Raw genomic sequence first — 57,671 nt, 5'->3', positions numbered from 1 at the left:
GGTGCTGTCCGACATCATGTTCTGGGCCATCCCGTTCGGCCTGATCGGCGCCCGGATCTGGCACGTGATCACCGACGCCGAGCTGTACTTCGGCGACGGCCGCAACCCGGTCGACGCGCTGAAGATCTGGAACGGCGGCCTCGGCATCTGGGGCGCCGTCGGCTTCGGCGCCCTCGGCGCCTACCTGGCCTGCCGCCGCGCCAAGGTCTCCTTCCCGGCCTTCGCCGACGCGATCGCCCCCGGCATCGCCCTCGCCCAGGTCTTCGGCCGCTTCGGCAACTACTTCAACCAGGAACTCTTCGGCAAACCCACCACCCGCCCCTGGGGCCTCGAGATCGACCCGGCCCACCGCCCCGACGGCTACGCCGAATTCGCCACCTTCCACCCCACCTTCCTCTACGAAGCCCTCTGGAACCTCGGCGTAGTAGCCCTCATCCTCCTCGTCGCCCGCCGCTACACCCTCGGCCACGGCCGCGCCTTCTTCCTCTACGTCGCCGCCTACACCGCCGGCCGCGCCTGGATCGAGAACCTCCGCATCGACGAGGTCAACCACTTCCTGGGCCTCCGCCTGAACGTCTGGACCTCCCTGATCCTCTTCGTCCTAGCCGTTACCGCCTTCGTCATCAGCGCCCGAACCCGCCCCGGCGAATCCCCCCTCACCACCACCCCCGCCACCCCCACCGACGGCCCCACAGCCGAGGCGGAGGCGCAGCCGACAACGGCCCCCACGGACACCCCCGAGACGGAGGCGCAGCCGACGACCAGCCCCACCGCGGGCGCGGCCGAGCCAGCCCCCTCATCCGTAACCACCGCCGAACCGGACAGCTCCCCGGCCAACCCAGCCGAGGCGGAGCCGGCCGGGGGACCGGCTGCCTCGGTGTCCCCGGCGGACGACCCGACCCCGGACGGCGCTCCGAGGTGACCACCAGCCCGGTGACAGCTCTCCAGACCTCAGCCGAGGCGGAGAGCCTCACCGGGCGTACGGCCTCGGTCGGCTGGTGGCGTGATCGGGTCGGGGTTGTATGACTGAGCGGCGGGTTTCGGCTGAGCATCACGGGGATCATCGGCACCGGGATGTGAACGGGGGCTGGTTGCGGCCGGCGGTGTTCGGGGCGATGGACGGGCTGGTGTCGAACTTCGCGCTGATCGCGGGGATGGACGGTGGTACGACGTCGGGGTCGCAGTTCGTGGTGCTGGCGGGCCTGGCGGGGCTGGCCGCGGGGGCGTTCTCGATGGCGGCGGGGGAGTACACCTCGGTCGCCTCGCAGCGTGAGCTCGCCCGCGCGGAGATCGAGGTCGAACGGCTGGAGATCGAGCGGCATCCGGTCGACGAGGAGATCGAGCTCGCCGAGACCTACCGCGCGAAAGGACTCGCCCCGGACCTCGCCGACAAGGTCGCCGAACAGTTCCACACCGACCCCGACCAGGCCCTCGGCGAACACGTCCGTGAAGAACTCGGTATCGACCCCGACGACCTGCCCAACCCGGTCGTCGCGGCCGTGTCCTCCTTCGTCTGCTTCGCCGTCGGCGCGTTCGTCCCGCTGCTCCCGTACCTTCTCGGCGCCGCCAGCGTTCTCCCGGCCCTGATCCTCTCCCTGACCGCCCTCTTCGCCGCCGGCGCCGTCGTCTCCCGCGTCACCAGCCGCTCCTGGTGGTACTCCGGCCTCCGTCAGCTCCTCCTCGGCGGCCTCGCCGCCGCCCTCACCTACTTCGTCGGCACCCTGGTCGGCCCAGGCCTCGGCTGACCCGTAATTCATCTGTTAAGGGGTGGCCCGGGCGAAGGCTTGCTGGGAGGATAGGGCCACGGAGTGAGCGCTTGCTTACTGAGCGTGAGATGGCGCGCCTGGCGGTGGAATCGGAGTCCAGATACCGGGCGGCATGAGGTAGTCTCGGGACACCCGGCTTGGGCCAATGTTGTCCCGCGGCCAGTTGTTGACCGTAGGACGACGGGAGCCCCTGAATGTTTGGTCGCGCCCCCTTCCCGCGTGAGGGTCTGTACGACGGCAAGCACGAGCACGATGCCTGTGGTGTTGCTTTCGTCGCGACTCTGACCGGTGAACCGAGCCACGACATCGTGGCGAAGGCCTTGACCGCCCTGCGCAACCTCGAGCACCGCGGCGCCTCGGGCGCCGAACCGGACTCGGGTGACGGCGCGGGCATCCTGATCCAGGTACCGGATGCGTACTACCGCAAGGTGTGCGATTTCGAGCTCCCGGTGCCGCGCAGCTACGCGGTCGGGATCGCGTTCCTGCCGGCCCAGGCGGACGACGCCGCGAAGGCGATCGCCCGGATCGAGGAGATCGCGGCCGAGGAGAAGCTGACGGTTCTGGGCTGGCGCGACGTGCCGACCACTCCCGAGCTGCTCGGCAACACGGCGCGTTCGGTGATGCCGACGTTCAAGCAGCTGTTCGTGACGGCGACCGCGGGCCGGGTGCTCGGCCTCGCCCTGGAGCGGATGGCCTTCCGGCTGCGCAAGCGGGCCGAGAAGGAGACCGAGACCTACTTCCCGTCGCTGTCCGGCCGGACCATCACCTACAAGGGGATGCTGACCACCGACCAGCTGGACAAGTTCTTCCCCGAGCTGACCGACCCCGACCTCGCGTCCGCGATCGGCGTCGTGCACAGCCGGTTCTCCACCAACACGTTCCCGTCCTGGCCGCTGGCCCACCCGTACCGGTACATCGCCCACAACGGCGAGATCAACACCGTGCAGGGCAACCGGAACTGGATGCGCGCCCGTGAGGCCCTGCTCTCGAGTGACTTGATCCCGGGTGACCTCGAGCAGCTCTACCCGATCTGTACGCCGGGCGCGTCGGACTCGGCCTCGTTCGACGAGGTGCTCGAGCTGCTGCACCTGGGCGGCCGCTCGCTGCCGCACGCGATGCTGATGATGATCCCGGAGGCGTGGGAGAACGCCGCCACGATGGACCCGAAGCGCCGCGCGTTCTACGAGTTCCACTCCACGATCATGGAGCCGTGGGACGGCCCGGCGTCCGTCGTCTTCTCCGACGGGACGAAGATCGGCGCGGTCCTCGACCGGAACGGGCTGCGCCCGTCGCGCTACTGGGTCACCGAGGACGGCCTGGTCGTGCTCGCGTCCGAGGCCGGCGTCCTGGACATCGACCCGGCCACCGTCACCGAGAAGGGCCGGCTCGAGCCGGGCCGGATCTTCCTGGTCGACGTCGAGGCGCACCGGATCGTCACCGACGCCGAGGTGAAGAACGCCCTCGCGAACGAGAACCCGTACGACGAGTGGCTGCACGGCGGCCTGATTCGCTTCGAGGACCTGCACGAGCGCGAGCACGTCGTCCACAGCCACGCCTCGGTCACGCGCCGCCAGCAGGTCTTCGGGTACACCGAGGAAGAGCTGCGCGTCCTGCTGACGCCGATGGCGAAGACCGGTGGCGAGCCGATCGGCTCGATGGGCACCGACACCCCGATCGCCGTCCTCAGCGACCGCTCGCGGCTGCTGTTCGACTACTTCGCCCAGCTGTTCGCGCAGGTCACCAACCCGCCGCTGGACGCGATCCGCGAGGAGCTCGTCACCTCGCTGTCGTCGAGCCTCGGCCCCGAGGCCAACCTGCTCGACCCGGGCCCGGCGTCCTGCCGCCAGGTGGTGCTCCCGTTCCCGGTGATCACCAACGACGAGCTGGCCAAGATCCGGCACATCAACCTGGACGGCGACATGCCCGGGCTGGCGACCACCGTCGTCCGCGGCGTGTACGACGTCGAGGGCGGCGGCGAGGCGCTGAAGGCCCGGCTGGACGAGATCTGCGCCGAGGCGGACGCCGCGATCGAGGCCGGCGCCCGCATCGTCGTCCTGTCCGACCGGCACTCGAACGCCGACAGCGCGCCGATCCCGTCGCTGCTGCTGACCGCCGCCGTCCACCACCACCTGGTGCGTCGCAAGACCCGCACCCAGGTCGGTCTGGTCGTCGAGGCCGGCGACGTCCGCGAGGTGCACCACGTCGCGCTGCTGATCGGGTACGGCGCCGCCGGCGTCAACCCGTACCTCGCGCTGGAGTCCGTCGAGGATCTGGCCCGCCGCGGCACCTACCTGCCGGGGCTCGAGCCCGAGCAGGCCGTCCGCAACGTCGTGAAGTCGCTCGGCAAGGGCGTCCTCAAGGTGATGTCGAAGATGGGCGTCTCGACGGTCGCGTCGTACACCGGCGCCCAGATCTTCGAGGCGACCGGTCTGGCGCCGGAGCTGATCGAGCAGTACTTCACCGGGACGTCGTCCAAACTCGGCGGGATCGGCCTGGACACGATCGCCGAAGAGGTCCGGATGCGCCACCTGCGCGCCTACCCGGCCGACGGCATCCTGCCCGCGCACCGCAAGCTGGAGGTCGGCGGCGAGTACCAGTGGCGCCGCGAGGGCGAGCCGCACCTGTTCGACCCCGACACCGTGTTCCGGCTGCAGCACAGCACCCGGTCGGGGCGCTACGACATCTTCAAGCAGTACACGCAAAAGATCGACGAGCAGTCCGAGCGGCTGATGACGCTGCGCGGCCTGTTCGGCTTCGACAGCGGCCGCGAGCCGATCGCGATCGACGAGGTCGAGCCGGTCAGCGAGATCGTCAAGCGGTTCTCCACCGGCGCGATGAGCTACGGCTCGATCAGCGCCGAGGCGCACACCACGCTCGCGATCGCGATGAACCGGCTCGGCGGCAAGTCGAACACCGGTGAGGGCGGCGAGGACCCGGACCGGCTGTACGACCCGGCCCGGCGCAGCTCGATCAAGCAGGTCGCCTCCGGCCGGTTCGGCGTCACGGCGGAGTACCTGACGAACTCCGACGACATCCAGATCAAGATGGCGCAGGGCGCCAAACCCGGTGAGGGTGGTCAGCTCCCCGGTCACAAGGTGTATCCCTGGGTCGCGGGGACGCGGCACTCGACGCCCGGCGTCGGCCTGATCTCGCCGCCGCCGCACCACGACATCTACTCGATCGAGGATCTCGCGCAGCTCATCCACGACCTGAAGAACGCGAATCCGCAGGCGCGGATCCACGTGAAGCTGGTCTCCGAGGTCGGCGTCGGCACGATCGCCGCGGGTGTCTCCAAGGCGCACGCGGACGTCGTTCTGATCTCCGGGCACGACGGTGGCACCGGCGCGTCACCGCTCACCTCGCTCAAGCACGCGGGCGGCCCGTGGGAGCTCGGCCTGGCCGAGACCCAGCAGACGCTGTTGCTGAACGGCCTGCGGGACCGGATCGTCGTCCAGACCGACGGTCAGCTGAAGACCGGCCGGGACGTGATCGTCGCGGCGCTGCTCGGCGCGGAGGAGTACGGTTTCGCGACCGCTCCGCTGGTCGTGTCGGGCTGCATCATGATGCGCGTCTGCCACCTGGACACCTGCCCGGTCGGCGTCGCCACCCAGAACCCGGTGCTCCGCGAGCGGTTCTCGGGCAAGCCGGAGTTCGTGGTGAACTTCTTCGAGTTCATCGCCGAGGAGGTCCGCGAGTACCTGGCGGAGCTCGGCTTCCGGACCCTCGACGAGGCGATCGGCCACGCCGAGGTGCTGGACATCCGGCGCGCGGTCAGCCACTGGAAGGCCGACGGGCTCGACCTGTCGCCGATCCTGCACGTGCCGGCGTTGCCCGAGGGCGCGTCCCGGCACCAGACCACGGTCCAGGACCACGGCCTGGACAAGGCGCTCGACAACGAGCTGATCCGGATCTGCCGGCCCGCGCTGGACGACGGCGAGCCGGTCCGCGCCCAAGTTGCCATCCGCAACGTCAACCGGACCGTCGGCACCATGCTCGGCCACGAGATCACCAAGCGGTACAAGGCGGCCGGTCTGCCCGACGGGACGATCGACCTGACCTTCACCGGCTCGGCCGGCAACTCGTTCGCCGCCTTCGTCCCGCGCGGTGTCACGCTGCGCCTCGAGGGCGACGCCAACGACTACGTCGGCAAGGGCCTGTCCGGCGGCCGGGTGGTCATCCGCCCGGACCGGCACGCCCGGTTCGACGCGGCCGACCAGATCATCGCCGGGAACGTGATCGCGTACGGCGCGACGTCCGGTGAGCTGTTCATCAACGGCGGCGCCGGCCAGCGGTTCTGCGTCCGCAACTCGGGCGCCACCGCGGTGGTCGAGGCGGTCGGCGATCACGCCTGCGAGTACATGACCGGTGGGCGCGTCGTCGTCCTGGGCGCCACCGGCCGGAACTTCGCGGCGGGCATGTCGGGCGGCGTGGCCCACGTGCTCGATCTGGACCGCGCCCTGGTGAACCCGGAGCTGGTGGATCTGCTCCCGCTCACCGAGGCCGAGTCCGAACTTCTGGAAGACCTGGTCCGGCGGCATCACGAGGAGACCGGTTCGGAGCGGGCGGCCAAGCTGCTCGGCGACTGGACCGCCGCGGCCGCCCGGTTCACCACGGTGATGCCCCGCGACTACGCCCGGGTGCTGGCGGCCAAGGCGGCCGCCGAGCGCGACGGGCTGGACGAGGACGCCACCACGCGAGCGATGATGGAGGCCATCTGATGGCTGACCCCAAGGGTTTTCTGACCACCGGCCGCGAGGTCGCGGCCCGGCGTCCGGTCGGCGAGCGGCTGCAGGACTGGAACGAGGTCTACCCCGGTGGCCCGGGGAAGGCGCTGCTGCCGATCATCACCAAGCAGGCCGGCCGTTGTATGGACTGCGGGATCCCGTTCTGCCACAGCGGCTGCCCGCTGGGCAACCTGATCCCGGAGTGGAACGACCTGGTCTGGCGCGACGACTGGTCGTCGGCGATCGAGCGGCTGCACGCGACCAACAACTTCCCGGAGTTCACCGGGCGGCTGTGCCCGGCGCCGTGCGAGACCTCGTGCGTGCTCGGGATCAACCAGGACCCGGTCACGATCAAGAACGTCGAGGTCGCGATCATCGACAAGGCCTGGGAGACCGGGCATGTCCGGCCGCAGCCGCCGGAATGGCTGACCGGTAAGACGATCGCGGTCGTCGGCTCGGGGCCGGCCGGGCTGTCGGTCGCGCAGCAGCTGACCCGCGCCGGGCACACCGTCGCGGTCTACGAGCGCGCCGAGGCGCCGGGCGGTCTGCTCCGGTTCGGCATCCCCGAGTTCAAGATGGAGAAGGCGCAGGTCGACCGCCGGATCCAGCAGATGAAGGAAGAGGGGACGGTCTTCCGCTCCGGCGTCAACGTCGGCGTGGATGTCACCGGCACGCAGCTCAAGCAGCGGTACGACGCCGTCGTGATCGCCACCGGCGCCACCGCTGCCCGCGATCTGCCGGTGCCGGGCCGCGAGTACGGCGGGATCCATCAGGCGATGGAGTACCTGCCGCAGGCCAACCGGGTCGCGCTCGGGACGGCCGTCGAGGACCAGATCCTTGCCACCGGCAAGGACGTCGTGATCATCGGCGGCGGTGACACCGGCGCCGACTGCCTCGGCACCGCGCACCGCCAGGGCGCCCGCTCGGTGACCCAGCTGGAGATCATGCCGCGCCCGGGTGACGACCGGCCCGCCGGCCAGCCGTGGCCGACGTACCCGATGATCTACCGGGTCGCCTCCGCGCACGAGGAGGGCGGCGACCGGGTGTACGCCGTCTCCACGGTGAACTTCGAGGCCGATGCCGATGGCAACGTCTCGGGCCTGAACCTGGTCGAGGTGAAGTTCGAGAACGGCAAGTTCAACCCCGTCGAGGGCACCGAACGCACCATCCCCGCCCAACTCGTCCTGCTCGCCATGGGCTTCCTCGGCCCCGAGCGCGCGGGCTTCCTCGAGCAGCTCGGCGTCGACCTCGACGAGCGCGGCAACGTCAAACGCGACAAGAACTACCACACCTCCGTCGAAGGCGTCTTCGCCTGCGGCGACGCCGGCCGCGGCCAGTCCCTCATCGTCTGGGCCATCGCCGAAGGCCGCTCCTGCGCCAACGGCGTCGACACCCACCTCACCGGCTCCTCCACCCTCCCCACCCCCATCCCCCCAACCGCCCGCCCCCTGACGGTCTGATCCCACACCCGGACACGTGCCCGCGAAGGTGCGTGTCCGGGGTGGGGTGGGCGGATAGGTTGGGGGTGTGGCGGCCAGGTTGGTGACGAGGAAACGGGTCCGCGCGGTGGCGCCGTGGGGCGGGCTGGTCGTGGTGTGGCTGGTGGTGACGCTGGCGGTGGGGTTGTTCGGGTTCTCGAAGGACTCCGAGCGGGTGACGATCGGGGCGCATGCGGCGACGGTGTCGCCGACGTTCGACGGGCACGCGACGCTCGATCTGGGCGCAGTGCTGCCGCGGCTGCGGATCCCGGCCGACACGCCGGGCGGGCTGGGTGTGAACATCGACGTCCAGGAGACCGACGCGGAGAACCTGACCGAGCTGCTCAACCGGGACGCGCTGATCGCGTCCCAGCCCGACGGCGAGATCGCCCGGATCCGCCAGGTGATCGAGGAGATGGCGATCGACAACGCCGTCGCCGGCGCGGGGACCGGTCTGCTGGTGGTCGTGTCGGTGGCGACGCTCTGGACGTCGCTCGGACGGCGGCGCCGTCGTGAGCTGTGGGAGCTGGTGCACACCCACGAACGCCGGTTCGAGCACCGGGCCGTCGTCGTCCTGGTCGCGATGCTGATCACGATCGCCTCGATCTTCGGCCCGGCCCGGATGCGCTCGGCCGATGTCGCCCCGACCGAGTGGCGCCCGCTCGCCGAGCTGTTGCCCGATCTGTCGCTCGACCCGCGCCTGCAGTCCGTCCAGGTCGCCTCCGGGTTCTCCACGACCGGCGGCGTCGGCATCATCAAGACCGCGATCGAGACCTACGAGCGCTCGACGGAGTTCTACGGCAAGCTCCGCGACCAGGTCCCGAAGGTGGGCGGCCGCATCCACCAGGCCACCGAGGGCGAGACCGTCGCCCTGCTGGTCTCCGACCGGCACGACAACATCGGGATGGACCCGGTCGCGGCCGAGGTCGCGAAGGTGGCCGGCGCCAAGGTGCTGATCGACGCGGGCGACGACTCGTCGTCCGGCCAGAAGTGGGAAGTTTTCAGCATTCACTCGCTCCGCGAGCACTTCAAGGATCTCAAGGTGGTCGCCGTGGCCGGCAACCACGACGCCGGCGGTCATATCGAGGAGGCGATGCGGAAGAACAACTTCACCGTCCTCGACAGCAAACCGGTCGAGGTCGAGGGCATCCGCTTCCTCGGCGACAGCGACCCGACCCGTACCGGTCTCGGCAGCGCCGACAGCCCCGGCGACGAGACGATCGCCGAGCAGTCCACCCGGCTGGCCGACGTCGCCTGCGCCCAGCCCGACGACGAGCGGATCTCGACGATGGTCGTCCACGACCCCTCGTCGTACGCCGAAACGGCAGCCCGCGGCTGCGCGACGCTGCTGCTCTCGGGGCACCTGCACCGCCAGGTCGGGCCGGACCACAAGGTGGTCGACGGGCGCGCGGTGACGACGTACACGAACGGGACGACCGGGGGAGCGGCGTACGCGTTCGCGCTCGGCTACACGCTGCGGCGGCCGGGGGAGATGACGCTGATCACCTATACCGGTGGCCGGCCGATCGGCCTGCAGACGGTCAGCGCGGGCCTGGACGGGCAGATCACCGTCGGCGCCTACAACCCCTTGCCTTCCTGACGAAACAGCCGCCGCGGGCCGTCGTCACAAAGTGTTGACTCAGCGGTAACGGGGGTGGACCAGCAGCCGAGTGGTCTTGTAGGAGTAGGGTTTTGTGACGTGCGTCGCGCAAAGATCGTTTGTACGCTTGGCCCGGCTACGGCCGCCCCCGAGCGCATCCTGGAACTCGTCCAAGCCGGTATGGACGTGGCTCGTCTCAACCTGAGCCACGGCGCCCATGCCGAGCACGAGCGGATCTATCAGCGGATCCGCACCGCCGCCGCGGAGACCGGTAAGAACGTCGGCATCCTCGTCGACCTGCAGGGTCCGAAGATCCGGCTGGCCGAGTTCGCCGAGGGGAAGGTCACGCTGACCTACGGCGAGCGGTTCACGATCACGACCCGGGAGGTGCCCGGTGACGTGACGATCTGCGGTACGACGTACGACGGCCTGCCCGGTGACGTGAACCCCGGCGACCAGCTGCTGATCGACGACGGCCGGATCGCCCTGGTCGCCGAGGAGGTGACCGAGACCGACGTGATCTGCCGGGTCACCGTCGGCGGCCCGGTCTCGAACCACAAGGGCATCAACCTGCCCGGCGTCTCGGTCAGCGTCCCCGCGCTGTCGGAGAAGGACGCCGAGGACCTGCGCTGGGCGCTGCACCTGCCGGCCGACATGATCGCGCTGTCGTTCGTGCGCGACGCGGCCGACATCCAGCTGGTGCACAAGATCATGGACGAGGAGGGCCTCCGGGTCCCGGTGATCGCCAAGATCGAGAAGCCGCAGGCGGTTGCCAACCTGGACGAGATCATCGAGGCCTTCGACGGTTTCATGGTCGCCCGCGGCGACCTCGGCGTCGAGCTCCCGCTGGAGGAGGTGCCGATCGTCCAGAAGCTGATCATCGACCAGGCCCGCCTGAACGCGAAGCCGGTGATCGTCGCCACCCAGATGCTCGAGTCGATGATCTCCGCGCCGCGGCCGACCCGGGCCGAGGCCTCCGACGTCGCGAACGCCGTCCTGGACGGCGCCGACGCGGTGATGCTGTCCGGTGAGACCAGCGTCGGCCGCTTCCCGATCGAGACCGTCAAGACGATGGCCCGGATCGTCGAGTCCACCGAGGACCACGGCCTGTCCCGGGTCAAGGAGATCGAGTGGGAGCCGCGCACCAAGGGCGGCGTCATCGCCCGCGCGGCCGCCGACGTCGCCGAGCGCCTCGACGCCAAACTCCTGGTCGCCTTCACCCAGTCCGGTGACACGGCCCTGCGGCTGGCCCGCTACCGCACCGAGATCCCGGTCCTCGCCTTCACCCCCGTCCCCTCGGTCTCCTCCTGGCTCTCGGTCGTCTGGGGGATCGAAACCCACATCGTCCCCACCGTCGACCACACCGACGAGATGGTCCGCCAGGTCGACCAGCGCCTCCTCGAACTGGGCACCCTCAACCGCGGCGACCTCGTCGTCATCGTCGCCGGCTCCCCGCCCTCCATCCCCGGCTCCACCAACGCCCTCCGCGTCCACCGCATCGGCGACGCCATCGAAGGCATCGCCCCCGCCTACCGAACCCCCAACCCGTAACACCCGACGACCAGGGCGGGCAGTAGACCAACTGCCCGCCCTCGTCATGTCTTCGGCCCGACGAACTCGTCGAGCCGTGCAACACCTTCGCGTCGCGCGACCGACAGGGCATTGCGGCGTGGCATGCGCCACGGGATGCCGAGCTGGTCGAGTGCCTGCTGGCACAGCCGCATGATGTCGGCCGACTCGTTGGAGAACTGGTACCTCGGATACTCGTACCGCTTGGTGACGCCGCCGGCCGTCCGAGACGTCCAGTTCGCAACGCGGCAACCGTCGGAGTCGAACAGACCGCGCAGGAACAACTCGGGGTACTGGGCAACGATCTCGTGTTGCCAGGGCTCGAGCGCGATGGGACGCAGATGCTTCGGCCCTTGGCCGTGCTGGGGGAACAGGCAGGTCCAGTGCTTCCAGTACGAGACGATCGACGTGTATCCGACCGCGACGACGCGGTGGACGGGCCGGTGGGCATGTACGGCGCGGACGACCGTGGCCGCGGCATCGATCAGCCGGGGATACGCGGTGTCGCAGGCGATCCGGAGTGCCTGGACGCCGTTCGCCTGGAAGGAGATGCAGCCGTCGCCGAGGTACAGGCCGAGGAGGTGAGCGTACGGCGGGTGCTCGAGGGCAGCGCCTTCACATCGTGGGCAGCCCGGGGGATCCGCCGGACTGTCCCGCCAGCTGCGCAGGGTGGACCTGCTGATGCCCAGACGTCGACTGATCGAGTTCAGGCTTTCGCCGCTGTCGATGGCCTGGCGGGCCAGGGCACGGGTCGGCGCGTCGTACATGAGATGACGCTCGCAGATGGCGTCGACAGTTCTGGTGCCCTGGGTGGGATTCGAACCCACACTGTATCGCGTTTGAGGCGACTCTCTCTGCCGTTGGAGTACCAGGGCCAACGGAGGAAAATCCTAGCTCATGGCGCAGGGCGCTCGGTGCATCGGGCGGGGGTGTGGGGTCGATACAGTGGCCCTTGTGACTGCTAAGCGTGTGGTGATCGCTGAGGACGAGGCGTTGATCCGGATGGATCTGGCCGAGATGTTGGCGGAGGAGGGGTACGACGTCGTCGGGCAGGCGGGGGACGGGGAGGAGGCCATCCGGCTGGCGGCGGAGTTCCGGCCGGATCTGGTGATCCTGGATGTGAAGATGCCGAAGCTGGACGGGTTGAGCGCGGCGGAGAAGATCGCGGGGGAGCGGATCGCGCCGGTGCTGATGCTGACGGCGTTCTCGCAGCGGGAGCTGGTGGAGCGGGCCCGGGACGCGGGGGCGATGGCTTATCTGGTGAAGCCGTTCTCGAAGGCGGATCTGCTGCCGGCGATCGAGATCGCGGCGTCGCGGTACGTCGAGCTGGCCGAGCTGGAGCGCGAGGTCGCGGATCTGGCGGAGCGGCTGGAGACGCGCAAGCTGGTGGATCGCGCGAAGTCGGTGCTGCAGACGAAGTTCGGGCTCTCCGAGCCGGATTCGTTCCGCTGGATCCAGAAGACCGCGATGGACAAGCGGGTCTCGATGCGGCAGGTCGCCGAGCTGGTCGTCGACGAGGCCGGCAGCTGACCGGCGTACCACAATCTGCCTGACGCGTCAGTCGTTGCTAGAGGCCCCGATGTCCGGGTGGGCACACATTGTCACCCGAAGGTGATCCGCCGTGGGAATCTGTTACGCACCGTGCCGAAATGTCGCAGCGACCGCCCGGTTCCCTTACCTTACCGAACCGTCTCCTGACCCTGTGTCATCAAAACCGGGCTAGGACAGGTCTCAGGATGCAAGACGATACTTACAGCGGTAACGACCTCACAACACAGCTCATGCGCTGTTCGCTTGGAACCTGTCCAGGGCCTAACCTGCCGGTGCTCGCGGCAATCGCGGGGGTCCGGGAATCGGCCGGACTATCCAGACATGGGAGGAACAGTGCACCAGCGTTCCGTAGTACGGGTCGGCGCGTCGCTGATCGTTGCGTCGTTGGCCCTGACTGCCTGCGGTTCACGCAGCGGCGACGAGGGCGGGGGCGGCGGGTCTGCGACCAAGACCGCCAAGATCGGCATCATCGCCCCGCTGTCGGGTGACCTGTCGGCGCTGGGCCTCGGCATCCAGCACTCCGTCGAGCTGGCCATCAAGCAGGCCAACGACAGCAACGCGATTCCGGGCTGGAAGCTCGAGGCCGTCCCGAAGGACGACGAGGGCAAGACCGAGCCGGGTAAGAACGCGGCCACCGCGCTCGCCGGTGACCCGGATGTGATCGGCGTCGTCGGCACGCTGAACACCAGCGTCGCCCAGCAGGTGCAGCCGGTGCTCGCGCCGAAGAACATCGCCCAGGTCTCGCCGGCCAACACCGGCCCGGGCCTGACCCAGGGTGCGGACTGGCAGGCGAACCCGAAGCGCCCGTACGCGAACTACTTCCGGACCTGCACGACGGACGCCGTCCAGGGCCCGTTCGCGGCGCGCTACCTGTTCGAGACCGCGAAGATCACCAAGGTCGCCACGATCCACGACAAGAAGGCCTACGGCCAGGGTCTGGTCGGCACCTTCACCGAGGAGTTCAAGAAGCTCGGCGGTGAGGTCGTCGCCGCGCAGACCGTGAACCCGGACGACTCGAACTACCAGGCCGTCATCTCGGCGATCAAGCCGTCGGCCCCGCAGGCCGTGTACTACGGCGGCGAGTACCCGCAGGCCGGTCCGCTGTCGCAGCAGATGAAGGCCGCCGGCCTGAACGTCCCGCTGATGGGCGGCGACGGCATCAAGGACCCGAAGTTCATCACGCTGGCCGGTAAGACGGCGACCGGCGACCTGTCGACCTCGGTCGGCGCCCCGACCGACTCGACCGAGGCCGGTAAGAAGTTCCTGGCCGACTACAAGGCGGCCGCCTACAAGGAGGACTCCGCCGCGTACGGCGGTTACTCCTACGACGCCGCGAACGCGATCATCAACGCCCTGAAGACGTCCCTGAAGGACGCCAAGGACGTCGAGTCCGCGCGTCAGGCCACGATCGATTCCCTCGGCAAGGTCTCCTTCGACGGCGTCACCGGTAAGGTCGCCTTCGACCAGTACGGCGACAGCACCTCCAAGGTGCTGACCGTCTACAAGGCCGAAGGCGCCGACTGGGCCACGGTCGAGACCAAGGCGTTCGAGACCAAGTAAGCAAGTCGACCTCATGTCTCGGGGGTGGGAGCGATCCTCCCACCCCCGTGGCATGTCGGAACCGAGGTAGTTGGGAGGTCGACGTGGACCAGTTCTTCCAGCAGCTCGTGAACGGGCTGACCCTGGGATCGCTGTACGCCCTGATCGCTGTCGGGTACACCGTCGTCTACGGCATCGTGCAGCTCATCAACTTCGCCCACGGCGAGGTGTTCATGATCGGCGCGTTCGGCGCGCTGACGACGTACCTGTTGTTCTTCGACGGCAAGACCGCGATCTGGGTCCTGCCGATCATGATTCTCGGCGCGATGATCGCGTCGGTCGGCACCGCGGTGCTGATGGAACGTGTCGCGTATCGTCCCCTGCGGAACGCGCCACGATTAGCCCCACTGATCACCGCGATCGGGATCTCGGTGTTCCTGCAGGAGTTCATCCGGCTGATGTACGACCAGCCCGCGTGGACGGTGGCGGTCTTCGCCGGTCTCGCGATCGCGGTCGGGTACGTCGTCGGTCAGCTGCCGGAGCGCCTGAACCTGGATCACCCGGTGTCGAAGTGGTACGACCGGGCGCCCCTGCTCGGCGCCGGCGCCGGAGCGGTGCTGCTGTGGATCGTCGTCCGCCTGATCGCGCGCGACGTGACCGTGCTGCTCGTGCCCGCCGTCATCATCGGCGGCGCGGTTGCCGGCACGCTGATCGGCTTCCTGTTCGCCTCGGCGGCGCGGAAGCAAGCCCGGACGACGACGTCGCCGAAGGCGATCGTGCTGGCGGCTGCCAGCGCGGCCGTGGCGGCCGAGCTCGGCTGGGTCATCTTCAAGACGCTGCTCACCAGCATCGAGTGGCCGACCGCCAAGCAGCGCATCCCGTTCCCGCAGATCGATGTGGTGACCGGCTCGGCGCTGACCGTCGGCGGCGTCACCATCCAGCGCTCCGCGGTCTTCACGATGGCGGCGCTGGCGGTGTGCGCGATCCTGCTCTGGTTCTTCATCAACCGGACCCGGATCGGCCGCGGTATGCAGGCCGTCTCGCAGGACCCGGACACCGCCCGGCTGATGGGTATCAACGTCGACCGGATCATCGTCGTCGCGTTCGCGCTCGGCGCCGTGCTCGCTGCGATCGCAGGTGTATCGCAGGGACTGCAGAACAACAACATCGAGTTCCGGATGGGCTTCCTGGCCGGTCTGAAGGCGTTCACCGCCGCCGTACTCGGTGGTATCGGCAACATCTACGGCGCGGTCGTCGGCGGCCTCGTCCTGGGTGTCGTCGAGGCGATGGCCACGCAGTACATTCCGGGGCAGTTCGGTGGTAGCACCTGGAAGGACGCCTGGGCGTTCGTCATTCTGATTCTGGTTCTGGTGTTCAGGCCGCAGGGCCTGCTGGGCGCGAGGGTGGTGGACCGCGCATGACGGATGTGCAGACCGAAACTCCGGCGGCGGAGGTTCCCGCCGCCCCGAAGGCCAAGCCGTTCGCCTGGCCGCTCGGCCTGGTCGGCGTGGCTCTGGTCGTGATCGGCTCGTTCCTGTCCTGGAGCTACGACGGCACGATCCTGAACAACCTGTCGATCAACTTCTACCCCGGCGGCCTGCAGATCCTCGCGATCGTGGCGGCCGTGCTGGCGCTGGTGCTGCTGCTCGCCGAGCAGCAGGGCCCGCTGTCCAACCTGGGGAACTGGCTGGACGCGACGCTGGGCCTGCGGGTCCTCGGCACCGGCCTGACGCTCTACATGGCGCTGGTCCTGGTCGCGATCTCGGTCGAGTCCGACGGCCTGATCAACGTCAACCCCGGCGGCTACGTGTCGTTCGCGGGTGCGGCGCTGCTCGCCGTCGGCGCCTGGCTGCTGCCGTTGCGGCCGCAGCTGCGCAACCTGAGCGAGGCGCGGACGCCGGCCTGGCTGGACATCCTGGCCATCGCCGTGCTGATGGCGGCCCTGCTGTTCGTCGCGGCGTACGCGCTCGGCCTGGAGGACGCCTGGTCGTTCATCCTCTGCCTGCTGTTCGTCGCGGTCGTCGCCACGGCGCTGTTCCGCACCGGCGCGATGTCGTGGGTGGCGCAGGCAGGTCAGCGGCACCGCAAGGTGCTGACGCTGGCGTCGTTCGCGGTGGCGTTCCTGTTCCCGTTCACGCAGAACGGGTCGGACGCGAACATGTCGATCGCGACCGCGGTGCTGGTCTTCGGCGCGACCGCGATGGGTCTGAACATCGTGGTCGGTCTGGCCGGTCTGCTCGACCTCGGGTACATCGCGTTCCTGGGCTCGGGCGCGTACGTCGCGGCGACGCTGTCGACGTCGGCGTTCGCGACCATCGGCTGGAAACCGCCGTTCCTGGTCGTGGTCCTGGTCGGCGCCTGTGTGGCCGCCGTCCTGGGGCTGATCATCGGTTCGCCGACGCTGCGGGTCTCGGGTGACTACCTGGCCATCGTGACGCTCGGCTTCGGTGAGATCTTCCGGTTTGCGATGTTCAACCTGGACGGCAACAACGGCCCGAACCTGACCAACGGCCCGAACGGTATCCCCGGTATCCCGGATCTGGAGGTGTTCGGCTTCAACTTCGGCGTCGCGCACCACCCGTTCGGGATCGAGCTCGGCCGGTTCTCGAACTACTACTTCCTGCTGCTGGTCCTGATCGGCGGCGTCATCCTCGCGTTCACCCGGCTGAACAACAGCCGGATCGGGCGTGGCTGGGTGGCGATCCGGGAGGACGAGAAGGCCGCCGAGGCGATGGGCGTGAACGTGTTCGGGCTGAAGCTGCTCGCGTTCGCGGTCGGCGCCTTCCTGGCCGGTCTGGCCGGCACCATCAAGGCCCACCAGGACGGCGCGGTCAGCCCCGACCAGTACATCTTCCTGGAGTCGGCGTTCCTGCTCGCCGCGATCGTGCTCGGCGGTATGGGCACCATCGCCGGCGTCCTGCTCGGCGCGACGATCCTGAAGCTGCTGCCGGAGAAGCTGCGGTTCTTCTCGGAGTACCGGCTGCTGCTGTTCGGCGTCCTGCTGGTGCTGATGATGCGCTTCCGGCCCGAGGGTCTGGTGGCGAGTCGCCGGCGGCAGCTCGAGTTCCACGAAGAGGACGAGGAGCTGGCCGAAGCGGTCGAACACAAGCTCCTGGTCGAGGAGGCCAAATGACCGTCACGGACACGACGCCGGCGCCGGCCCACCAGGTCGGCGGCCCGATTCTCGAGGCCTCCGGCGTGACGATGCGGTTCGGCGGCCTGGTCGCGGTCAACGATGTGAACCTGACCGTTCGCGAGGGTGAGATCGTCGGTCTGATCGGCCCGAACGGCGCCGGGAAGACGACGTTCTTCAACTGCCTGACCGGGCTCTACAAGCCGACCAGCGGGCAGGTCCGGTTCGCCGGGACGCCGCTGCCGCCGAAGCCTCGGGCCGTGGTGAAGGCGGGAATGGCCCGGACGTTCCAGAACATCCGGCTGTTCGCGAACATGACCGCGCTGGAGAACGTGATGGTCGGGCGCTACTGCCGGACCAGCGCGGGCGCGCTCACCTCGGTCCTGCACGGCCCGAAGTTCCGCCGCGAGGAGCACGAGACCCGGGTCCGCGCCCAGGAGCTGCTGAACTTCGTCGGTCTCGGCCGCTCGACCGAGCACCTGGCCCGGAACATGCCGTACGGCGACCAGCGCCGGCTCGAGATCGCGCGGGCGCTGGCCACCGACCCGAAGCTCATCCTGCTGGACGAGCCGACGGCCGGCATGAACCCGCAGGAGACCAAGCAGGCGATGGACCTGATCTTCAAGATCCGGGACTCCGGCCTGTCGGTCGTCGTGATCGAGCACGACATGCGGTTCATCTTCAACCTCTGCGACCGGGTGCTGTGCCTGGTCCGCGGCGAGGCCCTGATCGAGGGCACGCCGGGTGAGGTGCAGTCCGACCCGCGCGTCATCGAGGCCTATATCGGCACCGGTGAGGACGACGACGAGGACGACGACGACCGTCCGCAGGACGTCACCGAGGAGGCGAAGTCATGACGGCCAGTACCGAGGAGAAGCCGCTCACGGCGATGCTCGAGGTCCGCGACCTGGAAGTTGCCTACGGCAAGATCGTCGCGGTGAAGAAGATCAGCTTCAGCGTCGAGCAGGGGCAGGTGGTGTCGCTGATCGGCACCAACGGCGCCGGTAAGACCACGACGCTGCGGACGATCTCCGGGCTGCTGCGGCCGACCAACGGCGAAATCTGGTTCCAGGGTGAGCGGATCGACCACGTCCAGGCCCACGACATCGTGGCCCGCGGGCTGGCGCACTCGCCGGAGGGCCGGCGGATCTTCCCGAAGCTGACCGTCGAGGAGAACCTGCTGCTCGGCGCCTTCGCGCGCCGCGACCCGGCCGGTGTCCGCACCGACCTGGACTCGGCGTACGACCTGTTCCCGATCCTGGGGGAGCGGCGTAAGCAGCCGGCCGGCACCTTCTCCGGCGGCGAGCAGCAGATGCTGGCGATGGGCCGGGCGATGATGAGCCGGCCCAAGCTGATGATGCTCGACGAGCCGTCGATGGGGCTGTCGCCGATCATGATGAAGCGGATCATGTCGACGGTCACCGAGCTGCAGAAGCAGGGCACCACGATCCTGCTGGTGGAGCAGAACGCCCAGGCCGCCCTGAAGCGGGCCGACTACGGCTACGTCCTGGAGGTCGGCCAGATCAAACTGTCCGGCACCGGGCGCGAGCTCCTGGTCAACGACGAGGTCCGCAAGGCCTACCTCGGCGAAGACTGACCATCCGCATTTGGCTGGTTGACCAGCCGATTCGGGGGTTCTGCACTCGTACTGCGGGTGCAGGACCCCCGATTTCGGTGGTTGACCAGGCAAATCGGTCAGCTGCGGACGACGATCAGGAGCTGAACGAGGAGGGGGGCCACGATCAAGGCCGGCAGCATGTCGGCGACGGCGATCTGTTTGAGTTTCAGGAGTCGTAGGGCGACGCCGATCAGCATGACGCCGCCGGTCGCGCCGAGCGCCGTCACGTGCGCCTCCGGCAGGACGTCGCCGAGCACGGCCCCGACCGCCGTCATCAGGCCCTGGACCACCAGGACGACGAGCGCGGACGCCGCGACGCCCCAGCCCAGTGACGCGGCGAAGGCGATCGACGCGAACCCGTCCAGGACCGCTTTCAGGAACAGCTGGTCCGCGCCCCGGCCGAGCCCGTCGGACAACGCGCCGAGGAACGTCAGCGGCCCGACGCAGAACACCATCGACGCGGTCACGAACCCCTCGACGAACGTGCTCTCGCCGTCGCCGCGGGTGAACCGGTGCTGGATCCAGGCGCCGAACCCTTCCAGCCGCTGCTCGATCTTCAGCAGCGAGCCGGTGATGCCGCCGATCAGCATGGCGCCGAGCACGATCAGCACCGGCGCGCTGGGGCCGACGGCGTCGCTGAGCGCCTTGGCGCCCACGGTGAGTGCCGAGGTGATCGCGATCAGCAGCGTGACGAGGCCGAGCGCGTCGGTGACCAGATCACGCGTCCGGTGACTCAGCCGGTGGCCGACGAGCACACCGAGTATCGAGCCGGCCAGAACCGTTGCGACGTTGACGACGGTACCGATTCCGATGAACAAACGAGGTCTCCGCTCCGACTCCTGGGCGCAGCTTTGCAAGTGACCCCGGAGGGCCTACTGTTGCGCGGGGACGAGAGTATCCGGCTCGTCCTGTTCACCTCGGGGGTGGACCAGATCCTGGAGGTCGCCGTGGCAGCTGCCATCGAGGTGCGGGACGCCCGGCGCGGTGACGCCGGCGCCCTGGTCGCGCTGTGGCGCGAGCTGACCACGATCGGCTCCGGGCACTCGTCCCGGCTGCCCCCGGCGCCGTCGGTGGCCGCGGCCGAGGTTGCCGTCGGCAAACATCTGGCCGACCCGAGCGGCCGCCTGCTGGTCGGCGAGCTGGACGGCGCGGTCCACGCGATGGCTTACCTGCGCCGGACGGCGATCAGCCCGCTGCACGACGACACCACCGTGACGATCGAGTACCTGCACGTCAGCGACGCCGCCCGCCGGCACGGCCTGGGCAAGGCGCTGATCGCCGAGGCGGTCGCCTGGGCCGAACACGAGAAGTGCCCGCATCTGGCCGCCGTCGCGCCCGCCGTCGCCCGGGAGGCGAACCGCTTCCTGGCCCGGCTCGGCCTCGGTCAGGCCGGCATCCTGCGGTTCGCGAACACCCACACCGTGGCCCGGCGAATGGCCGCCGAGCACGCGCCGAACCTGCTCGCCCTGCTGTCCTCGCGGCGCTCGGTGATCGCCCGCCGCGCCCAGCTGTCCCGGGCGACGGCCGAGCCGGCCGTCAGCTACCCGCCGGAGCCTGAATCAGCTGGCAGGTGATCCGCGCCGTGCAGACCCGCTTGTCGCGGTCGTCGGTGATCACGATCTCGTACGATGTCGTCGTCCGGCCGAGGTAGACCGGTGTCGCGACGCCGGTGACGACGCCGTCCCGGACGGCGCGGTGGTGGGTCGCGTTGATGTCGACGCCGACCGCGACCTTCCCGTACGCCGCCGCGTGCAGCGCCGAGCCGATCGAGCCGAGGCTCTCGGCCAGGACGCAGGACGCGCCGCCGTGCAGCAGGCCGTAGGGCTGGGTGTTGCCCTTGACCGGCATGGTCGCGACGACCCGCTCCGGCGCGGCCGCACTGACAACGATGCCCATGGACTGCAGCAGCGTGCCCTCGATGTTCATACCCGGCCCGAGGCCGTTCGGATCTGTCACAGCGGCAGACTACGCCCACGTCGGAAAGTGTCCCAGGGAACCACTAGAGTCGGTGTGTGGCTCCAGAAACCAACACCTCGACGATGACGAAAGACTCTGCGGCGGCAGGTTCCGGCCGCCCGCGGATCCTGCTGCTGGACGGGCACTCGCTGGCCTACCGGGCGTTCTACGCGCTGCCCGTGGAGAACTTCTCGACCAGCACCGGGCAGCACACCAACGCGGTGTACGGGTTCACCTCGATGCTGATCAACATGCTCCGCGACGAGCAGCCGACGCATGTCTGCGTCGCGTTCGACGTCTCCCGCAAGACCTTCCGCTCCGAGCAGTACGCGGAGTACAAGGCCGGCCGGTCGAAGTCGCCGGACGAGTTCAAGGGCCAGGTCTCGCTGGTCAAGGAGGTGCTGGAGGCGCTCCGCATCCCGACCACCGAGATCGACGGCTGGGAGGCCGACGACATCCTGGCGACGCTGGCCACGCAGGCCTCCGACCAGGGCTTCGAGGTGCTGATCAGCTCCGGCGACCGGGATTCGTTCCAGCTGGTCAACGAGAACATCACCGTGCTGTACCCCAAGCGCGGCGTCTCCGAGATCGCCCGGATGGATCCGGCCGCGGTCGAGGCGAAGTACGGCGTCCCGCCGCGCCTCTACCCGGATCTCGCGGCGCTGGTCGGCGAGAAGAGCGACAACCTGCCCGGCGTCCCGGGCGTCGGCGACAAGACCGCCGCCAAGTGGCTGAACCAGTTCGGCTCGCTGAACGACGTCGTCGACCGGGTGAACGAGATCAAGGGCAAGGCCGGTGAGTCGCTGCGCGAGCACCTGGCCGACGTGATCCGGAACCGCCAGATCAACGAGCTGGTCCGCGATCTGACGCTGGAGGTCTCGGTCGACGACCTGGCCCGCGTCCCGTGGGACCGCGAGCAGGTGCACACGCTGTTCGACAGCCTGGAGTTCCGGGTGCTGCGCGAACGGCTGGTCGCCGAACACGAGGAGGTCGACGAGACCGTCGACCACGGTTTCGAGCTGGACGGCGTCCAGCTGAAGCCGGGTGAGGTCGCGGCCTGGATCGAGAAGCACGTGCAGACCGGTGAACGGGTGGGCGTCGCCGTCCAGGGCAGCTGGGGCCGGGGGACGGGTGAGATCACCGGTCTGGCGCTGGCGAACACGTCCGGCGCGGCCGCCTGGTTCGACCCGACGACGATGACCGCCGAGGATGCGGCCGCTTGGCAGGCCTGGCTGGCCGATCCGAAGCAGCCGAAGGCGTTGCACGACGCGAAGGGCCCGCTGCTCGGCTTCCTGGAGCGCGGCTGGTCGCTGGCCGGCCTCAGCTCGGACACCCAGCTGAGCGCGTATCTGGTCCGTCCCGACCAGCGTTCGTACGATCTGGCCGATCTGACCGTTCGCTACCTCAAGCGCGAGCTGCGCACCGAAGAGGTGGAGAACGGCCAGCTCAGCTTCGACGACGTCGAGGGCGGCCCGGCCGCGGACCACACGATGCTGCGCGCCCGCGCGATCGCCGACCTGGCCGACACCCTCGACGCCGAGCTCGAGAAGCAGGCCGGGACGGCGCTGCTCGCCGAGGTCGAGCTGCCGCTGATCGATGTCATCGCGGGGATGGAGCGCGACGGGATCGCCGTCGACCAGGCGTACCTGACCGAGCTGGAGGAGCGGTTCGCGACCGGCGTCCGCGAGGCCGCCGCTTCGGCGTACGAGGTGATCGGCAAGGAGATCAACCTCGGCTCGCCCAAGCAGCTGCAGGTGGTGCTGTTCGACGAGCTGCAGATGCCGAAGACCAAGCGGACCAAGACCGGCTACACGACCGACGCGGATTCGCTGCAGGCGCTGTTCGAGAAGACCGAGCACCCGTTCCTGGCCTACCTGCTCGCGCACCGCGACGCGACCCGCCTGCGGCAGACCGTCGAGGGCCTGCTGAAGACGATCAGCCCGCGCGACGCCCGCATCCACACCACGTTCAACCAGACGATCGCGGCGACCGGGCGGCTCAGCTCGACCGATCCGAACCTGCAGAACATCCCGATCCGCACCGAGGAGGGCCGCCGGATCCGGCAGGCCTTCGTGGTCGGCGAGGGTTTCGAGTCGCTGATGTCGGCCGACTACAGCCAGATCGAGATGCGGATCATGGCGCACGTCTCCAAGGACGAAGGCCTGATCGACGCCTTCAACTCCGGGATGGACTTCCACTCGGTGACGGCGTCCCGGGTCTTCCAGGTCGAGCCGGGCGAGGTCTCGACCGAGCAGCGCGCCAAGATCAAGGCGATGAACTACGGCCTCGCCTACGGCTTGTCCGCCTACGGTTTGAGCCAGCAGCTGAAGATCGGCGTCGACGAGGCCAAGGGCCTGATGGACGAGTACTTCGAGGGCTTCGGCGGCGTCCGCGACTACCTGCGCAGTATCGTCCTCGAAGCCGGTAAGAGCGGCTACACCGAGACCATCCTCGGCCGCCGCCGCTACCTCCCCGACCTGACCAGCGACAACCGCCAGCGCCGCGAGATGGCCGAACGGATGGCCCTCAACGCCCCCATCCAGGGCTCCGCCGCCGACGTCATCAAAATGGCCATGCTCAAGGTCGACGCCTCCCTCAAGTCGGCCGGCCTCCAGTCCCGGATGCTCCTCCAGGTCCACGACGAACTCGTCTTCGAAGTAGCCCCCGGCGAACGCGAAGCCCTCGAAACCCTCGTCCGCCGCGACATGGGCGCCGCCGTCGCCATGGACGTCCCCCTCGACGTCTCCGTCGGCATCGGCCGCACCTGGCACGAAGCCGCCCACTAACCCCGCGCCCCCGACGAGCGCCGACTGCTACCCGCGGCCGGCGCTCGTCACGTAGTACGGCTCGGTTGTGGGGGAGAGGGCGCGGGCGATCAGGCGGTGTTCTTCGGGGCGGAGTGGGGGGAGGGTGGCGAGGGGCCACCAGCGGACGTCGAGGGACTCGTCGTCGTTGACTCGGGCGTTGGTGGTGAGGGGGCGGCAGCGGAAGGCGAGGTCGAGGAACTGGACCTGGTCGCCGTTGGGGTAGGCGGCGGGCGGGAAGGTTTCGACGCCGATCAGGCGCTCGACCTCGGCGTCCACGGCGGTCTCCTCGTGGATCTCGCGGACCAGGGCGACCGCCGGCTGCTCACCGGGTTCGAGGATGCCGCCGATCAGGGCCCAGCGGCCGGTGTCGGCGCGCTGGACGAGCAGGATCCGGTCCTGGTCGTCGAGCACGATGCCGGTCAGGCCGGTCAGCCAGAGCAGGTCGTGGCCGACCTTGGCGCGGAGTTCGAGGATGAACTTCGGAGTGGTCATAGCTGGAGGCTATCCAGTCGGTCAGTTACTTTCTGGTGAAAAATAAGTACGTCGAGTGATCCGATCTCTTCCGCCCTGAAACGTTATCTGCCATTCTCGCCTCCAATTGATCGGAGATCCTATCGGATATCGGGAGGCGGGATGCGCGCAGAGACCGGACCAGGATCGGTACGACGGCGAACCTTCCTCGCCGGGGCGGTGGGTGCGGCCGCGGCTGGTGGTACGGGGGCGTTGAGTGGGTGTGGGGCGGATGCTGCGGAGGTGGGCGCGGCGCCGGAGAGTTTGACGCAGCCGGTGGCGGAGCTCGGACCACTGAAGAGCGGCGTCAACTATCCGCCGGGTTATGTCGGGCCGAGGGCGCGGCGGCAGCAGACGATCGTGACCGAGCCGGCGACGTTCACGGTGGTGGTCCCGCAGAGTCTGGTGGTCGGCGACTGGGCCAAGAACGAGTTCACCCGATGGATGGAGCAGCAGACCGGGATCCGGATCCAGTGGCGGCAGGTGGCCGGTAAGGGCAACGACGCCGAGACGATGACGAAGGTCAACGCGATGATGGCCGCGGGCGACATCCCGGACGCCTTCCTCGGCATCACCTTCACCCGCTCCCAGCTCTACCTGTACGGCGCGCAGAACCTCTTCGTCGACCTGAACCCGTACCTGGAGCGGTACGCGCCCAACCTGCAGCAGCTGATGAAGGACTACCCGCAGGCGCGCAAGCTGATGGTGTCGCCGGACAAGGGCATCTACAGCTTCCCCGACCTGAACGACTGCTACCACTGCCGCGCCTCGAACGGCCGCGCGCTGCTGAACACCGAGTGGCTGCGCAAGGTCGGCCTCGCGATGCCGACCACCACCGACGAGTTCCGCGAGGTGCTGACCGCGTTCAAGAAGGCCGACCTCGCGGGCGGCGGCAAGACGATCCCGTTCGGCGGCTACAAGGACGCGCCGCTGGACACATTCTTCATGAACTCGTTCCTCTACAACGCGGGCGAGCCGTGGCTGGCCGTCGAGGACGGCAAGGTCCGGGCGAACTACGTCCAGGACGAGTGGCGCGAGGGGCTCAAGTACCTGCGCGGCCTGTACGCCGACGGCCTGCTCGCGAAGGACATCTTCACCGCCAACGAGGACCAGATCAAACGGTACGGCGACAACCCCGGCGGCCCGATCCTCGGCGGCGCCCGGGTGTACTACTGGGGCACGCTGATGACACTCGATCTCGTCGACCCGAAGGCGCGCTGGCACGAGTACGCGACGATGCAGCCGCTGAAAGGACCGAACGGCGTCCAGGTCGCACCCTGGGACTACCTGAAGGTCGGCCTCGAAGTGTCGACCCTCGTCGTCACCCGCAAGTGCAAGCGGCCGGACCTGCTCACCCGCTGGGCCGACTTCCAGCTCGATCTCGAGGTGATCCTGCGCTCGTACGCCGGGCCGGACTTCCGCTGGTCGGTCAAGGGCGACAAAGGCATCAACGGCAAACAGGCCCTCTACGGCATGGACTCGTGGAACACCGACGAGACCAAGGGCAAGACCTGGGACCAGTACGGCGTCATGTACCGCTCCGGCGATTTCCGCCTCTCCGAGCGGGTCGACCCGAAGAAGCCGACGTTCGAGTCGCCGCTGTACGAGCAGACCCGGGACGCGCTGTACCCGTACCGGCAGCCGCTGGAGGAGCAGTTCCCGCCGGTGACGCTGGAGGCCGACCAGGCCGCGCTGGACGCCGAGATCGGGCTGAACCTCAAGACCGAGGTGACCGGGGCGCTGGCCAAGTTCGTCACCGGGCGCCTCGACCCGAACGACGACGGGCAGTGGAACGACTACAAGGACCGGATCAACCAGATCGGGTTGCAGCCGTACCTGGAGATCCAGCAGGCCGCCTACGAGACCTACCAGGGGTGATGAGCATGGCCACCGCCACCAGCAGTCCGCCGGGTACGCCGGCTCCGGTCCGGGAGACCCGCTCCGACCGGATCGTGATGATCTGCAACTACACCGCGCTCGGCCTCTTCACGCTGGCCGTGCTCTACCCGCTGGTGTACGTCGTCAGCGCGTCGCTGAGCGATCCGAAGAACGTCGTGTCCGGCAAGGTCTGGCTCTGGCCGGTGGGCCTGAGCGTCGAGGCCTTCAAGGCGATCTTCGACTACGACTCGATCGTCAGCGGTTTCTCGAACTCGATCGTGTACGCCGTCGGCGGCGCGCTGCTGGCGACCGCGCTGACCCTGCTCGCGGCGTACCCGCTGTCCCGCAAGGGCCTCCCGGGCAAGGGCCTGATCATGGCCCTGTTCGTGTTCACGATGATGTTCTCCGGCGGCCTGATCCCGACGTACCTGGTGGTCGACCGGCTCGGGCTGCTGAACTCGCGCTGGGCGATCGTGCTGCCGGCCGCGCTCGCGGTCTGGAACATGATCATCACCCGGACGTTCTTCCAGTCCACGATCCCCGAGGAGCTGGTCGAGGCCGCGAAGGTCGACGGCTGTACCGACTTCGGCTTCTTCTGGCGGATCGTGCTGCCGCTGAGCAAACCGATCATCGCGGTGAACATGCTGTTCTACGCCGTCGCGCAGTGGAACTCGTGGTTCAGCGCGCTGATCTACCTGACCAACGAGCACCTGTTCCCGCTCCAGCTGGTGCTCCGCCAGATCCTGATCCAGAACCAGTTCGACCCGTCCCAGGTCCGCGACACCGCGGAGCTGATCCGGATGAAAGAGCTGCAGGAGCAGCTCAAGTTCTCGCTGATCGTGATCGCGACCGTTCCGCCACTGCTGATCTACCCCTTCGTGCAGAAGCACTTCGTCAAGGGGGCCATGGTCGGCTCGTTGAAGGGCTGAGGCGCCATGGCAACCGACACCTTGGTACGACGTACGCCGGCGCGCACCCGGGCCCGCAAAGCCAAACAGGCCGTCGGCCTGGGCACCCGGATGCGCCGCAACTGGCAGCTCTACGCGATGCTCGCGATCCCGCTGGTCTGGCTGGCGATCTTCGCCTACTGGCCGATGTACGGCGCGATCATCGCGTTCAAGGACTACAACGTGGTCGACGGCATCCTGGGCAGCCGCTGGGTCGGCGTCAAACATTTCGAGCGGTTCGTCGAGTCCTACCAGTTCTGGCGGCTGCTGAAGAACACGCTGATCCTGCACGTCTACGAGCTGCTCGCGACGTTCTGGCTGCCGATCCTGCTCGCGCTCGGCCTGAACATGGCCCGCCGGCGCTGGTACCGCCGGTCGGTCCAGCTGATCACCTACGCGCCGCACTTCATCTCGACCGTGGTCGTGGTCGGCCTGATCGTGGTCATCGTCGACCCGAACAGCGGCGTCCTGAACCAGTTCCTCGCCCTGCTCGGCCTCGGCCCGATCGACGTCCTGAGCAACCCGGACTACTTCCGGCACCTCTACGTCTGGTCGGGCGCCTGGCAGACGATGGGCTTCTCCGCGATCATCTACCTCGCCGCCCTGACCAGCGTCTCACCCGAGCTGCACGAGGCCGCGATCGTGGACGGCGCCTCCCGCCTGCGCCGGATCTGGCACATCGACCTGCCCGCGATCCGCCCGGTCGCCGTCATCCTGCTGATCCTGAACATCGGCTCGATCATGTCCGTCGGCTTCGAGAAGGTCCTGCTGCTCCAGAACACCCTCAACCTGCAGACCTCCGAAGTCCTCGACACCTACGTCTACAAACTCGGCTTCGCCTCCCAGGTCCCGCAGTTCAGCTACGCCGCCGCGATCGGCCTCTTCCGCTCAGTCGTCGGCCTTGCGCTGCTCGTCCTCGCCAACGCCGTCGCCCGCCGCTTCGCCAAATCCAGCCTCTGGTAACAGCACGAGCGGTTCCGGGGAAGCCTGCGGAGTGGCCGACTGCCTGTGCAACCCTGCTGCCAGCACTGCTGACAGCAGGAGAGCACAGGCGGAGGTCAGGGCGACCAGGGTTTTGACTCCGGTGAGGCCGGCGGGGTGGGTGAGGGTGGCGGTGAGGGCGAGGAGGACGAGGCCGGCCCAGATGAGGAGGGCGGCGCGCTTCTCCTGCTGAGCGATGGCGGCGTAGACGACCATCTGGAGGACGGCGTACGCCGAGCCGGCGATGGCGAACAGCCAGGTGAAGGGGCCGAGCGGGGCGTACTTGTCGGCGCCGCCGATGACGGCGACGACCAGGCCGGGCAGGAGCAGCGTGCCGAGGACGGTGCAGACGCCGAGCCCGGCGACGGCGAGGACGGCGCGGCGGAGTTTGGCGGTGTCGCCGGGGGAGCCGGCCAGTGAGGGGAACACGATCACGATGACGAACTGCGGGAGGAACAGGCAGGCCTTCGCGACGATCACCCCGGCCGCGTAGTAGCCGCTGTGCTGCCCGTCGAACAGGCCACGGGCCAGCAGGACGTCGGCGTTCGCGATCGCGAAGAACGCGAGCAGCGTGTGGGTTCCGTGCGCAGTCTCGCGCAGCACGTCCTTGACCTGGGCCGACGAACTGCCGCCGGCCCCACGCAGAAAGACACTGCCCAGGACGGCGGGGACGGCGGCGCCGAGCGCGAGCCCGATCATCGCGGCGTCGAGCGACGGGTGAACGAGCAGCGCGCCACCCCCGAGCACCAACCGCCCCAACCCGACCGAGGTGTACACCACCGCCAGCTCGCCCCACCGCTGGCTGCCCTGCAGCACCCCGAGCTGCGACCCCATCAGAGTGAGCCCCGCGAGCGTCGGCGCAAGCAGAACAACAGCGACGACCGAGTCGATGTGCAGCAACCACATGAGCAGCGGCGTGGCGAGCAAGCACACCACAGTGAGCCCCACCGCGGTCCGGCGTCCGGCCCGCAACATCGCATCCGCCAGCGACCCGTCGTCCGCACTCGTAGCCAGCCGCCGGGCCCCCGTCGCCTGCAGCCCCAGCGACGCGACATTGCCGATCAGCAACAACCCCAGCAACGCCGTAATCGCCCCGAACTGCTCCGGCACCAACCGATGCGTCCCAAGCAACGTGAAGCCGTAAGCGGCCACATTCATGACCGCCATCCCCACCGCAACGACGGTGGCACTGCGCAGGAAGCTGAGTCTCGGCTCCGTCACAGGCTTCATCGCGGCTCAATCTACACCGGTAATCGTGTCGATCCGTTGACGCTCCGTAGCGGCGTTTTGGCCGGAGTTTCAACGCTTCGCGCCGGGCATCGGCGTTGAGAGGATTCCGCGGCAGTTGCCGGTCACCTCTGGAGAGGCTGTCTATGCGCGTGCTCAATTTCGGATTGTCCGCGGTCCTGGCCGCGGGACTGTTGGTGGGAATGCCTTCGCCGGCGTCATCGGCGACCTCCAAGCGTCCGGCGGCACCAGAGGAGAAGGTGGTGGCGCACACCGACGCGCCGCTCGCCCAGGTGAAGCCGCCGACGAACCCCGCGGGTGGAGAGGCGCGGCCGTTCACGACTTGGCCGGCCGCGGGACAGAGCGAGCTGGCGCTGACCGGCGCACGGCGTACTGGGCTGGCCAAGGCTGGTGGTCTGCCCGTATCCGTCACTGCCAAGGCCGACACCGAGTCCGTCCGGATCACGGTCGCCGACCAAACCGCGGCGCGTAAGGCCGGAGTGGCCGGCGTACTGCTGTCGGTCGCGCCGACGAAGGGCGCCGCGGGGGCAGCGACGGTTGCCGTCGAGTACAAGTCGTTCCAGGATGCGCTCGGCGGCGGGTTCGGTCCGCGAGCGCAGCTGGTGCAACTGCCTGCATGCGCGCTGACCACGCCGACCGTGCCGGCCTGCCAGGTGCAGACCCGGCTGCGCTCGCGCAACGACAGCAAGACGCAGACGGTCGTAGCCGACGCGCCACTCGCCGCGAAATCCGGCACGGTTCTCGCTGTGGTCGCGGCCGAATCCGGAGCGAACGGGACGTTCACCGCCCGCTCGCTGGCGCCCTCGGGGTCGTGGTCGGTTTCCGGGAACTCCGGTTCGTTCAACTGGTCGTACCCGATCGCTGTTCCGCCGGTGGGCAACGGCGAGGCGTCCGGCCCGGCGATCGCGCTGACCTACAGCTCGGGCAGCGTCGACGGACGGACGGCGGCGACCAACGCACAGCCGTCCTGGATCGGCCAGGGCTGGGACTACACACCGGGCTTCATCGAGCGCATCTTCCGCAGCTGCGCGTCGATCGAGGGGCTGCCGGACGAGCGCAAGACCGGTGACCAGTGCTGGGCTGGTGACATCGTCACGATGCAACTGGGCGGCGAGTCGATGCCGCTGGTCTACGAGAAGGACAAGGGCTGGCACGGCGAAACCGAGAACGGCACCCGGATCCAGCTGATCGGCGCCGGCGACCGCGGCGCGAACGGCGAGTACTGGGAGGTCACCAAGACCGACGGCGTGAAGTACTACTTCGGCCGGAACAAGGGCACCGGGCACACGAACCAGGAGCTGACCAACTCGGCCTGGAAGACCCGCGTGTACGGCGCGAAATCGGGTGACCGCTGCTACGACCCGGTCCTAGCCAAGTCGGCCTGTGACCAGATCTACCGCTGGAACCTGGACTTCGTCGAAGACCCGCTGGGCAACACCGAGGCCTACTACTACAAGCCGGAGTCCAACTACTACGGCGCCCACAAGGAGACCACCGGGTACGAGTACACCCGCGGCGGGACACTGCAGCGGATCGACTACGGCCTCCGGAACGTGAACGGCAGCATCTACGGGCAGAAGCCGACCGGGCAGGTAGTCTTCGGGCTGTCCGAGCGCTGTACGCCGACCGACGACTTCAAGTGCAACCCCGAGGATTTCAAGGTCGAGAACTCCAGTCGCTGGCCGGACGTCCCGATCGACCAGGAGTGCAAGAAGGACGCCGTCTGCAACAACCATTCCCCGACATACTGGTCGACGAAGCGGCTGTCCACGATCACCACCCAGTACGACGCCGGCAGCGGTCCGGTGAAGGTCGACACCTACGACCTCGCCCAGACCTTCCCCTCGATCGGTGATCCGCAGTTGCGGCTCGACAAGGTCCAGCGGACCGGGCACAAGGATGGCAAGTCGCTGTCGCTGCCGCCGGTCGAGTTCACCAGCCAGCTGTACGCCAACCGCGTCGGCCAGGACAACAACTCCAAGATGCCGCACTGGCGGCTGACCGACATCGCCACTGACACCGGATCGATCGTCCACGTCCGGTACACCGGTGCGGACTGTACCGAGACCGACGTACCGACAGACCTCCCGAACAACACCAGGCGGTGCTACCCGGTCAACTGGGACCTCGGCTACCACAACCCCGAGCCGGTCAAGGACTACTTCCACAAGTACCTGGTGGCGAAGGTCGAGGTGCAGGAGCGCAACGCGATCGCGCCGACCCAGATCACCGAGTACAAGTACCTGGGGACACCGGCCTGGCACTTCGACGACAACGAGCTGGTCGAGGCCAAACACCGCACCTACGGCCAGTTCCGCGGCTACGGCCAGGTCGAGGTGCGCAGCGGCGATCCGCAGAACACCCACGCGGTGGACGGCAGCAAGGACAAATACACGCTGACGCGTACCAGCTACTTCCGGGGGATGGGCAAAGCGTTCGAGAACTCGCTCAAGGAGAGCGTCGCCGATCCGAACCAGTTCTCCGGTCAGGTACACGAGGTGCAGACCTTCAACGGCGATACCGCCGAGCTGGTCTCCACCGAGCTTACCGACCTGAAGGTCGAGCGGACCACCGCCACCCGCAACCGCGGCGCTGATCTTGCTCCGCTGACCGCGGACATCGTCGTCACCAGCCGCTCCCGCAGCCAGACACCGACGGCGACCGGTCAGGTCCGCAAGACATCCGTCGCGTACCGGTACGACGACCTGGGCCGGCCGGTGGCGACCACCCGGTCCGGCGATGGCACGGACACGATGTGCGAGTCGGTGCAGTACGCCGACAACACCACGTCCTGGATTCGCGACCGCGTCGCCCAGACCACCACCTCGAAGGCAGAATGCCCGGCCACGGGCGGGCCGCCGGCGCCGATCGTCGGCGCGACCCAGAACCTCTACGACAGTTCCACATCGCTGGGTGCGCTCCCCGGCGCCGGTCTGGTGACAAGCGCCAAGACGGCCACTGCGAACGTCGCGGGCAGTCTGACGTTCGAAACCACCGGCCGCACCGGGTACGACGCCCGCGGCCGGGTCACCTCGACTGTCGACGCGGGTGGCCGGACGACTCGCACCTCCTACGGGCCGGTCGACGCGCCACTGGTGTCGACGGTGACCACGACGAATCCGAAGAACCAGGTTGCGGTGACCCAGCGCGAGCCGAGCCGCGGTGCCGTTGTGGCGTCCACGGATGCAACAGGTCGCCGGACCGAGGCCGCGTACGACGCACTCGGGCGCTTGGTCTCGGTGTGGCTGCCGGGCCGCTCCAAGAGTGACGCCTACCCGAGTATCAGCTACTCCTACCGGCAGACCGTCGACCAGCCGCTCGCGGTCACCACCAAGACCGCAGTGGACAACGGACATCAACTCAGCCAGATCACCAAGGTCGAGCTGTACGACGGCCTCGGTCAGCTACGGCAGGTCCAGAACGACGACCTGTCCGATCCGGCCGGTGTGCAGCGGCGGATCGTCAAGGACGTCTTCCGTGACTCGCACGGCTGGGAGGTGTTGTCCAACAACCGGTATGTCACCAACGGCAAGCCCGAGGAGAAGCTGATCGCGGTGTCGGGGGAGTCGGTCGACGATCGCACCCTGACGACGTACGACGGCTCCGGGCGCAACATCAAGGCGGTTGCCTACAAGGGCACGACAGCCACCAAGGAGACCACGACGATTCACGGCGGCGACCGGACGACAATCGTTCCGCCGGAGGGCGGCGTTCCGAGCACGACCGTGGTGGACGTCTGGGGCCGCAGCACGGCCCTGATGACCTACTCCGCCGCTCCGGCGGTCACCAAGACCAAGTTCGGCACCGCGGTCGCAGGTGACGACGCCCAGACCACGACGTACCAGCACAACGCACTGGGGCAGTTGGCTTCGATGAAGGACGGGACCGGTAACACCTGGTCGTACACGTACGACTTCATGGGCCGCCAGACCGGCTCGACGGACCCCGACTCGGGTGGGCTGACGAAGACCTACAACCTCGCCGGGGAGGTGCTGACCAGCACCGACGCCAAGAATCAGGTCCTCTCGTACACCTACGACGAGCTGGGCCGCAAGACCGCGGAGTACAAGGGCACCAACCAGACGGCCGCGAACCGGACGGCCATGTGGACCTATGACACGGCCGACAACGGTGTCGGCAAGATCGCCAGTACGACGCGGTTCACTCCGAAGGGCGCCTACCGGATCGGTGTCGGCCGCTACGACGGTCAGGGGAATGCGGTCGAGCAGACAATCGCACTGCCCACCACCGAGACCAACTTCCCGTCGACCTACGACTCACAGATGTCGTACACCTCGACCGGACTGCTTCGCAGCGTCACAAAGCCGGCCATCGGCGGTCTGCCGTCGGAGACGCTGACGATGGAGTACGACCAGTACGGCCAGCCGAAGACGACGCGGGGCTACAACGAGTACGTCTCCGACACGGTCTACACGCCGTACGGCGAGACCTCTCAGCTCGCGCTGGGCGTCGGAGACAGCAGCAGCTGGCTGACCTACGACCGGGACCGGCAGACCCGTCAGGTCACCCAGACGAACCTGTCGGCACAGCAGGCGTTCGCGCAGGTGGACGACCTCAAGTACACATATGACCCGGCGGGCAACCTCAAACGCCTCGTCAACACCCAAGGTGATCCGAACAACAACGCGCCGGTACGGACGCAATGCTTCGGCTACGACGACCTGAACCGGCTGTCGGAGGCCTGGACGGCCACCGACAACTGCGCCGCCGCCCCGACGAAGACCGCCGTCGGCGGGCCGGCTCCGTACTGGACGACCTGGACGTTCGAGCCGACCGGTCTACGGCAGAAGCAGGTCAAGCATGCGCTGGGCAGCCAAACAGTTGACACCGTCACGACCTACGCCAACCCGGCCTCAGGGGCGGGCAAGGTCCAACCGCATGCCCTGGCCGGCACGACGACCACCGGTCCGGCGGGCACCAGCACCGCGTCGTACTCGTACGACCTGAACGGCAGCACTACCAGCCGGGACCTCCCCGGCGGCAAGCAGACACTGGCCTGGAACCTGGACAGCACGCTTGCGTCGATCACCACACCGGCCGGTACGACGTCGTACGTCTACGACGGCGACAAGAACCAGCTCATGCGGCACGAGCCCGACAAGACCACGCTTTACCTACCCGGTGAGGAGCTCGAATACGACACCAAGACCCGTTCGCTGACCGGTACCCGTTACTACGCCCACAACGGCATCAATGTCGCCGTCCGAACCGGCAACGCCGCGCTGAACTACCTGCAGGCGGACCAGCACGGAACCAACCAGGTGGCGCTGAAGCGCACGGAATCCGGCTTCGCCGCCACTCGGCGCGAACTGGACCCCTACGGCAACCTTCTGTCCAACCAAGGCTCCTGGCCGGACAAGCACGGTTTCCTGGACAAGCCGCACAACGAGGCCACCGGCCTTACCGACATCGGAGCGCGCAAGTACGATCCGGCGACCGGGCGCTTCCTCTCGGCCGATCCGATCCTCGACCCGGAGACCCCACAGCAGTGGGCCGCCTACACGTACGCCAACAACAACCCGACGACTCTCAGCGACCCCAGCGGCCTGTTGGCGATCCCCTGCATGATCGACGGCCCGTGCGGTGGTGGTGGTGGAGGCGGCGGCAACCTGAACCCCGGCGGTAGCGCCCCGCCGCCGCCGAAGGCCTCCGACCTGGGTCCGGGCCGGCCCGGAAGGATCGACTACGGCGGCAACTGGTCCCTCGTCGTCGACGCCACCGGCACGGCGTTCCTGAACGGCATCTTCGAGCTTCCCTGGAGCCCACTGGCCGCCGACGTCATCATCCCGCAGCTCAAGGCGACGCACGGCGACATCCACGCCGAGCTGGGCGACGACTGGAACATCGAGCAGTCCTGGAACGCGATGCTCGTCTACTGCCGCGACCCCGACAACTGCAGTCCGCAGGTGGACAGGTTCGTCCGGCTGGAGACCCTGCGGGTCCAGTTCCTGAGCGGCGCGCTGGACGACGCCTTCGCCGGCGGCGCAGGTGCCGGCCGAGGCAGTGCCATGCGCAAGGCCACCGGCACCCGGACGCTGGCCAACCGCGAGGTCAGCGATCGCCTCGACAGTGTGACTTGCAGTTTCACCGGTGAGACCCAGGTCGTGCTGGCCGACGGCCGCACCAAGCCGATCGGAGAGATCAAGGACGGGGACCTGGTCCTGGCGACCGACCCGGACAGCGGTGCGACGGTCGCTGCGGAGGCCGAACTGGTCCCGGCCCATGACGACACGGTCGTCGACCTGGTCACCAAGGACGGTGCGCGGATCACCACCACCGCGAACCACCCCTTCTACAGTCAGGCCGGACGGCAGTGGAAGCGCGCGGACGAGCTCAGTGCAGCCGACACGCTGCGGACGCCGAGCGGCAAGTCCGTGCGCATCACCGGACTGCGCCACACCACTCAGCGCGTTGCCACCGTGTACAACCTGTCGGTCAAGGGCGTCCACACGTACTACGTGATGATCGGCCAGGACGCTGCGCTCGTGCACAACATGTGTCCGCGGCGGGCGGGCTGGAACCCGCCGCCCACCGGTCCGCGGGCGACGACGTTCAACGAGGGACCGCTGCCGGAGCATGTCACCGACGTTGTCAACTACCGCATTGCGAACAACGGCGCCGCGCCGGCCGGCCTTGGCGGGGGCGGACCCTTCGCGAACGACGGGCGGGAGAACGGCATGTTCCTGCGGAGCCACGATGCGGCGGGCAACGCCATCACCTACCGGGAGGGATATGTGCTGGGACGGCCGAAGCCCGGTCAGCGAGGAACTCATGAGCGGCTCGTGATGGGTAACGACGGTTCGTACTACTACACCAACTCCCACTACGCGACGTTCTGGGAGGTACGGGCCGGCGGGCTGGTCCAACGCCGGCGCCCTCAGCACCATCACTCGGCGGCGGGGTGCCGGCGAAGGCCGGTCCGGCTGCGGCGGCATCGGGCCGCGTGAGTCCGGTAGCTGCGTGAATCACCAACTCCAGTAGGACGGAAGCAGAAGTGGGCGGAAGAGGAATGGCCGCGACCGGCTTGGTCGCGGCCTTGGTGGCGGGGGTTCTGACGCCCACGGCTGCGGTCGCGAAGCCGGCGTCCCCGGCGGTGACCGACGCGGTGACCGAGGCGGCGGCAGTGCGGCTGGCTCGCGAGACCGGGAAGCCGGTGCAGGTCCAGGAGAAGAACACGCAGACGTCGGAGGTACTGGCGAATCCGAGCGGCACCTTCACGCTGCGATCCAACGCACGTCCGGTCCGCGTTCAGCAGGGCGGGAAGTGGCGGGGGATCGACACCACGCTGAAGCTCGGCGCCGACGGGACGGTGGCGCCGGTGGCGGCCGCGGTCGGGATGACCTTCTCCGGCGGTGGCGACGTGCCGATGGTTTCGGTTGCTGAGGGCAAGGGGTCGGTCACGGTCCACTGGCCCGGCAAGCTGCCGGAGCCGACCCTCGCCGGTAACACGGCGACGTACGCAGAGGTTCTGCCGGGGGTCGACCTGAAGCTGATCGCCGAGGCGGACACCTACATCCAGACACTGGTGGTGCGGGACGCGGCTGCGGCGAAGAACCCGGCGCTGGCCGCACTGAAGCTGAACGTGACGGCGCAGAATCTTGCGCTGAAGGTCGGCAACGACGGCCGGGTGACGGCGACCGGCGTGGACGGCAAGGAGGTCTTCGTCAGCTCGGCGGCCCGGATGTGGGACTCCGAATCCGACCCGAAGGTCGGCCCGAGCCCGACCGCCGCGACTGCGGGTGGGGCCGAGGTCGACGAGATCCGGACGACGGCGAAGGCCACGGCGAGCGTGGGGTCCCAGTCGGTCGAGATGCTGCTGACCCCGGACGCGGCCGCGCTGACCGGTCCGGACGTGAAATACCCGCTCTACATCGACCCGCACTTCGCCCGGAACCGCGAAAACTGGACCGAGGTGACCAGCAACCCGGACTGGAGCCCGAAGTGGCGGACGCCGGATCCGGTCCGGGTCGGCCGCTGCTACAACCGCAAGGGGCAGTGCGGCGGCACGTGGACGGCGCGCTCGTACTTCAACGTCTGGACCGGTGATCTGAAGATCCGGCCCAACGGGACCCGGCCGAAGATCTTCAGCAAGGCGTACATCGTCGGGCAGTTGCACTCGTCGCACAACTGCGAGAACCCCGAGCCGACGCAGCTCTGGGCGGCCGGCGACTTCAACTCCGGCACGCGCTGGGGCGGGCCGGCGGCGCGGTACCTGAACACCCAGTGGTCCAACGCCCAGGTCGACTGCGGCGGTGGGCGGGCGGTCAAGTTCGATCCGGGGAACTTCATCGAGGAGGGGATCGACAATGGCTGGAACTGGCTCAACTTCGGGCTGATCGCGCCGCAGGAGGACAACGACCTGCAATGGAAGGTGTTCGACAACAACCCGGTGCTGGAGGTGGAGTTCGCCTACCCGCCGAATAAGGCGTACGACCTGCGGGTCTCGGGCGCGGTCAACTGCAATGGCAAGATCGTCACGCCGGAGGCCCGGCCGGCGTTCTTCGCCAAGGCGACCGACAACAACGATCCGCCGTTGAACCCGGCGCTCTGGTTCCACGTCTGGACGGCGGACGAGAAGCGTGATGTCGGCAGCGGCGGTGGGACGCGGATCAGTTCCGGGACCGAGGGCGGCTGGCGAGAACCCAACGACCTCGGCAACGGCGACTACAAGTTCCGGGTGTACGTCGACAACAATCCCGGCCACCCGCACAACATGAACGCCGGTTACAGCGACTGGTTCCACTTCACCACCAGATCGAGGGGACCGGCGGTCGCGCCGACCGTCGAGCCGAGCGCGGACTACCCGAAGGGTTACTGGGGGACGCCGTACGGCGCGCCGGGCAACCTCGTGGTCAACGCGTCCGGCGCGTCGAACATCGTCGGCTACACGTACACCTTCAACGGCTCGGGCACCGCGACCCGGCCGGGGACGACGAGCTGCGCGTACAACCGGGTGTTCGGCCTGAACGGCGGCTGGATCCCGCACAGCGACAACGCGCCGAACGTGATCCCGATCCCGGCGACCATGTCGCCCGGGTTCCACACCGTGCACGTGCAGAGCTTCGACGACGCGCACAACCTGTCGCCGGAGTCCGCGGCGTACACGTTCTACGTCGCTCCGCAGGTCGTGCACTCGGCGCAGCGGCTCGAGGCGGAGAACCTGATCGCCTCCCAGCCGGCTGGTCAGAACCGGCCGATCACTCAGCACAGCGACGACTCGATCGGCTGGTCGGGCGGTAAGGCGATCCGGTTCGTCGGCAATGCCGTGGGCCAGTCGATGTCGCTGGCTTTCGACACTGCCGGCGACGCCGACTGGAACCTGTCGCTGGGGATGAGCCAGTCCACCGACGTGGGCAAGATGATCTTCGAGCTGGACGGCCGGCGGATCGGCGATCCAACACTCGAGTACGACGGGTACAACGTCAGCTGGCAGGCGGTCCGGCACAACCTGGGCGTGCATCGAATAGCCAAGGGCAGTCACCTGCTGACCATCAGGATGGTGGGAACGAATCCGAAGTCGCTCGCCGACCGGTACACAGCACAGATCGACTATTTGACCCTCAGCCAGACCACGCGGTCCGAGGCCGAGGACCCGGCGATGGTCACGGTCAGCCAGCCGCCGACCCAGGCGCCGGTGCCGATCGAGACGATCACTCGCGGCGCCGGTGGTCCGGCGTACTCGCGCGGACAATCGCTGGGCTTCCTGGCCACCGAGCCGAACAAGTCCTTCGACCTGAGCTTCCGGACGCGAGTCGAGGCGGACTACGCACTTGGCGCCGGGCTGGCCCGCGGGCCGGAAGGCGGCCTGCTGGAGATCTCCGTCGACGGCAAGCCGCTGCAGGGCACCCGGGAGACGCCCTGGGACGCCTATGCCCCGGGCGCCGGCTTCCTTGTCTACCAGCCACTCGGCGGGGTGCACCTCACCGCCGGTGTGCACAAGCTGACGATCAAGGTCACCGGCAAGAACGCCGCCTCCACCGGCTACAAGGCACTGGTGGACTACCTCACCGCGATTCCGATCAACAAGGTCACCGCGGCGGATTTCGGGGCCGCGATGAACAACGACGGGATTGCGGCCGACGGCACCAAGGCCGACCTCGATCTGTCGTCCGGTTCGCTGTCGGCGCAGAGTCTGGCCGCCGCCGGCTACGGTCCGGGGGCCACCGTGCAGGTGAACGGTGCGACGTTCACGATGCCTGAGGCACGCGCCGACGGTGCCGACAACGTGATCGCGATCGGGCAGACCATCCCGTTCCCGGCCGCTCAGCAGGTCAAGTCGACGGCGATCAGCCTGCTCGCCGCCGCCACCTGCGGGAACATCCCGGCCGGGACGGCGACCATCAACTACGCCGACGGCGGCAGCCCGCAGGATTCCCGGGTGCCCGGCCTGACCGACTGGGTCTTCCAGGAAACGGCCGCGGCCACCGCCGTGCTGCCGTATCGGAACGTGAACGGCACCCCGGCTCCGGATCGGACGCCGCGGTTGACCGTGGTTTCGGTTCCCACCGATCCGACCAGGACCGTCAAGTCGATCACGCTCCCGAACTACGGGACCAACATGCTGCCCGGTGGCTGCTCACCGGCCCTGCACGTGCTGGCCATGGCACCTCGGCCAGTCGCTGCCGGCTGGCTGGGTGCGTGGAGCGCCCCTGCAGACGCGGCCAAGCCGACCCCGGGCGGCGTCAACTTCGCCAACCAGACGGTGCGCACCGTCGTACGCCCGAAGGTCACTGGTGGCACGGTGCGGATCCGGGTCGCGAACCCGCACACCAATCTGCCGGTAACGATCGGCGCTGCGAGCATCGGCGTCCAGTCCGGGACCGGAGCGGCGCTGACTGGCGCGCCGACCACGTTGGCCTTCGGTGGGCGCGCAGGCGTCACACTGCCTGCTGGTGGTGAGGCCCTCAGCGATCCGGTCGCTTATCCGGCCGGTGGGAACCTTGCGGTGAGTCTGTACCTACCGAACGCCGTGCGGCAGACGCCGGTACATCAGAGCGCGAACCGGGTGAACGAGCCGACACTGCTGGCCAACGGCAATGCCACCGCTGACAGCACCGGTACGCCGTTTGCGACGCTGCTGGACGGGGCGACGCACCTGGCCGGCGTACAGGTCTCGACTGACGATCGAGTCGATGGGACTGTCGCTGTGCTGGGGGACCAGCTGACTGCGGTGCCGCCGGCGGGGTCAGCCGGGCAGACGTGGGTCGATCAGCTGGCCGGGAAGCTCGCCGATGGGGGAGCACCGCTGGTCGGCGGATTGGTCAACGCCTCCCAGACAGGTGTGCTGCCGAGCGGCCTATGGTCGCTGGCCGACGGCAGTGGGTCTACCGCCCGCGACACGGCCGGCAGCAGTCCGCTGAGCCTCGCTGGTGGTGCTACCTGGAGCAGTGAGCGAGGTGGCTCGCTGGCGTTCGACGGAACCGGTACGGCGGCCACTGCGCCGCGCCCACCGTTCTTGACCGACGCGAGCTACACGGTCTCGCTCTGGGTGAAGGTGACCGGTGATGCGGTCAACCAGTCCGTCATCGACGCCGAGGGGAACAACAACTTCGGATTCAAGGTCTGGTACACCGGCGGTGCGAATCCGCGCTGGGCGTACAACCTGCCGGCGGGCGATGTGGCCGGCGGCCCGTTCGTCCCGGTGATCTCCGCCCGGCCGGCGGTGAAGAACACCTGGACGCACCTGGTCATCAGCTACGACGCCGCCGGCAAGTCGGCGTCGCTGTGGATCGACAATGCCTGGGAAGCGTCGGGCCAGGTAGCCACCGTCGCCGGTGCGACCAAGCGGTTCGTCATCGGGCGCGACCTGCGGGGGCTGGTGTCCGACGTCCGCGCGTACCAGGCAGCGGCCGGCCACTTCGACGTCAACCGCGCGTTCCTGCCCGGGATGCCGACCGGTATCGCCGCGCCGACGGCCTTCACGGCGTCGCAGTACCTCGAACGGACTGTCCAGGCCGAGCCGAACCTGCGGACGGTCGTGGTGAGCCTCGGGGCGAACGACCTGCTGACCGGGATGGGCGTCGGTGAGATCAAGCAGTCGCTGACCAGGCTCATGCACACCTCCAGTCCGACCAGCCCGCGGCACCTGCGCCGGCCGGACGGCAACGCCGTCCGGATCGTGGTGACCACGATCCCGCCGCTCGGGCTGGCCGCGGAGGACCCGCGGGAGCAGCGCCGCCGCGAGCTGAATGCGGACCTGCTGGCGAACTTCACCAACTACGGCGCCAATCACGTCGTCGACATCGACGCGGCAGTCTCCGACGGGACTGCGCCGAACCGCGTCCGACCGGAGTACCTGACCGATGGGCTGGCCAACGGCGGCTACCACGATGCGATCGCGCAGACGATCGCCGACGCCGCTACCGTCTTCCCGCCGAAGATCCAGCTCTAGCTGTGACGGAATTCGAACTCCCAGCGCTCCGGCGCTGGGAGTTCGGTATCACTATGGCCACGCCCAGCGACCACGGCTGCTGGATCCGTTAGGGTCCGCGTGTGCTGAAGGCAGGAACGTCCGAGCAGGTGGTCTGGCGAGCGAGGCTCGTGCTGGGCTGCTTGTTGCTGACGGCCCTCTGTTTTCAGCGGATGCCGGGGCCGGTTGCGACGGGTGGCCGGCTGGATGACCCGGGGACGGTGTTGCGGGGCGCACTGCACCTTTGGGATCCGAGTAGCGCGCTGGGGCATCTGCAGAGTCAGGCTTTCGGCTACCTGTGGCCGATCGGTCCGTTCCAGTGGCTGACGCGCGCGCTGTCGATGCCGGAGTGGGTTGGCCAGCGACTCTGGTGGTCGGTCGTGCTTTGTGTGGCTTTCCTCGGGGTGTGGAAGCTGGCGAACGCCCTGCGGTACGGCGTCCCGCTGACTCGCTTCGCGGTCGCGTTGCTGTACGGCCTCAGTCCGCTGCTCATCGGTGCGATGTCGATCACTTCGGTGCAGGTGTGGCCGCTGGCGATGGCTCCGTGGGTGTTGCTGCCGTTGGTGACGCCGCGGGCGCGGTCCGGTTGGTGGCGCGTCGGTTGGTCGGCTGTGGCGTTCGCGCTGATCGGTGGTGCGGAGCCGGTGACGGCTGCGCTGACCCTGGTGCTGCCCGCGCTCTGGCTGCTCACCCGGCGGTGGGACCGCTGGACGCTGAAGGTGGCGGTCGGCTGGCTCGGCTGTGTGGCTGCGGTCTCGGTCTGGTGGCTCGTCCCGCTGCTGCTCGTCACGCACTACGGCACCCCCGCTGACCGGGACGTCGCCCTCGCGAAGTCCGCCGGTGAGACGTACGACGCCGTCACTGTCCACTGGCGCTCCTGGATCGACCGCCAGGATCTGCCGGGGAATGTGCTCGTGGTCCCCGCTGCACGGCCGCAGTGGGTGGACGATGAGCTGGCAGGTCGTCTCGCGTCCGGAGCCGGCGACCAGTCGCTCCGGCAGACGTTAGTCAACGCGGGTGTCCGGTACGTCGTCGTCCGGAGCGATCTGACCGCGCTGGCGCCGATCGCCATCCACGAGACGCTGACGGAGACTGGGCTGAAGCGCGTGGCCAGTTTCCCGCGCACCGATATCTACGACCTCGGTCCGGCGAACCTGGCTCGGCTGATCCCGGAGTCCCGGCTGGTCGAGGTGCGGGGGACGACGGACGACGTACCGGCCGTTCTGTCCGCGCTGGGTGGTGACCGCGAGGCAATCACCAGTGCGGACTCCGGACGCGGGTTGCGCGAGCTGCCGCTGATTCAGGTCGACGGGGCGGCCAGTGATCGGCAGCCAAGTGCATTGCTGTTCCGGAGTGACGCGGATGCGCAGTCCGGGCTGCTGCGTAGTGTGGAGCTACCGCAGCCCGCGTCGTACGAGCTGCGCGGCACGGTCCGGTCTGCTGACGTCCATAATCGTGCGGGAGCCGCGTGTGGTGCCGGACCGGTGGTCCGGGTGGACGGCGTCCCGATCAAGACGCAGGTGCTCGCCGGTGCGGCGGAGTCGATGACGTTCACCAGCTGCGAGACCGGGCCGGTCGTTCTGGCCGCTGGGCGACACGACATCGAGGTCCTGGCCAACGGCGGGTTCGTCCCGGTGGAGGCCACGCTGACCAAAGCCGGTTTCGGCAACGTGTCGGTCACGCCGGTCCAGGGCATCAACCTGTGGCGGCCGAACCCGGCCGGTCTGACCTTGGAGGTACCGGGCTCGAAGGAGCAGTCGGTGCTGACCGTCGCGCAGAACTACAGCGCGGGCTGGGAGGCGTACGACGGGCGCGGCCGCAAGCTGACGCCGATCCGGGTCGCTGGCTGGCAGCAGGGTTGGGTGCTGCCCGCGGGTGAGGAGCAGCTTGTCTCCGCGCGCTTCATGCCCGATCGGAGCTATCGGGCCGGTCTGCTGGTGGGAGCGCTGGGATTGGTGCTCGTGACGGGGATGGCGGTGTTCTACCGGCGGCGGACCAGGCGCTCCGGGCACCAGCTACAGGCCGCTCAATGGCGTAATAGCTGGCTGCTGCGACGCCTGCGGTCACAACCAGCGTCCCGCTGAACAGTACGACGAACTGCGTGCTCACCCGCTCCAGCAGCGTCAGCACGATCACCTGGTACGCGAACACGCCGTACGTCAGTTTGCTGGCCAGCCGAGCCGGCCTGCTGCCGAGGAGCTGGGTCGCGCGCGCAGTCGGCGTCAGCGCGGGGAAGAGCACACAGGCCGCGATACCGGTATAGAGAAGGCTCTTCACGGCAGTCTGCCCGGGCGACGCTGCCGAAACGTCGTACGGACCGGCGATCGGCGTCGCTGCGAGCAGGAGCAGAGCCGCCGCGACACCCCACACCGTCCCGGGAATCGTCGTCAGGATGTCGAGAGCAGACGAGCCGAGGCGGCCGCTGCTGCGCGCGACCTGCCACAGGGCGAACCCCATCCCGACTGCGAACCAACCGACGTACCCAGGCAGCCAGAGCGCTGCGTTCGGGTGGTGGGTCGCGCTCATCACCGTCATCCAAGCTGGGCCGAGCACGGTCAGCGCAGCGAGCACAGTGAGCCGCCAACGCACGCTGCGGCGGGTTGGGCGCTCGTAGCCGGTCAAGAGCTTCGCCAGCGCCGGCAGCACCAGATAGAACGCACCGATCGCGGTCAGGCTCCACATCTGGGTCAGGCCGGGCGCCGCGGCGTCGAAGTACACGTGGGTGAGCGTCGCGTGCTGGAGGTACGTCAGCCAGTCAGCCGAGTGCAGCAGTACGGCGGCCAGCAGCACGGCCACCCAGAGCACTGGCACGATCCGGGCCGCGCGGTTGCGCAGGTACGGCAGGGTCAGCGGCGGGAGCGACCCCTCGAACCAGGCCTCGACATGCGGCCGGTAGAGCAGGAAGCCGGTGATCGCGAAGAAGATCGCGCCGCCGACGTCCAGCCGCGCGAACAGGCCGCGGAACGGCCCGGCGTCGCTGTGCAGGGCGACCTGCGCGGTCAGGACGGCGAGCGCTGCGAGTACCCGCAGCCCGTGCAGCGCCGGGAACCGGTGTCCTGTCATCAGCTGCCTCCCAAATGAGCCGACCAGATCGCCGTCCCCGGCACATACCGCCCGCGCTCCGGACCCCAGCCACCCCAGATTTCTGTGTTGCTCGCCGGCCACTCCGGCTCCAGCAAGTCGTCCACCGCGAATCCGGCCTCGGTCAGCGCCCGAAGCCAGTCACCGACCGTGCGGTGGTGTTCGGCGTACACCGGCTGTTCTGCGTCGTCGAGCTCGACGTACGGCGTCCGCTCGAAGTACGAGTGGTTGATCCGCAGACCGGCCTCGGTCGGGTCGTCCGGCATCGTCCAGCGGAACGGGTGCGTGACGGAGAAGACCAGTAAGCCACCGGGCCGCAGAGTGCGAGCGATCTCGCGCAGCGCGGTCTCCACGTTCGCAACGAACGGCAGCGCGCCGAACGCCGAGCAGACGATGTCGAAGCTGGCATCGGCGTAGGGGAGTGCTGTCGCATCCGCAGCCACCGTGCGGACGGCGGTGCCGGTCCGCGCGTCCAGCTGACGAGCGACGCGCAGCTGTTCGAGCGAGATGTCGAATGCGACCACGTCGGCGCCCTGCCCGGCCAGCCAGCGCGCACACTGGGCTCCGCCGCAGCCGACCTCGAGGATGCGCTTGCCGCGCACCGGCCCGAGCAGCTGGGCCGCCTCCTCGTCGACGCCCTCCGGGCACCAGATGAACCGGTCGTCGCCCAGAAAGGCGCCATGCTCGGCCAGATACTCCACGGCGGCCGAATCCCAGTAGATCCGGCTGGCCCGGGAGCTCTCCGCCTCGGTCAGTTCCATCCGTCGCGGCTCGACCACCGGGTCACCCTACCGGTCCCGCGGCCGCTGAGCTCTTGCCGTGCCGCGGAAACTTCTCCATGCTGCTACTGACCGGTCACTTAACGTCAAAGGCGGCGCCATGCAGAAGAAGTCGGTCCGAATGATCGCGGCGCTCGCCGTGACGGGTTTGCTCGCCGCCGTTCCGGCGCCGGCCCAGGCGGCGGAACCGCCGATGGTCTACGTGGCGATGGGCGACTCGTTCGCCGCCGGGTCCCTCGTGCTGCCGGCCAAGGAGGCGCTCACCTGCGCCCGGTCCGCGGTCAACTACGCGTCGCTGATCGCCAAGCAGTTGCAGCCGGCCAAGTTCCGCGATGTCACCTGCGGCGGCGCGACCACGACGCACTTCGCGAATCCGCAGTCCGGCATCATCGCCGGTAAGGCAGCGCCGCAGTACGACGCCCTGAGCGCGGACACCACGGTCGTGTCGGTCGGGATCGGCGGGAACGACATCGGCCTGGTCGGGCTCGCCTTCTCCTGCGTGAACCTGCTGCCGCCGGGCGTCGGGACCTCCTGCAAGGCGACCAACACGGCCGGCGGGGTGGACAAGCTGGCGCAGAAGATCGACGCGTTCGCGCCGACGTACGGCACGGTGATCGAGCAGATCCGGGCCCGCGCGCCGCACGCGAAGATCCTGATGGTCGGCTACCCGACCGGGATCCGGAAGGGCGGCTGCTGGCCGGTTGTCCCGGTCTGGAGCCAGGACGCCGACTACCTGCAGTCGGCACTGACCCGGCTGAACCGCCGGATGGCTGAGCAGGCCGCCGCGCACGGAGCGACGTACGTCGATCTGGCGACGCCCAGCGTCGGGCACGACATGTGCAAGCCGGCCGGCACCCGGTGGATCGAGGGCCTGATCCCGAGTGTCACGACCAACGGACTGGTCCCACTGCACCCGAACGCGGCCGGAATGAGGAACGCCGTCCCGCCGGTCTTGGCGGCGATGGCAGGATCAGCGGGGTGGAAGCACTAGCAGCAAGCGCGGTCCCGCTGACCGGCGGTTATCAGGGCCAGACCTTCGCAGTCACCGCCGGCGGCGAGGACGCTGTCCTCAAGCTGTACGTGAAGGACCCGGAGCGGGCTGTGGTCGACGCGGCGCTGCTGCAACTCGTCCGCGGCTTGCTGCCCGTCCCGCGGGTGCTCGACCTGAAACGCGAGGGTTCGTACGACGACCCGCCGTACCTGCTCATGGAGCGCTTGCCCGGCGTCAATCTGGAGGTCTACCTCCAGACCGCCGGCCCGGACGAGCGCCGGCGGGTCGGTACCCAGTTGGGCGAGCTGCTGGCCCGGCTGAGCGGGATGCCGTTCCTGACCGCCGGCCAGTTCCGCGGCGGCGAGCTGACCGTCGAGCCGTTCGGCAGCGCCGACCTGGCCGAGTACTCCGCCGGTCTGGGGCTCCGGTACGGCGGCCTGGACGAGGTGTTCGCCCAGGCGGAGGACCTCCTCGACAGCGCGGGCAGCCGGTTCTGCCTCGTCCACAGCGACTTCAACCCGAAGAATCTGCTGGTCGACCCGGAGAACGCGCAGATCACCGGCCTGATCGATTGGGAGTTCAGCCACGCCGGATCGCCGTACGCCGATCTCGGCAACCTGCTGCGGTTCGAGACCGACCCGGTCCTGGCCGGAGCGGTGCTGAGCGCGCTGCGGGGGAGCGGAGTGGGGCTGGCCGAGCCGCTGGTCGAGCTGAGCCGGGCTGCCGACCTGTGGGCGCTGCTGGACCTGGCCGCGCGGGCTACGGAGAACCCGATCACGGCGGCCGCGGCCGCGCTCGTGGACCGGATCGCGGACACTCGCGAGGTGTCCGGAGGCCGTCCGGAGCTGGACGTCGTACATTGAGCTGAATGGCACGTCGGGAGACCTCGGCGGGCGGCCGGTCGGCACCGGGTGCCCCCGGTTGTGCTGCCCGAGTCAAGACCGGTATTCTGTGAGATGCGCTATGAGCCTGCGCGACCTCGGACGGAGCAGGCTCGTGCTCGCAGCTCGGCGGTGGTGAATCTGTGCTCTTCAGGCAGTCCAGCGGTGTGGTGCGATCCAACGGCTCATGACGCAACCTCCTCACACCACCAGTCCACGGAGCAACCCACCACATGACGGCCAGCATCGAGGCACCTCTCGACCCCGCAGTGCGCAACACCCCGCAGGTAGCGGTCAATGACATCGGGTCGGAGGAAGACTTCCTCGCGGCGATCGATCAGACCATCAAGTACTTCAACGACGGCGACATCGTCGAGGGCACCATCGTCAAGGTCGACCGGGACGAGGTCCTGCTCGACATCGGTTACAAGACCGAAGGCGTGATCCCCTCCCGCGAGCTGTCGATCAAGCACGACGTCGACCCGAACGAGGTCGTCAACGTCGGCGACCACGTCGAGGCCCTGGTTCTCCAGAAGGAGGACAAGGAAGGCCGCCTGATCCTCTCGAAGAAGCGCGCCCAGTACGAGAAGGCCTGGGGCACGATCGAGAAGATCAAGGAAGAGGACGGCGTCGTCACCGGTACCGTCATCGAGGTCGTCAAGGGTGGTCTCATCCTGGACATCGGCCTCCGCGGCTTCCTGCCGGCCTCGCTCGTCGAGATGCGTCGCGTCCGCGACCTCCAGCCGTACGTCGGCCAGGAGATCGAGGCCAAGATCATCGAGCTCGACAAGAACCGCAACAACGTGGTCCTGTCGCGCCGCGCCTGGCTGGAGCAGACGCAGTCCGAGGTGCGGATGAACTTCCTCACCCAGCTGCAGAAGGGCCAGATCCGCAAGGGCGTCGTCTCCTCGATCGTCAACTTCGGCGCGTTCGTGGACCTCGGCGGCGTCGACGGTCTGGTGCACGTCTCGGAGCTGTCCTGGAAGCACATCGACCACCCGACCGAGGTCGTTGAGGTCGGCCAGGAGGTCACCGTCGAGGTGCTGGACGTCGACATGGACCGCGAGCGCGTCTCGCTGTCGCTGAAGGCGACCCAGGAAGACCCGTGGCAGCAGTTCGCCCGGACGCACCAGATGGGCCAGATCGTGCCGGGTAAGGTCACGAAGCTGGTTCCGTTCGGCGCCTTCGTCCGCGTGGAGGAGGGCATCGAGGGTCTGGTGCACATCTCCGAGCTGGCCGAGCGGCACGTCGAGATCCCGGAGCAGGTCGTCCAGGTCAACGACGACGTCATGGTCAAGATCATCGACATCGACCTCGAGCGGCGCCGGATCTCGCTGTCGCTCAAGCAGGCCAACGAGGGTGTCGACCCGGTCTCCGACGACTTCGACCCCACGCTGTACGGCATGGCGGCGACGTACGACGACCAGGGCAACTACATCTACCCGGACGGCTTCGACCCGGAGACGGGCGAGTGGCTCGAGGGCTTCGACGCGCAGCGCGAGGAGTGGGAGCGGCAGTACGCCGAGGCCCACACGCGCTGGGAGGCCCACAAGAAGCAGATCGAGGACGCCAAGACGGCGGACGTCGAGGCCGGCGAGGCCTCCACGTACTCCTCGGCCACCGGTGGCGGCAGCGCTCCGAAGGACGACGCCCCCGCCGAGGGTGCGCTCGCTTCCGACGAGGCGCTGCAGGCGCTCCGCGAGAAGCTGACCGGCCAGGGCTGATCACTTCTCCGGTAGGTAGCTGACAAGACCCCCGCACCCTTTCTGGGTGCGGGGGTCTTGCGTTGTCTCAGTCCGGCAGTCCGATCAAGGCCCGATGCCGCCGATACCCGACCCACCCATCCAGCTCGTCGCGCAGCGCGCTCGCCTCCAGCTTGTGCCGGTGCGCAGCCGCGGCGTCGATCAGATTCTTGTTCGTCAGCGTCAGCTCGCGGATGTCCGGCAACTCACCCAGACAATCGGCCACCAGCTCGGAAGCACTCGGGAGTAGGTCGCGGCCGGCGGCGTACCGCTCCGGCTGCCAGTCCTCGAGGTAGGTCACCGCGCCGGCCCGCTCGATCGCGGCGTACGCCGGCCGCAGGGCATCCGCTCGGACTCCGTCGTCGAACGTCTGCCACGCCTGCTGCAGCGACTTCTGGTGGTCGGTCGGCTCGGCGTCCGACAGCAGCTCCTGGAGCAGCTTGGCTTGCCGGGCCGAATCCCGGCCCGGCGAGTAGTAGCTCTGGGACGACGAGATCTTCGGAATCGTGCCGAGCTCGTCGGTGTCGTAGTAGTCGTTGCTGATCAGGACCAGGATCTGGATGCCGGTCTCCGGCTGCAGGTAGCGCTGGTAGTCCTCGTCGCGCCAGGTTTCGACCAGCTCGACGCCGCGGCGATCGAGCTCGGCTTTCAGATCCGTGAAGTGCAGCGGCTTCTTGAACGGCGTCAGGCCGTGCCGGGCCCGGATCGGCTTGGGGATGTGTTTGGCCGGCACCCGGCCCAGGCGATGTGCCTGGAAGGTGAAGTGGTGCCCGCTGTAGCCGCGGCCCTCCGGACGAACCTCCCAGAAGATCTCCAGGAATCCGAAGCTCTTCCAGTAGTTGGGGTGGAACAGGTTCTCGCCGTAATCCCGGCCCAGTGCCGCGGTGGCGACGTCCGGGGGGAGGTTGGCGTCGATGCCGAGCACGCTGCCCGTCTCGACGATGTCGGCGTAGAAATCGACCTTGGCCATAGCCTGAAAGCTACCCAAGGGCAGGACCAGTAGGGTGTTGGCGTGCTGCGAGTGGGACTAACCGGGGGTATCGGATCGGGGAAGAGCGCCGTCTCGGCGCGGCTGGCCGAGCGCGGGGCGGTGGTGATCGACTCCGACCTGCTGGCGCGTGAAGTGGTGGCGAAGGGGACCGGCGGGCTGGCCGAAGTGGTGGCCGCCTTCGGCGCCGAGGTGCTGACCGCCGAAGGCGAGCTGGATCGGCCGGCGGTCGGCCGCATTGTCTTCGGGGACGCCGATGCGCGGCGCAAGCTCGAGGCGATCATCCATCCGCGAGTGCGCGCCCGGGCCGCCGAGATCGAGGCTTCGGCGCCGGACGGTGCGATCGTCGTCCACGACATCCCGCTACTGGTTGAGACCGGTCAGGCCGACTCGTTCGACCTCGTGCTGGTGGTCGACGTACCGCCGTCCGTACAGCGCGAAAGGCTGACGCGGCAACGAGACATGGCGGCGGACGAGGCGGATCGCCGGATCGCCAGCCAGGCCTCGCGAGCCGACCGGCTCGCCGCGGCGGACGTCGTCCTGGACAACTCCGGCACGCTGGCCGAGCTGGACGCCCGGGTGGCCGAGGTGTGGGCGAGCCTCGCCGAGCGCGCAGGGCACGGTCCGGACACGAAAAGATGACCCTTGCGCGGTAAATGATGAAACCGGGACCGGCTGTACGAGAATCTGTCCCGGTCCGGCTCGGCCGGATCGTCGGCGGCGCGCCCCCGCGCCGGTGAAGAAATCGATGTTGGGAGGATGGCGTGGTGTGTCCGCGCTGTAACTCTGACGTCCCCGAGGTCTCGCGGTACTGCCACCACTGTGGCAACGACCTGCGGTCCGGGGACACGGAGCGGAAGAAGGCGTACGCCGCGAGGCCGGACGAGCCGGTCGCGTCGTTCCGGCTGGTCTCGACGATCATGCCGCAGGGCTCCGGCAAACAGCCCTACACGTACAAGGTCGCGCTGGGCGTCGCGCTCGCGCTGACCGTGCTGACGGCGGCGCTCGGCGCGCTCCCGGTGGCCATCATGATCGCGGCGTTCGCGATCCCGATCGTCTACATCCTCTACCTGTACGACGTGAACCTGTGGGAGGACGAGCCGATCCCGGTCGTCGCCGCGGCGTTCGTGCTGGTCGGCGTGCTGGCGGCGGTCTTCACCTGGCTGTGGTCGGACAAGCTGTCGCTGTCGACGCTCACCATCGGCGCGCAGGACGTCGGCCCCTCGGGCCGCGACCTGCTCATCCTCCTGTTGCTGGTCCCGGTCGTCTCGGAGCTGATCCGGCAGATCGGCCCGCTCTACCTGGCCTCCCGGCCGCGGTACGACGACCTGATGGACGGATTCACCTTCGGGGTCGTGGCCGGTGTCGGGTTCGCCTGCTTCGAGACCCTCGTCCTGCACTGGGGCTGGATCAGCGGCGGGTTCGCCGGTCCGGGCAACGGCGCCGGCACCTGGATCTCGATCGTCGTCCTGCACGGTTTCATCAAGCCGCTCATCTACGGCTCGGCGACCGGCCTGGCGGGGGCGGAGTTCTCCGGCCTCGGCGCCGGGTACGACGGCTTCACGCCGCGCTGGGTGGCCGGCGTCCTGCAGGCGATCGCGATCAACGCCCTGTTCCAGGGCGGGGTCTACCTGCTCGGCTTCGTCGGCGGCCACGGCTCCACGATCGGCGCCGTGCTCGGCGTCGTCTGGGGGCTGCTGCTGCTCGGCGCGCTGATCATCCGGGTCCGCACCGTGCTGCACAAGGGCCTGCTGGAGGCCGCGCTCGAGTCCGCCGCCCGCGGCGGCTCGAACCACGCCTCCGGCGACCTGGCCTTCTGCTCGCGCTGTGAGATGCCGCTGCTGCCGCACTCGGACTTCTGCTCGGCGTGTGGCAACTCGGTCCGCGCAGTGCCGAAGTCGGCTCGCGGCGTGACCGCACCGGCGGCCGCAGGCGGGTACGACGCGACGACTGGGGAGACGCAGGCATGAGCAACCAGCAACCGCCGTACGGCCAGCAGCCTCCGCACGGCCAGCCCCCGCAGGGCCGGCCTCCGCAGGCGCCGCCGCCTGGTTACGGCCCCCCTCCGGGGCCGCCCCCGGGTTACGGGCCGCCTCCTGGGCAGCCGCCGTACGGGCAGCCCCAGCAGCCTCCGCAGGCGCCGCCTCCGCAGGGGCCGCCGCCTGGATACGGCCAGCCCCCACACGGTCAGCCGCCGCACGGTCAGCCCCCGCAGGGCCGGCCGCCGCAGGGTCCGCCGCCCGGTTACGGGCAGCAGCCTGGGCAGTCGCCGTACGGGCAGCAGCCGCCGCAGGGCCAGCCGCAGTACCCGGGCCAGCAAGGGTTCCCGCAGCAGCAGGGCTTCCCCGGCCAGCAGTACCCGCAGCCCTACGGCCAGGGGCGGCCGCCGCAGGGCAAGGGGATGAACAAGATCCTGTTCATCGCCGGTGGCGCGATCGTCGTGGTCGCGGTGATCGGCATCGTGCTCGCGCTGATCTTCGGCGGTGACGACAAGGTGGCCGAGCCGACGCCCACCGGCGGCGGGGGCGGCGGCGACACCAGCCAGCCGACCAACGTCGACGAGGGGATCGAGGTCGGCGAGGGCGTCTTCGTGAAACCCGCGCCGGGTTACCTCCGCAAGGAGATCAAGGACTTCGACGGCGTGTACCTGCTGAAGAAGGGCGAGGCCTACTTCATGGTCCAGTCCTTCAAGGCCAAGTCCGGTGACACCGCCGAGAACGTGCTGCCGAAGGTGTTCGCCGCGGAGACCAAGGGCCTGACCGGGATCAAGCCGGCCGCGGTGAAGAAGTTCACCAAGGGCCCGGACGAGAAGACCGCGGTCGAGATCGCCTTCTCGCAGTACTACACCGCGACCTCCACCAGCCAGTCCGGCTCGTTCGAGGCGATCGGCTCGGTCGGCACCATGCAGCGTGCCGACGGCGTCATCACGGTGATGCGGATCTTCGGCCGTAAGGACAAGTCCTCGGTGATCGGTCCGGACACCAACGCGATGATCCAGTCGGTGCTGAAGAGCCAGTGACCGGTAAGAAGGACAAGGGGGCCGGGGATGCGAACCCGTGGGTGAGCAAACCCGGCCCGGACGAGGACAGCACGGCAGCGCCGAAATCGGCGCTGCCGCCGTCCCCGTGGAATCTGGAGGTTCCGCCGGCGCCCGGTACGCCGTCGCCGTGGTCGGGTGACGCGGCCGACGACCCAGCCGGTGGTCCGGCCGCGGGCAGCGGCCCGGCGACCGAGACGCCGTCTGCCTGGGGCGAGAAGGTCGGGCCGCCGTCGTTGCGCCGTCCGCCGCCGGCGAAGCAGAAGCCGCGGATCCCGCCGTTGTTGCTGCCGATCGGCGCGGGCGTGCTCGTGATCGTGCTGGTCACGGTAGCGCTGGTGCTGCTGTCCGGAGGCGGCGACAAGGGCGCCGACCCGCTGCCGTCCGCCAGTACGACGCCGTCGGCCAGTGTGCCGAGCTCGACGTACACGCCGCCGGCCGGGGCGATCCCGGTCGCGTTCGGGGTGTCCGTCGTCCCGGTGCCGGGCTGGACGCTGCTGGAGACCGAGACCCGGGGCAAGGAGCTCGTCACCTACGCGCCGAACGGGAAACCGCGCGGCTTCTTCTGGGTGCGCCAGAAGGAGAACGTGGGCGCCCAGGCCTATCTGCTGGCGATCGTCGAGGGCGAGACCGAGAACGAGGTCGCCCAGCTCGGCAACACGCGGAACCTGCCGTGCCCCAAGGACGTCCTGGTGGAGTGCGTCGCGATCAGCTACACCTCCATCGCCAAGGACGAGACCGGCGCCGACGTGAACGTCCAGGGCTACGTGGAGGTCTACGTCCGCAAGGACAAGGTCGCCACCGCGCTCGACTTCCGGACCCGCACCGACTTCGCGCCGAAGGCCGAGGCCGACGCGGCGCTGATGAAGCAATCGGTGCTCGACAGCTTGTGACGTACCCCCGACACACCAACGAGGAACAGCTATGAGTCAGCAGTACGGAGGACCACCTCCTGGCCCGCCGCCCGCTGCGGCCCCCGGTGGCTGGGGCGCCGGAACCGGTGGACCGGGCGCGGGTGCTCCCGGCGGCTGGGGCCCCGGCCCGGGCCGGCCGGTCAACCGGCCCGCGAAGTCCGGCCGGACCCAACTGATCGTCATCGGCGCCGCGGTGCTCGCGGTGATCCTGGTCGCGGTCGGCGTCGTGCTGCTGGTCACCGGCGGCGACGACAAATCCGCCGCGCCGCAGACGCCGAACGCGCCCGGCACGATGTACACGCCGCCGGCCGGCTCCAAGCCGGACGACTCCAAGGGCCCGAACGACGTCGGCGTCGAGGTCGGCAAGGGGATCTGGTTCACCCCGGCCAAGGGCTGGCTGCTGGACTGGGACAAGACCAAGGCCGGGAAGAACTACATCCTGCAGCAGTTCAACGTGCGCGGCCTGATCGACGGGTACTACTGGGTCCGGCAGACCGAGCTGTACGACGCCAAGGGCTTCGCCGAGCACCTGGTCGACCTGGAGTCGACCGGTATGCAGGACGTGAAGATCGGCAAGGGCGTCGAGTGCAAGCCGGCCAACGAGGCGATCAAGGCCTGTTACGCGCTGAACTACACCGCCAAGGTGAAGACCAGCAAGGGCACGATGATCGACTTCCAGGGCTTCGTGACGGCGTACTCCGACAAGTGGGACCGGGTCACCGCCACCGACGCGGCCCTGGAGACCCGGGTCTACGACCGTCGCAAGGATGAGCTCGCCCGGATGAACGCAAGTCTCGAAAAGAGCTTCTGACCTGCGGTTATCTGTTTTTGTCGGCGGCGCCACGTACGGTTGAGGCCATGAGACAGGTCTCGGATCTTCAGCGTATGGTGGCGCCGCTCAAGGTGGTGTCCGACTTCGAGCCGGGCGGTGACCAGCCGACCGCGATCGCGGATCTGGAGCGCCGGATCAACGCCGGCGAGCAGGATGTGGTGCTGCTCGGCGCCACCGGTACCGGTAAGACGGCGACGATCGCCTGGCTGGCCGAGAAGGTCCAGCGGCCGATGCTGATCCTGCAGCCGAACAAGACGCTGGCCGCCCAGTTCGCGAACGAGCTGCGGCACTTCTTCCCCGAGAACGCCGTCGAGTACTTCGTCTCGTACTACGACTATTACCAGCCCGAGGCGTACGTCCCGCAGACGGACACCTACATCGAGAAGGACTCCTCGATCAACGAGGAGGTCGAGCGCCTGCGGCACTCGGCGACGTGGTCGCTGCTCACCCGGCGCGACGTCGTCGTGGTCGCGACGGTCTCGTGTATCTACGGTCTCGGCTCGGCCGACGAGTACCTGAACCGGATGATCCACGTGAAGGTCGGCGACGAGATGGATCGCGACGGCCTGCTCCGCAAACTCGTCGGCGTGCAGTACGCGCGGAACGACCTGGCCGGCACCCGCGGCACCTTCCGGGTCCGCGGCGACACGCTGGAGGTCTTCCCGGTCTACCAGGAGCTCGCCGTCCGGGTGGAGTTCTTCGGTGACGAGATCGAGCGGCTGATGACGCTGCACCCGCTGACCGGTGAGGTGCTCAGCGAGGAGAACGAGCTCTACATCGGCGCCGCGACGCACTACGTGACCGCGCCCGAGAAGATGGAGCGCGCGATCACCTCGATCGAGGCCGAGCTGGAGGGCCGGCTGGCCGAGCTCGAGCGCAACGGCCAGCTGCTCGAAGCGCAGCGGCTGCGGATGCGGACGACGTACGACATCGAGATGATGCGCCAGATCGGCACCTGCTCCGGGATCGAGAACTACTCCCGGCACACCGACGGCCGCGAGGCCGGCACGGCGCCGCACTGTCTGCTCGACTACTTCCCTGAGGACTTCCTGCTCGTCATCGACGAGTCGCATGTGACCGTCCCGCAGATCGGCGGGATGTACGAGGGCGACATGTCCCGCAAGCGAACCCTGGTCGAGCACGGCTTCCGGCTGCCCTCGGCGATGGACAACCGGCCGCTGCGCTGGGAGGAGTTCCTGGAGCGGATCGGCCAGACGGTCTACCTGTCGGCGACCCCGGGGCAGTACGAGCAGGACAAGTCCGACGGGTTCGTCGAGCAGATCATCCGGCCGACGGGTCTGATCGACCCCGAGGTGATCGTGAAGCCGACCAAGGGCCAGATCGACGACCTGATCCACGAGATCCGGGTCCGCGTCGAGCGGGACGAGCGGGTGCTCGTCACCACGCTGACCAAGAAGATGTCCGAGGATCTGACCGACTACCTGCTCGAGATGGGGATCCGGACGCGCTACCTGCACAGCGAGGTGGACACGCTGCGCCGGGTCGAGCTGCTCCGCGAGCTGCGGATGGGGGAGTACGACGTCCTGGTCGGGATCAACCTCCTGCGGGAGGGGCTCGACCTGCCGGAGGTGTCGCTGGTCGCGATCCTCGACGCCGACAAGGAGGGCTTCCTGCGCTCCGGGCGCTCGCTGATCCAGACCATCGGCCGCGCGGCGCGAAACGTCTCCGGCCAGGTGTTCATGTACGCCGACAAGATCACCCCCTCGATGGAGCAGGCGATCGACGAGACCAACCGGCGGCGTGCCAAACAGATCGCCTACAACGAGGCCAGCGGGGTGGATCCGCAGCCGCTGCGCAAGCGGATCGCCGATATCACCGACATGCTCGCCCGGGAGGACGCCGACACCGCCGAGCTGCTCGGTTCGGGGCGGACGCAGTCGCGCGGCAAGGCGCCGGTGCCCGGCGGCGGAAAGAAGGCGGGGGAGAAGGCGAAGGAGCTGGCCGGCGGGTTGCCGTCGTCCGACCTGGCCGACCTCATCCAGCAGCTCACCGACCAGATGCACAACGCGGCGGCGGAGCTGCAGTTCGAGGTCGCGGCGCGGTACCGCGACGAGATCTCCGAGCTGAAGAAGGAGCTCCGGCAGATGACGAACGCGGGGGCGAAGTAGCGCCCGAGGTGGCCGCTGAGGGGCCGATTTGCATCCGCACGGTGAATCACAGTAATGTTCTTCTTGTTGGGAGCGAGTGCAGGACGCGAAAGCGGCCGAACCTCCCAAACCCCCTGAAAGTCTCCGGTAGCCGAAGCTTACCTCGGTAAGGTTCGGTCACTGTGACACGGGGAGACTGGCTCGAAAAGCCCGATTTGACCGGGTCTGGACGAAACAGTAAAGTAGCGCAGGTTGCCCCGGAAGTCCTGGACCGTAAGGTTCGGCTGCGGTGTGCGTCCGATTCTTGAGAACTCAACAGCGTGCCGAAAGTCAATGCCGAAATTTAGCATTAACCCCGTGCATGGGCCCTTTGTGGTCTGTGTTCGGATTCCTTTGAATGTAATTTCTGGATTCAAGTCAGTTTGATTTGTTTCTGATTCAAAGGATCGCTCGAATGTTGTCGACATTCCAGCTTGCTGGTTGTCATATTTTTCAACGGAGAGTTTGATCCTGGCTCAGGACGAACGCTGGCGGCGTGCTTAACACATGCAAGTCGAGCGGTAAGGCCCTTCGGGGTACACGA

36 protein-coding genes, 1 tRNA gene, 1 rRNA gene and 1 pseudogene (1 of these 39 running past the window's edge) are annotated in these 57,671 nt (G+C 68.5%); 30 read left to right on the top strand and 9 right to left on the bottom strand.

The genetic code is table 11. The features are described from left to right. The 6 genes from lgt to pyk all read left to right on the top strand — a co-directional run. Positions 1-922, top strand: partial view of a prolipoprotein diacylglyceryl transferase gene (lgt, locus tag HPO96_RS00190; RefSeq protein ID WP_202885436.1) — the 3' portion only. The gene continues 176 nt to the left of window position 1, outside the view; only the last 922 of its 1,098 coding nucleotides appear in the window; its start codon lies off the left edge, out of view; it ends in the stop codon at positions 920-922. 100 nt (positions 923-1,022) lie between these two features. Further along, a complete protein-coding gene (locus tag HPO96_RS00185) occupies positions 1,023-1,745 on the top strand; it encodes a VIT1/CCC1 transporter family protein (RefSeq protein ID WP_171669936.1) in 723 nt (240 codons plus the stop codon). A 215-nt stretch (positions 1,746-1,960) separates the two neighbouring features. Next, on the top strand, positions 1,961-6,484 hold the full coding sequence (gene gltB / locus HPO96_RS00180) for a glutamate synthase large subunit (protein ID WP_171669934.1): 4,524 nt from the start codon (positions 1,961-1,963) through the stop codon (positions 6,482-6,484). Next, on the top strand, positions 6,484-7,950 hold the full coding sequence (locus HPO96_RS00175; protein WP_171669932.1) for a glutamate synthase subunit beta: 1,467 nt from the start codon (positions 6,484-6,486) through the stop codon (positions 7,948-7,950). The genes gltB and HPO96_RS00175 overlap by 1 nt, the downstream gene beginning before the upstream one ends. A gap of 82 nt (positions 7,951-8,032) precedes the next feature. After that, the gene (locus HPO96_RS00170; RefSeq protein ID WP_337796445.1) at positions 8,033-9,568 is read left to right on the top strand and encodes a metallophosphoesterase family protein; all 1,536 of its coding nucleotides are present in this window, start codon (positions 8,033-8,035) and stop codon (positions 9,566-9,568) included. Positions 9,569-9,667: 99 nt separating this feature from the next. Continuing rightward, positions 9,668-11,119 carry a pyruvate kinase gene (gene pyk / locus HPO96_RS00165; protein ID WP_171669929.1) on the top strand — a complete coding sequence of 484 codons (1,452 nt, stop codon included), beginning with the start codon at positions 9,668-9,670 and terminating at the stop codon, positions 11,117-11,119. 44 nt (positions 11,120-11,163) lie between these two features. On the opposite strand, the gene HPO96_RS00160 is transcribed toward pyk, so the two are convergent. Both HPO96_RS00160 and HPO96_RS00155 read right to left on the bottom strand, forming a co-directional pair. Continuing rightward, positions 11,164-11,904, bottom strand: a complete 741-nt coding sequence (locus HPO96_RS00160; protein WP_171669927.1) for a transcriptional regulator — start codon at positions 11,902-11,904, stop codon at positions 11,164-11,166. Positions 11,905-11,936: 32 nt separating this feature from the next. Continuing rightward, positions 11,937-12,012: transfer RNA gene (locus HPO96_RS00155), tRNA-Leu, on the bottom strand. 79 nt (positions 12,013-12,091) lie between these two features. Between HPO96_RS00155 and HPO96_RS00150 the strand changes: the two genes are divergently transcribed. The 6 genes from HPO96_RS00150 to HPO96_RS00125 all read left to right on the top strand — a co-directional run bounded on the left by HPO96_RS00150 (position 12,092) and on the right by HPO96_RS00125 (position 18,957). Beyond that, positions 12,092-12,667: an ANTAR domain-containing response regulator gene (locus tag HPO96_RS00150; protein WP_420371451.1), complete on the top strand. Its 576-nt coding sequence runs from the start codon at positions 12,092-12,094 to the stop codon at positions 12,665-12,667. A 342-nt stretch (positions 12,668-13,009) separates the two neighbouring features. Continuing rightward, the gene (locus tag HPO96_RS00145) at positions 13,010-14,248 is read left to right on the top strand and encodes a branched-chain amino acid ABC transporter substrate-binding protein (RefSeq protein WP_202885434.1); all 1,239 of its coding nucleotides are present in this window, start codon (positions 13,010-13,012) and stop codon (positions 14,246-14,248) included. A gap of 83 nt (positions 14,249-14,331) precedes the next feature. Next, positions 14,332-15,648, top strand: a complete 1,317-nt coding sequence (locus tag HPO96_RS00140; protein WP_171669924.1) for a branched-chain amino acid ABC transporter permease — start codon at positions 14,332-14,334, stop codon at positions 15,646-15,648. Next, entirely contained in the window at positions 15,645-17,360 is a 1,716-nt protein-coding gene (locus tag HPO96_RS00135; protein ID WP_171669922.1) for a branched-chain amino acid ABC transporter permease, read from the top strand. The genes HPO96_RS00140 and HPO96_RS00135 overlap by 4 nt, the downstream gene beginning before the upstream one ends. After that, positions 17,357-18,217, top strand: a complete 861-nt coding sequence (locus HPO96_RS00130) for an ABC transporter ATP-binding protein (RefSeq protein ID WP_171669920.1) — start codon at positions 17,357-17,359, stop codon at positions 18,215-18,217. The genes HPO96_RS00135 and HPO96_RS00130 overlap by 4 nt, the downstream gene beginning before the upstream one ends. Beyond that, positions 18,214-18,957, top strand: coding sequence for an ABC transporter ATP-binding protein (locus HPO96_RS00125; RefSeq protein WP_202885433.1), 744 nt, complete (start codon positions 18,214-18,216; stop codon positions 18,955-18,957). The genes HPO96_RS00130 and HPO96_RS00125 overlap by 4 nt, the downstream gene beginning before the upstream one ends. A 98-nt stretch (positions 18,958-19,055) precedes the next feature. On the opposite strand, the gene HPO96_RS00120 is transcribed toward HPO96_RS00125, so the two are convergent. Beyond that, positions 19,056-19,796: a DUF554 domain-containing protein gene (locus HPO96_RS00120; protein ID WP_171669918.1), complete on the bottom strand. Its 741-nt coding sequence runs from the start codon at positions 19,794-19,796 to the stop codon at positions 19,056-19,058. A gap of 60 nt (positions 19,797-19,856) precedes the next feature. Here HPO96_RS00120 and HPO96_RS00115 point away from each other — a divergent pair, with 60 nt between their 5' ends. Beyond that, a complete protein-coding gene (locus HPO96_RS00115; protein ID WP_238354657.1) occupies positions 19,857-20,552 on the top strand; it encodes a GNAT family N-acetyltransferase in 696 nt (231 codons plus the stop codon). Here the strand turns inward: HPO96_RS00115 and HPO96_RS00110 are convergent. After that, the gene (locus HPO96_RS00110) at positions 20,515-20,934 is read right to left on the bottom strand and encodes a hotdog fold thioesterase (RefSeq protein ID WP_337796444.1); all 420 of its coding nucleotides are present in this window, start codon (positions 20,932-20,934) and stop codon (positions 20,515-20,517) included. The two genes, HPO96_RS00115 and HPO96_RS00110, sit on opposite strands and share 38 nt — an antisense overlap. A gap of 83 nt (positions 20,935-21,017) precedes the next feature. On the opposite strand from HPO96_RS00110, the gene polA reads away from it, so the two are divergent. Continuing rightward, on the top strand, positions 21,018-23,720 hold the full coding sequence (polA, locus tag HPO96_RS00105; protein WP_171672228.1) for a DNA polymerase I: 2,703 nt from the start codon (positions 21,018-21,020) through the stop codon (positions 23,718-23,720). A gap of 27 nt (positions 23,721-23,747) precedes the next feature. Here polA and HPO96_RS00100 read toward each other — a convergent pair whose 3' ends face one another. Continuing rightward, positions 23,748-24,233, bottom strand: coding sequence for an NUDIX hydrolase (locus HPO96_RS00100; protein ID WP_171669917.1), 486 nt, complete (start codon positions 24,231-24,233; stop codon positions 23,748-23,750). A 141-nt stretch (positions 24,234-24,374) separates the two neighbouring features. Here HPO96_RS00100 and HPO96_RS00095 point away from each other — a divergent pair, with 141 nt between their 5' ends. From HPO96_RS00095 to HPO96_RS00085, 3 genes are read left to right on the top strand one after another with little or no spacing between them, the layout of a single operon-like run. Then, positions 24,375-26,129, top strand: coding sequence for an extracellular solute-binding protein (locus HPO96_RS00095; protein WP_171669915.1), 1,755 nt, complete (start codon positions 24,375-24,377; stop codon positions 26,127-26,129). A gap of 5 nt (positions 26,130-26,134) precedes the next feature. Further along, positions 26,135-27,058, top strand: a complete 924-nt coding sequence (locus HPO96_RS00090) for a carbohydrate ABC transporter permease (protein ID WP_171669913.1) — start codon at positions 26,135-26,137, stop codon at positions 27,056-27,058. Positions 27,059-27,064: 6 nt separating this feature from the next. Next, on the top strand, positions 27,065-28,039 hold the full coding sequence (locus HPO96_RS00085) for an ABC transporter permease (RefSeq protein WP_171669912.1): 975 nt from the start codon (positions 27,065-27,067) through the stop codon (positions 28,037-28,039). Here HPO96_RS00085 and HPO96_RS00080 read toward each other — a convergent pair. Next, on the bottom strand, positions 27,965-29,287 hold the full coding sequence (locus HPO96_RS00080) for an MATE family efflux transporter (RefSeq protein ID WP_171669910.1): 1,323 nt from the start codon (positions 29,285-29,287) through the stop codon (positions 27,965-27,967). The genes HPO96_RS00085 and HPO96_RS00080 overlap by 75 nt on opposite strands. A 260-nt stretch (positions 29,288-29,547) precedes the next feature. Here HPO96_RS00080 and HPO96_RS39460 point away from each other — a divergent pair, with 260 nt between their 5' ends. The 3 genes and pseudogenes from HPO96_RS39460 to HPO96_RS37765 form a co-directional block, all read left to right on the top strand. After that, positions 29,548-36,273 carry an RHS repeat-associated core domain-containing protein gene (locus HPO96_RS39460; protein ID WP_171669908.1) on the top strand — a complete coding sequence of 2,242 codons (6,726 nt, stop codon included), beginning with the start codon at positions 29,548-29,550 and terminating at the stop codon, positions 36,271-36,273. Positions 36,274-36,335: 62 nt separating this feature from the next. Next, on the top strand, positions 36,336-41,717 hold the full coding sequence (locus HPO96_RS00070) for a LamG-like jellyroll fold domain-containing protein (RefSeq protein WP_171669907.1): 5,382 nt from the start codon (positions 36,336-36,338) through the stop codon (positions 41,715-41,717). Between the two features lie 101 nt (positions 41,718-41,818). After that, a pseudogene (locus tag HPO96_RS37765) lies at positions 41,819-42,934 on the top strand (alpha-(1->3)-arabinofuranosyltransferase domain-containing protein); the annotation flags it as partial. A gap of 703 nt (positions 42,935-43,637) precedes the next feature. Here HPO96_RS37765 and HPO96_RS37760 read toward each other — a convergent pair. Both HPO96_RS37760 and HPO96_RS00060 read right to left on the bottom strand, forming a co-directional pair. Further along, positions 43,638-44,798 carry an acyltransferase family protein gene (locus HPO96_RS37760; protein WP_238354656.1) on the bottom strand — a complete coding sequence of 387 codons (1,161 nt, stop codon included), beginning with the start codon at positions 44,796-44,798 and terminating at the stop codon, positions 43,638-43,640. Then, on the bottom strand, positions 44,798-45,595 hold the full coding sequence (locus HPO96_RS00060) for a class I SAM-dependent methyltransferase (RefSeq protein ID WP_337796443.1): 798 nt from the start codon (positions 45,593-45,595) through the stop codon (positions 44,798-44,800). The genes HPO96_RS37760 and HPO96_RS00060 overlap by 1 nt, the downstream gene beginning before the upstream one ends. A gap of 100 nt (positions 45,596-45,695) precedes the next feature. Between HPO96_RS00060 and HPO96_RS00055 the strand changes: the two genes are divergently transcribed. From HPO96_RS00055 to rpsA, 3 genes are all read left to right on the top strand, one after another. After that, positions 45,696-46,586: an SGNH/GDSL hydrolase family protein gene (locus HPO96_RS00055; protein WP_171669905.1), complete on the top strand. Its 891-nt coding sequence runs from the start codon at positions 45,696-45,698 to the stop codon at positions 46,584-46,586. Then, a complete protein-coding gene (locus tag HPO96_RS00050) occupies positions 46,574-47,449 on the top strand; it encodes a phosphotransferase family protein (protein WP_337796442.1) in 876 nt (291 codons plus the stop codon). Before HPO96_RS00055 ends, HPO96_RS00050 begins: the two co-directional genes overlap by 13 nt. Before the next feature lie 251 nt (positions 47,450-47,700). Then, positions 47,701-49,191 (top strand): 30S ribosomal protein S1, encoded by a 1,491-nt coding sequence (rpsA, locus tag HPO96_RS00045; RefSeq protein ID WP_171669904.1) that lies wholly within the window; start codon positions 47,701-47,703, stop codon positions 49,189-49,191. A gap of 67 nt (positions 49,192-49,258) precedes the next feature. Here the strand turns inward: rpsA and HPO96_RS00040 are convergent, their stop codons facing one another. Beyond that, positions 49,259-50,179 carry a hypothetical protein gene (locus HPO96_RS00040; RefSeq protein WP_171669902.1) on the bottom strand — a complete coding sequence of 307 codons (921 nt, stop codon included), beginning with the start codon at positions 50,177-50,179 and terminating at the stop codon, positions 49,259-49,261. A 42-nt stretch (positions 50,180-50,221) separates the two neighbouring features. On the opposite strand from HPO96_RS00040, the gene coaE reads away from it, so the two are divergent. The 7 genes from coaE to HPO96_RS00005 form a co-directional block, all read left to right on the top strand. Further along, positions 50,222-50,839 carry a dephospho-CoA kinase gene (coaE, locus tag HPO96_RS00035; RefSeq protein WP_171669900.1) on the top strand — a complete coding sequence of 206 codons (618 nt, stop codon included), beginning with the start codon at positions 50,222-50,224 and terminating at the stop codon, positions 50,837-50,839. Positions 50,840-50,964: 125 nt separating this feature from the next. Next, positions 50,965-52,167 (top strand): zinc ribbon domain-containing protein, encoded by a 1,203-nt coding sequence (locus tag HPO96_RS00030; RefSeq protein WP_337796441.1) that lies wholly within the window; start codon positions 50,965-50,967, stop codon positions 52,165-52,167. Beyond that, a complete protein-coding gene (locus tag HPO96_RS00025) occupies positions 52,164-53,216 on the top strand; it encodes a hypothetical protein (RefSeq protein ID WP_171669892.1) in 1,053 nt (350 codons plus the stop codon). Before HPO96_RS00030 ends, HPO96_RS00025 begins: the two co-directional genes overlap by 4 nt. Further along, a complete protein-coding gene (locus HPO96_RS00020; RefSeq protein ID WP_171669890.1) occupies positions 53,213-54,127 on the top strand; it encodes a hypothetical protein in 915 nt (304 codons plus the stop codon). Before HPO96_RS00025 ends, HPO96_RS00020 begins: the two co-directional genes overlap by 4 nt. Before the next feature lie 31 nt (positions 54,128-54,158). Continuing rightward, entirely contained in the window at positions 54,159-54,959 is an 801-nt protein-coding gene (locus HPO96_RS00015) for a hypothetical protein (RefSeq protein WP_171669889.1), read from the top strand. 47 nt (positions 54,960-55,006) lie between these two features. Further along, positions 55,007-57,109 (top strand): excinuclease ABC subunit UvrB, encoded by a 2,103-nt coding sequence (gene uvrB, locus HPO96_RS00010; RefSeq protein WP_171669887.1) that lies wholly within the window; start codon positions 55,007-55,009, stop codon positions 57,107-57,109. A gap of 471 nt (positions 57,110-57,580) precedes the next feature. Beyond that, positions 57,581-57,671, top strand: a 16S ribosomal RNA gene (locus HPO96_RS00005); the annotation flags it as partial.

Source organism: Kribbella sandramycini, from assembly GCF_013131805.1.
GTDB classification, from domain to species: Bacteria; Actinomycetota; Actinomycetes; order Propionibacteriales; family Kribbellaceae; genus Kribbella; species Kribbella sandramycini.
This window is presented reverse-complemented; position numbering and strand designations above follow the sequence as displayed.

Coding starts and splice junctions, on each gene's coding strand:
- HPO96_RS00185 (WP_171669936.1), top strand. CDS start 1,023: ATGACTGAGCGGCGGGTTTCGGCTGAGCATCACGGGGATCATCGGCAC.
- gltB (WP_171669934.1), top strand. CDS start 1,961: ATGTTTGGTCGCGCCCCCTTCCCGCGTGAGGGTCTGTACGACGGCAAG.
- HPO96_RS00175 (WP_171669932.1), top strand. CDS start 6,484: ATGGCTGACCCCAAGGGTTTTCTGACCACCGGCCGCGAGGTCGCGGCC.
- HPO96_RS00160 (WP_171669927.1), bottom strand. CDS start 11,904: ATGTACGACGCGCCGACCCGTGCCCTGGCCCGCCAGGCCATCGACAGC.
- HPO96_RS00145 (WP_202885434.1), top strand. CDS start 13,010: ATGGGAGGAACAGTGCACCAGCGTTCCGTAGTACGGGTCGGCGCGTCG.
- HPO96_RS00135 (WP_171669922.1), top strand. CDS start 15,645: ATGACGGATGTGCAGACCGAAACTCCGGCGGCGGAGGTTCCCGCCGCC.
- HPO96_RS00130 (WP_171669920.1), top strand. CDS start 17,357: ATGACCGTCACGGACACGACGCCGGCGCCGGCCCACCAGGTCGGCGGC.
- HPO96_RS00125 (WP_202885433.1), top strand. CDS start 18,214: ATGACGGCCAGTACCGAGGAGAAGCCGCTCACGGCGATGCTCGAGGTC.
- polA (WP_171672228.1), top strand. CDS start 21,018: ATGACGAAAGACTCTGCGGCGGCAGGTTCCGGCCGCCCGCGGATCCTG.
- HPO96_RS00100 (WP_171669917.1), bottom strand. CDS start 24,233: ATGACCACTCCGAAGTTCATCCTCGAACTCCGCGCCAAGGTCGGCCAC.
- HPO96_RS00095 (WP_171669915.1), top strand. CDS start 24,375: ATGCGCGCAGAGACCGGACCAGGATCGGTACGACGGCGAACCTTCCTC.
- HPO96_RS00090 (WP_171669913.1), top strand. CDS start 26,135: ATGGCCACCGCCACCAGCAGTCCGCCGGGTACGCCGGCTCCGGTCCGG.
- HPO96_RS00085 (WP_171669912.1), top strand. CDS start 27,065: ATGGCAACCGACACCTTGGTACGACGTACGCCGGCGCGCACCCGGGCC.
- HPO96_RS00080 (WP_171669910.1), bottom strand. CDS start 29,287: ATGAAGCCTGTGACGGAGCCGAGACTCAGCTTCCTGCGCAGTGCCACC.
- HPO96_RS00070 (WP_171669907.1), top strand. CDS start 36,336: ATGGCCGCGACCGGCTTGGTCGCGGCCTTGGTGGCGGGGGTTCTGACG.
- HPO96_RS37760 (WP_238354656.1), bottom strand. CDS start 44,798: ATGACAGGACACCGGTTCCCGGCGCTGCACGGGCTGCGGGTACTCGCA.
- HPO96_RS00055 (WP_171669905.1), top strand. CDS start 45,696: ATGCAGAAGAAGTCGGTCCGAATGATCGCGGCGCTCGCCGTGACGGGT.
- rpsA (WP_171669904.1), top strand. CDS start 47,701: ATGACGGCCAGCATCGAGGCACCTCTCGACCCCGCAGTGCGCAACACC.
- HPO96_RS00040 (WP_171669902.1), bottom strand. CDS start 50,179: ATGGCCAAGGTCGATTTCTACGCCGACATCGTCGAGACGGGCAGCGTG.
- HPO96_RS00025 (WP_171669892.1), top strand. CDS start 52,164: ATGAGCAACCAGCAACCGCCGTACGGCCAGCAGCCTCCGCACGGCCAG.
- HPO96_RS00015 (WP_171669889.1), top strand. CDS start 54,159: ATGAGTCAGCAGTACGGAGGACCACCTCCTGGCCCGCCGCCCGCTGCG.
- uvrB (WP_171669887.1), top strand. CDS start 55,007: ATGAGACAGGTCTCGGATCTTCAGCGTATGGTGGCGCCGCTCAAGGTG.